Here is a 57,671-nt window from a genome sequence, read left to right as displayed (position 1 = left end):
ATTCCATTGGCAGTTTTCTTATGATGTATCATTAATAGTGTAACTGAAAGAATAACAGCTGGGGTTGATAATCCGCTCGTCAACACTGATGCTATTATAGGATTCGAAGTTAGTTCACACCAACCATATTTTGTGCAAAAATCTTCTGTAGCATCTATTTGTGCCTTATTGGATAAATAAGATATTAAAAGGAAATTACGCTCACAGCGTGAATGCGGTGTCATGCGATGCCTTTACCTTCTTCGATATACCTTAATTCCTTAATTTTCTTTCAAGAAATCAAGTACTACTGTATTGAATTCATCAGGTTTTTCTATAAAGGGTAAATGCCCACAATCTGAGAGAATAGACTTTTTCGAATTCTCTATGCTTTTATGTACGTGTTCACCGACTTTTATATTAAAAGCTTTGTCCAGATCCGAGAGAATAATCAAGGTAGGAACGTGTATTTTACTTAAAAGCTTATTTGCATACGGCTTACGTGGTACAGCCAGCTTAAAATCCCAACTATAAAAATTCTTTTGTGTTCTTATTGTTCGCAACACCTTTTCTCTGGCTTCTTGTCTATGTTGAGGCGGGAATAAATATTCCCAATACGGGTTACAAATAAATTTTTGAATTGCAATCTCAAAACCTTTTGATTTCAATAACGACATGCTTTTTATCGCCTCAAACGTTACTCGTAGTGGATAACGACATCCGTTAATAGAAGGAGTAACAAGAATCAGTGCCTTAACAAATTCCGGATATTGAAGAGCAAAATCTATCGCAACACTACCACCTAAGGAGGATCCGATGATAGTACCTTTTTGAATTTCCAACGATTCAAATAATGCTTTTAAATCCTCAAAATGCGAAAAAGAAGATACTGGGCTATCAGATTGGCCATACCCTCTTAGGTCATAGCAAATCACATTATAATAATTAGACAAACTTTCTATCTGATACTCCCAGATACGAGAATCATTAAAATTCCCATGAATAAGAACTAAGGGTTCACCTTCCCCTGTCATCGAGTAGAATAGACTAGCATTATTAATCTTTAGAAAATTGCTTTTAGAAATTCCCAACTTATACCGCCTCCATATAAAATGATGTTATTATTTTTAGTTCGCAAGGGTTTCGCATAACGTCTTTGTATTCACGAACTTAACATTCCTCTAAATTCATCCAATTATATCAGCCTTATTTACCTCAACATATTTAATAAGATATTCAAATAAGTTATCATCATCACGATACAGGTAGAGCTGTTCAGCCAAGATTTCAATTGAATTTATTATGTTAACACACTCTCTCCCATGTGTTCTGGAAAAGTTGGACACCTGGAATTCTTCAAGATTATTGACATTAGATATTAATTCCATTTGAACTCAATAAGTTTTTGATGTTCTTCATAATATTAAAATCTTTATCTGCTCGAATTCTTTCAAGTGCTTCTATAGTTTCATCAATATATTCGCCACTTGGGTTCTCTAAAAAACCTAATATTCCGTTCATAGATAACTCTGTATCTAGATCAATTAGTAATACAATGTCCCTGAATACGATTGGCACTTGATCGAGCGACTCTCTTAATTGAGTATACTCTTTACCATATATGTTACTTGCAATATGTCCTACTATATCTTCACCAGACATTGATAGAATATTATCCAGTGGAAGTAATCTATTAATTAGATCTTTAGTATGCGTATTCATCATTCTTCTTCGATCACACTCACTTATTAATAAATTCTTGGGTGGTTTCAGATAACGTTCCCGTATTCACGACGTCCCACCGACTTAAGTCTCCGCCGGGAGCCGGCCGCGATGCGGTTAGTCGGTGCGGATGTGTCCGGCTGAATTCACTTCCCTGCAGCTGAAATGCCTCGCCGATTCCACTTCTAACTTCTGCCGGGCCGAGGGCCGAATGGCCCGATGCGTGAATACTTTGTTATCCGATGCCTCCGACTTCTTTGATATACTTACACAATTCGTCCTTTATCGTCTTTATTCATTTTCAATTTTAATTCTCTAGTATCCTTTTCGTTCTTTTGAATTTGATTATTACTTTGTTCTTTGATTCGAAAGAAATTGATTAAGTTCATTTAAATTGTCTGTTCGATATAATTCTTTTTCTGTATCAAAAATAATGTACTTTGGTACATCATCAATGTTTAACATTTGTAGTTCCTTATCATCATGACTTCCGGTTTGATAATAACCACTAAGAATCCTTATGTTTTGGTCAAACACTTCTTGAAATTCAAGATTTTGTTCATCAGTGGTACCAATTGCCGTGATGTAATACTTCCCCTCAACGTCAGAAAAGAAAGACAATGGAATTGACGAATGGTAAGTTTTATTATTATCTGCATTGCAACCTGAAAGGATAATTATAACTACTATACTTAATGCTTGTATTAGCTTCATGTAAGCCTCCGTTAATTAAGGTTATTCCTTTGCTAATCGGAGGTTTCGGATAACGTTCACGTATTCACGACGCGAGCCGGCCTTAGATAGTTCCTATCTTAGGTCGGCTCGTGTGTCGTCCGAGTAATCTCCATGATTATACAACTAACGACCAAGGGGCGTAAGCCCCGCAGCGTGAATATAATGTTAGATGATGTAGACGACATCTCCGAAATCACTGATTCTCTTTTTAGAATTTTCTTATTTCTTTTAATAGTTCTTCTGCCATACCAAGTACTTGGACTTTATATTCATCTAATTTCTTTAATTTAACTTCTAATGCTACTTCATTCCATAATAAATATTGGCTTGGTAAAGGTATGTCATTTAACTTGTTATAATATTCATCAAAATCGTACCATACTATTTCATTCCCACTATGATACATGCCAGAAAGTCGATGACATCCAAGATGAATCGGAATTTTTTCATTTATCATGTCTTCTAATATTCTTTTAAGTTCTTCAATGTTATTATCAGTATTCGACATTTTTTCACCTAGTTATAATATGTTTTTATTCTTATATTCGACTATTTCATCTAACGTTTATGCATTCCTGACGTTCAAGCAGCTTAAGTGACCAAAGGGAACGGGGCGTTAGACTTAGCCGGTTGAATGTATCGCCTGAATGATCCCCTTGAAAGTCCTTCTTAGCGATCAAGGGCGAATGCCCGCAGTAGGAATGCTGTGTTAGCAGATGTCAGTTCCTTCTTCGAATAACGTTCGACAACTGTTTATATTTGTTTGGTCAAAATTACTTCAAGAGGCTCGTTCTCCTGTAACAAACATCCTACATCACGATATCCAAGCTTCCTGTAAAAGTGCTGTGCTCCTTCATTAGATTGAGTAGACGTCATTACGGTTGTGAATCCTCTTTCGCTCATTAATTCTTCCCAATAAAGTACTACTTCCTTACCAATTCGTTGTCCTCTATATCCTTCATCAATCCATATCATATTCATAAAGGGAGTATTATCCCAAAAGTATCCATACCTCATCCAACCAATTTCTTTGCCCTCATCTCTAAGTATAAATATCTCTTTTTCTTTAATTTTTGATCTGATCAATGTTTCAACTATGTGCTTATCTCTTTTTAAAATGTACATATAATCTGTATCCTTTGCAAAATCAATCTTCATAGCTGATCCTCCAATTTTTTTCTGAACTTTTTTCCTTCTTTATGTAATCTGTACTGATTTCTGCTAACGTTCCTGTATTCACGACTCAGCGTATGCTGAGTGTCCGACGAATGTCGGATCAAGGGCGTATGCCCGTAGCGTGAATATTATGTTATACGACGGAACCTACTACATTGAACTTGCCCAGGCTGGTTTTAAGTGATTGAAAATGTAGACCAATATTGTCATTATCAAAATAATTAAGGATATTATAAAAAATAGTTTTTTAAATAGTTTCTCATTTTTCGATTTTCGTAATGGTATAAAATTGATGGTTTTATCCAAGATAATAACCAGAAATAATGCAGTGTTAATAAAGCTTAGCATCAGTTCTAATGCAACGATTATCTTCATTGCAGGATTAACAGCAATAAGATCACTACTACCTAACCCCATGTATGTTACAAAGTGAAAATAAAAACGTTCCCAAAATCCAGGATCAATTTCGTTTTTTTTCTGATCAATAAATCGCAACAATTTATCACCAAGAATTCCATCCAGCATCATTCCGTAATATGTGAAAAGGAATATTAATAATAATGTAAATACAACAAAACAAATAAATATTTTTATAAGTCTATTTGAATTAATATGAGATTTATTTTGTTTTGGGTGCAGTTTATTCATTAACATAAAGAAATTATAATATACAAAAAGTAGACTAAATAAAAGCATCCCGAAGAACTCTATTAATAAAAAAATATAGCTAAGATCTTCAATCCAATTAATACGAAATTGAATCGAATTTATAGATATCAGTGAAAATGAAAAGTAAATAAAATTCAAATCAATAATTATATTAAAAAACCTAAAAGATACCGATGTGCTTGGATATATAACAAGATATTTAAAAACAAAAAAAGCAATGGCTAAAACGAAAACTATAAATGCACAAATTAATGACCCACGAATATATTCATTATCTAGATATTCTGATGGATTGAAGGTTGTAATCATAACCAGATGACTTAATACAATAGAAAAAATTAAACCAAACCACTTAAAATTTTTGTAGTAATACTCTTTCATTCCATTCTCCCTTTAGGTTCTGTCGTATAACGTTACCTTATTCACGACGTGACCCAGCCTTAGATAGCTCCTATCTTAGGCTGGGTCATGTGTTGTCTGAGCTTCTTCCATGATTATATATCTGACAACCAAGGGGCGAAAGCCCTGCAGCGTGAATACATTGTTATCTGATGCCGTTGCCTTCTTCGAACTCTCCCATAAAATGCTCATGAACATGATTATTTAAGGTGGTATTTCGAAAGTTCAGTCCATCCAACAAACCCTGTCTATAGATTATTTCGTTTGCAAACGCCACCTGATAATTTACTTTATCTTCGAAATCAAATAACAATTCTCGGCATGAATCCGGAATGCTCTTCAACATTTCCTCGAACGAACATCTTTTACCATTCACAAGCTTCCTGTAGTATAAATTTTTCATTAAAATCACTTGTCCAATTTCTTCAGTTCTTTTTCCAACAAAACAATCAAAATAACACTCTAATTCTTTAAGCATTAAATCCCCTCCAATTAGTGATGTCACTTCGAAATCACTCGACATTTCCATTCTATGGTGATTTCATAGTGATGTCAATATGGATGTATTCTTTGTGACTTCTAAATGATAATATAGTGCTATCACCAATAAGGAGAGACAATTGTGGCAACTAATAAAAGAGTCTTCACTTTAAGATTAGAGGATACCAATTTTCAAAAAATTAAATATATAGCAGATAAAAATAAACGTTCTATTGCTATGCAAATTGAATATCTAATTGAGCAGCATATCCATGACTATGAGAAGAAAAATGGTCCCATTCCTACAGATAATTAGTTAATATTATAGTATCATTCTGTGTGTTGCACCGGTTTTAGATAACGTTGTTGTATTCACGAACCCGAAAGGCTTAAGCGCGCAAGCGCGGGTCCGACGGACTTAGCCAGTGCAGGGTTGTCCGGCTGTAACCGCTTCCCGAAATTCCCCTGCCGGACCGAGGGGCGGATGCCCCGATGCGTGAATATGGTGTTATTTGATGTCAGCGCCTTCATTGAGGTACATTCAGATATCTGTTTTCATAACTTGGATTGTAATATCTAAAATAGTTATATTCCATTTGTTCACCCACGGATCCGAGTTGTTTCTTTCCGTAGTTTATGAAACCAGCTTTCTCAATCACTTTTAACGAGTGGGGATTATCGTCCACAATTGTCGCTATTACATAGTGAATATTAAATGTGTTGAGAGCCCATTGGGTTAAGGCTATTGCAACCTCAGTGGCATACCCAAAACCTCTAAAATGTTTGGAAATACCATAGCCAATTTCAGTTTCAGAGAGCTCCTCAATTACTCCGACATGACAATGCCCTACAAAAATAGACTCATCCCTTGTTACCACTGCAAAATAAACCGCATCAGATACAACATTAAAAGTTTTGTATTTACTTATCTGCCAATCCAAAAAGTCTGAAGCTTGTTGTTTATTCATTTTCCATCCTGAAGGCCAATCATTTGTATACGCTTGTAAACAAAGAGCGTAAATATGTTCGAAATCATCTCTCGTAAGTCTTCTTATCATTAGACGATCAGTCAGTATAGGTAATGAGGCTTCTGCTTTATTCATTCTTCCTCCATTTGAGATAGATAATTTTATTAGTTTGCGCTGATTTCACATAACGTTTGGCATTCCTGACATTCAAACAGCTTAAGTGACCGTAGGAAACTTGTCGTCAGGCTTAGCTGGTTGAATGTATCGCTTGAATAAACTCCTTTTTTGGAAATCCTTCTTAGCGATCAAGGGCGAATGCCCGCTGTAGGAATGCTGTGTTATCGGATGTCAGCGACTTCTTCGAAATACACCTAATCTTCTTTAAAGATTTGAGAAATCAAGATCAAACTTCACCTCTATTTTTTAACTGCTTCTAATAATTCCGATTTTTTTAATGTTAATTATTATCGATAAAATACAATTGATAGAAGTAAGACCCATCCAAATAAATATTGAATACGACATCCACACCCGTATCATTAAATAATTATTGTCTAATAAATAAGGCAAGATCATTACCAATACCAAAAGCATAATGCTTAAGATTAGTGCGATACTACTTCCTGTCATTTTTCTGAATCTTGTCTTTTCATCTTTAATATTTAGTTTTATTCCTCTAAAGAGTTTAATTACTTGGACACATAAGATAACGACGGCTATTATTACTAAGAATGAAAATACCAAATCAATTAATAGATACGCGTCATCATAATTAAATTTATTCATGTGATTTCCATTCATATTCTCATATATGTTATTAGCAATTAGCGATGGTGCAGTTGAATTCAAATTAGCCAGAACAAATATGGCCTGCTGCTTTTCTAAATCAATAAGAACCTTTGAGGAGTAATTAGGATTAGATCCATTATGACTAACAACTCTATTGTTCGTATGAATATTCCATCCAAATGAATAGTATTGATTTTCATCTTCGTATCCCGCCGTTTTGATGTCGACTTGATGAGATTGTTGTATCGCTTTCAATAAATTATCTGGTATGTCGCCTATCCCCATTTGGGCATTAATCCAGCGTTCTAAATCTTTTGAATTCGTTACCAAATATCCTGCAGCGATATTCCCATAATATCTAGGGGCATCATATTCTAAGCTTTTTCCAAAAAATACACGATATCCTTTGGTAAGTTTATCAGTTTCCTTTTCCTGACCTGTTGAAAAATAACTATCAGTCATTCCTAAAGGAACCAGTATGTTTTCAGTCATGTAATCCTGATAACGTTTGCCTGTAACTTTTTCAATAATCAACGCTAAAATATCATAATTAACTGTAGCATAATTATATGCTGTCCCAGGATACGTATCTAATGCAATGCCTGACATATTATGTATCGTTTTTTCAAGCATATCATCCGTGGTACCTTCAGGAATTAACCGAATACTCCACGGTGGAATTCCACTTGTATGAGCTAACAACTGATGAATCGTAATATTAACTTTCTTACCCTTAATGGTTGGCTCAAACGATGGAATATAGTCTGTAATACAATCTGAAAGAGATAAGTAGCCCTCTTTTTCTAATAAAATAACGGCCAAAGCCGTAAATGCCTTTGTAGTCGACCCCAATTCAAATAATGACTCTTCAGTCACCCTCTTCTTATTATTAACATCCGCATATCCGTAATTCTTATATTCTGTCTTGCCCTGCTCTGATACTACCATAGCCACCCCTGGAGTCGCTGATTTGGCCATTATGGTTTCCACCATATTATCCGTATAATCATAATTCCCTGTCTTTATTAAACTTCCAAGTTCATCCCAACACGCTATAGTAGTAATGATTGCGATAAGTAGGATGACACATACTGTTAATGTGCCTGTTTTACTTAGTATTTTCTTCAATGTGGTTCTCCCTATTGTAAGTCTTCTAAAAAATAATAATGAACCAAACTATATAATTAAGAACCATTCATAAAAACCTACTTTGTGCCGTTATGGCTTAGAAAAACATAGTTCTTTTTGGGCTGATTTCCGATAACGTACCTGTATCCACGACGTCCTTCCGACTTAAGCAACCAACGGGAGCGACCGCGATGCGGTTAGTCTGTGCGGATGTGTCCGGCTGCTCCTGCTCCCCCTACATCCCTCTACCCGACCGAGGGCGTATGCCCGATGCGTGAATATTATGTTATCAGATGCCCTGACACCTTTGTTACTTACAAACCTAGATCTACCTTTTAGCTAGATTTTCTTCTTTTAAATCCGTCCATCTAAAGATCTCGCCATTAATATTTATGGTTCTCGACTTTCTTTTGCTGATCGTCATTTAATCTCACTTCCATGATTTGCGAATGCATTAATATAATTTTTCCAGGATTTCCGATAACGTTCTTGTATTCACGAATCTGAGAGCCTTAAGTGAGCGCAGCGAACGGGTCGCTAGACTTAGGCTCGCAGCGGTTGTCCGGCTCTGTGAAGTTCCACGGTCCGGGCCAAGGGAGCCTCAGCTCCCGCAGCGTGAATATGGTGTTATCCTATGGAACTGACTTCTGCGAATTGCTTACAAACCTCACTTAATTCACCTCTGAAAAGTCAACCTCAATCGCTTTCAATTCACTTCTCCGAAGTGCCTACTTAGAGTCGGTTTTCCATCCGCTTCTCCGGAATGCCTCTTAAAAATATTCCACATATCCGCCTTTTCAGCATTCTGAATCTTCTTATATTTAGGCTGTTTTCGTAAATATTGTTGCTATACCATAAGGCTATAACAAAGAAAACTCGCATTAGAAAAATTACGAGTTTTTGTTAATTAAGGATTTGCTTCTTTAACTAAAGCACCCCTTACTTGAATAACTTATACCAATACAAAGTGGTTTCTATTTTTGGATTATATGACTGTTTCAATGTGTCAACTCCACCTAGTATAAATCCTTGTTTCACATAAAACCTGCACGCTCCAAGATTATCATCTTGAGCCTCTAGAGACATTCCGATAAGTTTTCTTTGTTTTGCCCACTCTTCCGCTTTAGTTAAGAGCAACTTCCCGATTCCATATCCTCTAAATTCTTTTTTTGTAGCGATATTTTCAATATAACAGAAGCGATTCCAATCCTTGATTATTCTAATTTGCCCAATGCAATTATTATTCTTATAAGCTAAAAATAGAGCTTTATCTTCACGGTTTATATATCGGCTCCAATCAAGTTTATCATCTGGGAAACGAATTTCTTTAGTTTCATCAAATAGATTCTCTTCAAAAGACCATTTTCCTGATTGAAAACTGGGTACAACCTTACCAAACACTTTAAAATAATCACTTGTTTTATTAATGTCCTCAATTAATTCATCCTTTAATGGAGAAATTATGATTTCCTCTGCAATATTCATTTTGACACCTTCCCATTCTGAAAAAGAATTTTACTAGCACAAGCCTAAATACCTACCCTATTCAATATTACTGCCCCGTTAGTTAAACAAGATTATTTCCATTATTCTAATTTTAACATAAGCTCTTAAATAGGTTGCCGGCTTAAATCAAATTTTTGCACACCAAAGAAACCATCAAAAACAGATTTTTTACGCTGGTCTTAACATCTCCACTGTAAAATGTTTTGAATCCCGGCAAGAACCTAAAAGTAGCTGTTTTACCCGTTCAGATTTGGCAATAGTTTTTGTTTGATTAATATATTTGAACCAGAAAATATAGTTATCCAATTACTTGGTTGCCACACTATGAAACCTTTGCATAAATTTATTGAGTTGAGCGTGATAGGCGTTGACGTGTTGGATATGGTAAATTGACTTCTTTACATAAATCCCCTTTCGAATATTTATAATTTCGTGCTTTATCCCTTTTTCTGCTGCAAACTTTTTATAATTAGTTGCGTTATCAGAACATAACAAAGCGTTATGATCTATAAATTGACCCATTACAAGGTCTATCTCAGTACTTTTAATTCTTCCTGTGCCGGCCACTTCTGAAATTACTTGTCCATTTCTGTCCTGGGCTACAAGCACACATATTTGTTCATTAGAAATGCCCCTTTTTGTAGCTGCACCACTTCGTTTACGGGCTTCCCGGTGGGAGATATCTTATTTGCCTTTGTGACCTTCTAAAAAGTAAATTTCGTCACTCTCGACAATTCCTTTTAATGTACTGTGGCCTAATGACCTAAGAGCATTAAGGATTTTATGCCGCCAGTAGAAAGCAGTTGAGATATGAATTTTTAATACTTAAGTGATTTTAGGCAACGTATAGCCCTCAACCATCATCTTAAAGCATTCCATCCATTTACTTAGGTAATAGGTGCCCGATAGGGGAGTGTTAGTCATATCATTGAACGTTTTTCCGCAATCTTTACAGAGGTATCGTTGCCTTCCTCGATATTTTCCGTTCTTTTTAACTGAGACACTTCCACAATGTAAACAAGCAAGGCCTTCGTGAAATCGACTTTCACGGATATCTTTAATTTATTTTAGCTACGTCTCCTTGATCTGCCCGAAACAATAGAAACTTAATCGCATTATATAACTTAAATTGTTCTGTTTAGATAATTCCGAGAAACCTTGAAATATACTTTCTCACATTTTTACCGCCTCCTAGATCGCAATTATAGCAAGGTCCTATTAGTATCGGTAAATAAACAATCTATGCGAAAACAGCCCGATTCGTGAATGCTATGTTATACGACGGTCTCTCTTTATTGAACTGCTTACATAGTTGTTCTTTTTGATTTTATGTAGTTCTAATGTGCTCAACTTTGCTAATTCTCTCTGAATAATTCGCAAGCAATAAGTCCAATAATCCATCCGGTACTAGTTTTTCCTGTTCATTATTCTCGAATTCATTAATTGATTTCCAAACTGCTTTATATGGAGTTATTCCTTCTATGCCTTCGATAACTTCTCTTTTGTATAAGTCATGATCAACAAGATCGGCTTCATAAATGAAATCTACTTCATGACCTCTCTGATCCAAGTATTTAAATAGGTTTTCGATGACAAACTTTAGCTTGGGTTCTTGTATTTCGGCATTTAATTCTTCTTTTACTTCTCGAATTATCGTCTCTTTACTATTCTCTCCATACTCAACCGTTCCACCAACCGGCCGATAAAACGACTTGTTTACGGCTTTATCATATGTTTCTTCAACTAATATTTGATCGCCTCTTCGAATTAGACACAATGAAACGGTCCTAATGATCATTCAATGATTCCTTTCTAGGTTTTTCTATGTATTTTAGAGACTGTCGTATAACGTTTTCGTATTCACGACGCCTGACGAATGTCAGGTGTGTCCGGCTGCTTCTGCTTCCCGCGATATTCCCCTGCCGGACCGAGGGCGGCGCCAAAATGCGTGAATATTATGTTATGCGAGGTACTGCTCAATACTCACTATTACGATTCCTCTGTAAATATTTTCGACATAATTATCAGTGATTCAAAATTTTCTTCTGCATCAATCTTTGTATGATAAGTTTGAAGATTTTTTGTGACAATATTTATTAGATCACTTGATTCTATTTTGCTTTCAGAAGACTTATAAACTATTTTTCTAATTGTATCTCTCCAAAAGTTTAATTCTTTACTATAATCCCTCAATTTAGATTGATAAATAACTTTCCATTTTATGTGAGAATCATGTATTTTTTGTACCTGCTGTTCTAGTCTATTAGTCTTCTCTACTAATAAAGCTTTTTCATTATGATATTCATCAAATCTATTTGACATCCATTCTTTTTCATCTTGTATTTCTTTCTTACTCTTCTCTATCGACTCAATCAATTCCCTATGTTGTTTCTGTCTTCTATTGTCAGCTATATAGCTTGTTAATCCAAATAAGACAGTAAATATTAACGCATTAATAATCCATAGCCCTATATTTTTCTTGAAGGGACTTGAGATTTTATCTAGATATTCTATCTCGAGATTATTTCCATTATTATTTATAACTATTTGACTACTCTCTATTCTAACAGGGCTCGATACTATCATTGTTAACTTTTCATGACTTGCTATTTTAGGAATTTGATAAACCCCTCCACTGTGGTTACCGTAATTTGTATTTAATTTGTTAATTATTATAGGTTGTGAAACAAAAATATCATCAGTCAAAACATTTAAAGGCAATTTTATTTCTAAGTTATCTATATTTTTGTTACTAGTGTTCACCAATGAGATTGAGATCTGAAATTGATTTTGCCCAATCTGCACTGGTTCACCAATTCGAACAGTACCTTTCTCAATAAAAAAATAAGAGATAAACAAGTTAAAAACTAATGTAAGAGCCCCCAAAACCAGTGCAGAAATTATTGTTTCTATTACTTTCTTTGTCATTTTATTTCTCCTTTGAATACTTAGTATTTCGCATAACGTTCTTGTATCTACGAATCCTTACTGCCTTAAGGGAGCGACAGCTACCGGCCGCGACGCGGTTAGGCAGTGCAGGGTTGTCTGCTGAATTCGCTTCCTCGAAAACCCTCAAGCAGACCAAGGGGAGCTTGACCCCCGCAGCGTAGATATGGTGTTAGGCGATGCCCTCTCTTCATTGATTATTCTCACATTATTCCTTAATTACTTGTGTATCTAAGATTTGTCTCATTAATATCATTGAGAATTTAATACCTTCTTCTTCTGTTAAAATATCCTTCATATATATCTTTGATTCCTCGGTATATTCCTCAGGAAAGCCAATACTTAGATAAGTCATTCTCTTTATATCAGCTTGCCAAAATCTATATTTCACCTTCTGTCGTCCTGCATACTTCCTTAAAAATCTACCTTCTTTATACCAATTGACTAGACCTTTACTAATCCAAATATCATCCCAAGAATTATAAAATGGAAAATGAGCAATTACATTACGAATAAACTTAAAGAGCTCACTTCCGATTTCTGCTTCCATTGGAGGACGACTTGTTTTCATATGTTCGATGACCCACTTTATGGGTTCATAGTTAAGTAATTCGGCATAAATAGAAAACGCATCCCTTGCTCTTGAAAAACGGAAATATTGATCTTCACTCCAAAAGTTATCATCAAGAATTTCCTCATAGATATCATAAAAAGCATTGTAAGCAAGGCTTAGAAATTGAAGTTCTGAATTATTGAGTTTTAGATTGTCGTTCATTTATTTGATTTCCTTTATATTTTTTAGAGGGTTTCGCCTAACGTTCCAGTATTCACGACGCCGAGAGGCTTAAGAACGCAGTTAGCCTCGCAGGTGTGTCCGTCTGAATCCACTTCCTCGAACTCCATCTGGCGGACCGAGGGGCCGAAGGTCCCGAAGCGTGAATACATTGTTAGATGATGTTACTGCCTTCTTGAGTTACTCACAATATTCATTCTTTATTTATAAAATCTCTATACTTATCATGTAGTTGTAATCCATTTATTATTGATTCACTTGTTTGTTTGTCCACAATGTCAATATCAAAACCTAAATTTTTATAGCCATCAAGCATTTCGAGTATTGAATAAATGACCTCTTCAATTAATTCTGATTGGATTTGTCTGAACGTTTCTGAATTAATAGTTCCACCTATCTTTTCGTACTCTTTTTTGTATTCAGTCCATTGCATTATTGAATCCTTATGTAAACATGAAGATGATAATTCGCTATATGTTTGTTTAATATCTTCAAGTTGTTGGAAGAAACTATTTAATTTATTGCTATTTAGACTTTCCATAGTCATTCATCTTCTTTCTGTATATTAGCTTTGCAGTAATTTCATCTAACGTTTTACGCATTCACGAACCCGAGAGGCTTAAGTGACCGTAGGGAACGGGTCGTCAGACTTAGGCTCGCAGGGTTGTCCGGCTGATTCCGCTTCCCCGAAAATCCGCGGCCGAACCGAGGGGCGAATGCCCCGATGCGTGAATACGTTGTTAGATGGAGTTACCTTGAGCTACTCACAAAATCCCTCATGCCCTCTCTTAGCATGCTAACCCCTTCTTCTACACTCTTCATATTCTCATCGTCATTCATATTATTCCTTGCATGTAATAATGCCGGTCTTAATGATTCTACTGAATTTCCAAATTGGTACATCCATGCATATCTAGGAACCATCCATAAATGAAAGTGATGTGTTGTATCTTCATTATAAAAATAATAGACCTTATCAATTCCCAATCGTTTTCTTTGTTCACTTCTGAGCTTATGGATTAACGAAATAAATTCTAATCGCTCTTCATCTGTTAATTCATCCATGCAGTAAAAATGCCTCTTTGAAGCCAATATAACTAACCCTTTAATTGGGTAAGCAATATCCTGATGGACATGAAAGTTGCTTGATTCAAAAATTACTCCACCTGTTGAAGAAATCAAACCACTTGTCAATGCGCAGCTTACACATTCAACTTCTACTGATCTTCCATCAGCCAATGTAATTAGTCTTGGCATTATGCACCTCATAGTTTTTGATTTTGATAAGAACTTGCATCGTAATTTCATCTAACGTTCCCGCATTCACGAACCTCCGAAGGAGGTTGTCCGCAGCACCCGCTTCCTTGAGATCCCGCCTGCGGACCAAGGGCCGTAAGGCCTCAGCGTGAATGCAATGTTATATGATGTCTAAGCCTTCTTTGATATACTTACATATCGGTCTTTCCTGGTTTCCATCCAGTAACTTGACTCCATTTACTGGCCCTGCTCATGATTTCCCAAATTATTGGTTCCTTGCCTTCCACATATCGATCCCGCTCATTTCGAAATTTTTTCATTAAATCATATTTCACTTCCGCATATTTTCTGCAATCATCTTCATTAGTCCGAAGGTAATCCCTAAATAAAAGTGAAAATTGTTCAGACCAACTTCCAAATTCTCTTATATGGATATGAATTCGTTTTCTTCCAAGCTTTTCACGGAAATATCGTTTTGTTAGGTCAGGATTATCATAACTATAGATAAATCCTATGTTCTCAAGTTTATTTTTATATATTTCTATCGGTTCAAATGATCGGACCGAAATCTGAATATCAATTATAGGTTTTGCATCTAATCCTTCTATAGAAGTTGAGCCGATATGATCTATTCGAATAACTAGCTCGCCAAGTGCTTGTCGAATGTCTAAACCAATACTTTTAAATTCTTGTTTCCAAGAAAAATCATAAGGTACTACAATAATCGGATCTGACATAATAACCTCCGATAAGATTTGTGTTTTAGTTCCGCGTAGGTTTCATATAACTTTCATGTATCTTAGAACCCGAGAGGCTTAAGGGAGCGCCAGCGACCGGGTCCAACGGACTTAGCCTCGCAGGGTTGTGAGCTGAGCCCTCTACTTTTCTTACCTCATCATGCGAACCAAGGGCGTAGCCCGCAGCGTAGATGACTTCTTGATACGCTAACGTATTTTCTTATGCCTTACAATATAATATATTTAAAGAAAATGTTACTTAGGAGTTGTTTATCATTTTCAAAAAGTTGACCCTAACTTCGTTATTATTCATTCTAACAGTTTTATTAGTTTTACTTGGTCTATCATTCTCATTTATTTGGTTTCCTAAAAAAGAAATCTACCTGGCAATAGCTGGTGTTGGAGGTTCACTTGCAGGTGGATGGATTACTCTAATCGGTGTTAAATTGACCATACAAAAATCTGATGAAGACAGGTTTATTCAGACATTCATGGACAAAATATTAGCAATAAAAAACTCAATTGATTTTTTACAAGAGTTTCGAGATGAAGATTGTGCTAACTATGAAGGCGAAGAACTGTGGTCAATAATCTTATTTAAGAGTGACAAATTTGAACTGATATTTAAAAATATTAACGAAATAATTGGTGGAGAAACCGCCTATTCTATCTACGAACGCACAGAAAGTTTAAGTCGTTCTTCTACTAGCGAGTTTGAAGAATATCTTAACTTTCATCCTCGAGTACGTATTTTTGGTAGGCATACAATTTTGAATCCCCACATAATTAAAATAATCGAATCTATTGATGTCATTATTGATAAATTAGAAGATGAAGAAGAACGTCTATTAAGTGAATATAATCGAATTAAAAAGAAAAGATTTATTATTTAGTTGGTTTTGAGGGATTTCATCTAACGTTCACGTGTTCACGACGTCCGACGGAGTCGGATGTGTCCGGCCGATTCCTGCTTCTCCGAACCCCCACTGCCGGACCGAGGGAGTAAGCCCGATGCATGAATATTATGTTAGATGATGTTGCTGGCTCCTTCGAATCACTCGGGATAATTTTTTGATGCTTCTATCAATCTATCCTCTTCGTCTAAAGCTTTTAATATTCTATCTATATCACTAAATTCATAGCTTCTAACTACAATAAGCTGTTGAATATGAAGACCAGGTGGATCTATATTGGGTCTGGATAAGTTATTAAGTAATCGTTCTGGTGTATACAAAATACTCCATCTTTTTGAACCATCTGTGAAATGCATCGTGATCTCTATCCAGTTCCATTCTTTTGGATTATCAGTTCCAATCTCATCATCGAAATGCCAGTTTAAAAGTCTTGGTCTTGAATTTGAATCTTTCACCATGGTTTTACCTCTCTTTGTAATCAAGCAATTTCAGCTAACATTATTGTATTCACGAACCCTCACTGGCTTAAGCTGCTGACCGATCCAGCGCAACGATCGGGTCAGCCGTGTCGAAGACTTAGCCAGTGCAGGAAGGGCCGTCAGGCCCGCTGCGTGAATACGGTGTTAGCTGGAGTTTCTGACTTCATTGAGATGCTCGAGTGATATTTGTTTGTTGTTAGTTACATGCTCTTTTGTTCTAAGATCTCTCGTATATAAGGTGTGACTGCAAAACAATCCTCTAGGTCGTTCTCTTCTAGTGCCCAATAGATAATGGTATTGATATGTATTTTATAGTCTTTAAGTATATTTTGTTTTATTCGATTCCAAATTTTGATGTCTTCCGTTCCTATTCCCTTGGAAAGATAATCATCAAAAGAAGATATTATAACTATCATCAGCGTAAATTTCTCTTTGTTGTTTAATTTATTTTTCTCATAATATGTAATAAATTCATTTACTCTTGAAGAATCAGCCGACGTATATTCCCAGTCCTGCGAAAACGGAGTAAGTGGCGATAAATGTAATTTCTTTATAAGACTTTCAATTGATTCTTTATCAATATACTTAGGACTAGTCTCCTCCATTTGTCCGCACCTCTTATTTATTTCTTATTACAGCAATTTTAGCTAACGGTTTTTGTATCTACGAACCCGAGAGGCTTAAAGCGCGAACGCGCCGGGTCCAACGGATTTAACCTCGCAGGGTTGTCTGTTGAATTTACTTCCCCGAATCACATCTTGCAGACCAATGGCCGAACGGACCGCAGCGTAGATACGATGTTATGAGATGTCAGCGACTTCTTTGAACTACCACCAATATTATTCCAGAATTAAGTCGTTTGTCTTATCGTGTTTTACTAATTCGCTTTTTGAATAGAACTTAACTATCTTCCTATTTTCAATTGCATATTCAATTTCTTTTCTTGTACTACTGCCAATGTAACCACTAACATCGATTATAAATATTTCATTTGACATATCAATTTTACAAAAATGGATTTTTCCAAATAATTCTGCCTGTTCCTTGGTAATCTCAATTCCTTCGCTTTGCTCAAAAAAAGCTAAACTAATAACAATATTACCTTTAAGGGTTAAGTATCTATTCGCTTGTTCAAATTCTTTCTTGAATTTTGTTGATCCACATAGTGTTATGACCTTCATTGTATTCACCTCTGTTATTTCTTGTCCGCTGATTTCTCATAACGTTCTTGTATCTACGAACCCTCACCACCTTAAAGGAGCGATAGCGACTGGCCGCAACGCGGTTAGGTGGTGCAGGGTTGTCTGCCTGACTCCACTTCTTCGAAAAAGCATCTGGCAGACCAAGGAGCGTTAGCGACGCGGTGTAGATACGGTGTTATGGGATGTCAGAGCCTTCTTGAAGTCCCCCGAATTATTTAGATTATATATCTACTTTCATTCCCGGTGACATTACCTTCAGAAATAAACTCCTGTGCAGGTTGATTCCCTAACTTAGATTGTTTATATTCACCACTCGTATACTCGTAAATGACCTTCTCCCAAAATCTACGCGATGGGATGTTATTCTCCATTTGTGCGACAATCCATGGACCTGAAAACCGGCTGAAAAGTTGATGAGCAGCCAATCTACCAATTCCTTTATTCTGATATTTCCTCAAGACAAAAAATTCAGACATTAACCATCTATAATCTTTATCATTCCCGCTGTAATCAAATTTTCTAACCAGTGCTAATCCTGCCAAATTATCTTCCGAAAAGATCAAAAATGCTTGTCTATCTTCATCTGTCCAATAATGATCCAAATATCGATATCCGTACAGACCAAACTTATTCAACTCAATTTGTTCTGAATAGCAACTTAATTCATAAAGATAAAGTTCAAGCAAATTCTTTAAGACTTCCTTCTCTTCATATGTTGGAGATTTCAGTTCAACTTTCATGAATTATTCTCCTTCTACTCAAATTTAAGTTATTGAATGATTTGAACGATTTGCGCTGATTTCCTATAACGTGTATTCAAACGACGTCCCACCGACTTAAGGATACGCCAGGGTAAAGTCGGTTCGGATGTGTCCGCAGAATCATCTTCCCTGCCGATCGCTCCTCGCGGACCGAGGGTCGGCACAGCCGATTCGAAGCGTGAATATAGTGTTATAGGATGTAATTACCTTCTATGCACAACCTACACAATGTTCTTAATATAAATCCCATTCACTAAACTTCTCAGAGTACCCAATTAATACTTCTATTTCATCGGGTAAATATTCACTATCAATAAAATAAGCTGTCAACAGAGCGTGACCTTCAAGTACAACTACTTTCGACTTTTCATTCATTGACACAAAGATTAGTCTTGGAAACGCTATTCCTTTCTTGATCGCTAAAGAGATATCAATAAACCCCTGGTTACTAACTCCAAAAACTTCAATTTGATTAATGATATTCTTCGATGCATACATAGGAAGTCTAGTACCACTTGACAATTCATTCCAATAACTATAGTTAATATACATTACTTCGCTTAGATCTTGCTTCTGAAAAACCGCTTTATACCATTTAACTTCTGTAGGAAAATTACAAATCTGTATTGCAGCCAAATCCTCTTGTCTGACCTAGAATATCTCTTCTTAATTGGTTCTCAGTTTTATCATTCAAATTAGGTTTAGTTATTAAACTTGAATCATGATCACCAAGAGCATCTATTATTCCGTTCTTAAATCTATCAGAGTTAAACTCTGCAAATAAAAACTCTGCTATTACTAATTCCTCTTGAACTTGACTACTTGACAGATTATCCCCCATACATTTGTATTGTGCTGATTTCCTATAACGTTTGTGTGTTCCCGACGCCTCACCGACTTAAGCCTGAAGGGCGGCCGCGACGCGGTTAGTTGGTGCAGGTGTGTCTGACAAAATCCTCTTCTTCGAAATTCCTCGGACAGACCAAGGTTCCGTAGGAACCGCAGTGGGAACATAGTGTTATTTGAAGTTCCTGACTTCCTGAATATACTTTCAAAATCATTCCTTATTCAATGTGCATTTAAATCGTTCTACTCCAGGATACTTCTCTCCTAAACTTGTAATGTTAAAACCGATCTTTCTGTAAAAGTTCACTGCATTCTTATCGGTTTCGGCTTCCATTCTTCTTATAAGATTCTCTTCCATAAATTCCATTATTAATTTCTTTCCTAATCCTTTTCTTCTATTGTTAAATTTTTTTGCTATATGTTTTAATTCAATTTCATAATCTGTTTGATAAATAATTCCGATAAGTCCGACTAATTCATGATTTTCCATTCTTCCCAGTAATATTCTTGATTTATCATTCTTATATCGTTCATATTCTTGAATTACTCGTTTATTATCTGGATACATACATTCAGCTAGCAAATTTATTATTTCCTTTCGATCTTTATAGTCCATTAGGTTAATCATGGATTTCACCTGATTTCTATGAGTTTAGTTCTTTCAGGAATTTCACATAACGTTCCCGTATTCACGACGCGAGCCGGCCTTAGATAGCTCCTATCTTAGGCCGGCTCGTGTGTCGTCCGAGTTATCTTCCATGATTATACATCGGACGACCAAGGGGTGTAAGCCCCGTAGCGTGAATATTATGTTATGTGATGCCTCAGTCATCTTCGATTTACTTTCATATTAGTCTTTTTTTAAATGCAATTTATAAATCTTTAATATATATTCTTTATCTTCTGAGTCATCATTATGTCCTTCTATTAGTAACCCATTATGAAATGGGGACCCTAAAAAATCATCAAGTATTTCTCTTGGATTATTCAATATTTGTATTTCACAGCTAAATGGTAATTTCTTGTTTATGTCAGATATTAGATTGAATCTTAATTGACTTGCCATAATATCAAACCATAAATAAAAATACATACCTAGATTTGAACTAGAGCGTTCTATTTGATCTTTCCGATTCTGTATAACTTTATTTATAAATTCATCGAAATCGTCAGTTGTAATTTGATTAATCAGATCAGGAGAAATCGAGATTCTCCACATATTTGTTTCAATTTCTTCTTGAAGATCAGCTTCAGAGGAACCGATATAAATTAAATCGTTTATTATATCTTGAAGATCTTCAAAATACTGTTCCTTATTCATTTGTTTTTCCTTCTTTCATACAATACCGAGGTTTCATATAACGTTCCTGTATTCATGAACCCCAAAGGGGTTGTCTGCTGAAATGCCTCTTCGAAAACCATCTAACAGACCAAGGCTCCACAGGAGCCGCAACGTGAATATTATGTTATACGACGGAATCACATCTTCGAGTTAACCAACATCCTCTTATATTCTCTTTCATTGGTCTGTTAGATGTTCCAAAAGATCTCCAGGCTGGCATTCCAATGCCGTACATAATTTATCAATTACTTCTAAAGATACATACTCATTCGTGTTGAGCTTTGCCATCGTTGCCGATGAAATCCCCGTCATTTTCAATAAATCTTGTTTCTTAATCTCCCTGTCAATCAATAATTTTTGAAATGGTTTATAACTTATCATCTGGTACTCCTTCGTATCCGAATTGAATTTTTCTTTAATTATATGAAATTATATTTCCGTAAATGCAGTTGCACCTTGCAGACCAGGGACGAAAGCCCCGTGCGTGTAATATTATGTTATATGGAGTGCGGACTTCATTGAATAGTCTTTCAAATTTCTTCATTTAGTTTTTCTCTTATACTTGCTAATGCTCTTTTGGCTGCTAATTTCCCATTATGCATTCCGTTTATGGAAAGATCTTTTAACTTTTCTCTAGCTGGAATGTATCTATGAAAACCAATAATCTCACATGCTCTCTCTTGAACATACATATCTTCATCATCTAAATATTTTATTAATGAATCAAGATATCTTTTCGGAGTTAACGCCATGATTGAAAAAATATACTGACAACGAATATCATCATTTATTAGTTGGTTAGAACTTATCAAATTGTTCAACTCTTCAATACAACTTAAGTCTTCATCAATCTCAGTACTACTATTTTCTTTTTCTGAGGGATAGTCTTTCTTCAATTCATCCCAATCAAAATTAGGATGTTGTTCGAGTTTAGTTATAAATGAACTTATACTTCTAAAACCTGGAGATAAATCCGTTTCCTCATGATTGATGTAACTTATCCTGTATTTGCATGCACCTTGAATATGTAATCCTATATAGTTCGAATTATCATCTGTCCATAAAGGAATAATATCTTGATAAACCTTAATTTCAGACATGAAATCAGCTAATTCAATTATTTCGTCAAATTCCAATAATCTTAAAAAGTAAATTTGATCCTTCTGTTTCTTATTGTGAGTTTCTAACTCCTCAACTAATACAGTAGGTAATGTGATGCTGAGTCTATTAAAAAGATCTATAAACATATTTCTGCTCCTTTGAAAAAAAAGATTTTTCCGCATTTCATATAACGTTCCCGTATTTACGACCTCCTACCGACTTAAGGCTCCGCCAGAAGCCGGCCGCGATGCGGTTAGTCGGTGCGGATGTGTCCGCCCGGATCGGCGCTTAGCTCGATCCGTTTCTTGGCGGACCGAGGGGCGAATGCCCCGATGCGTGAATATAATGTTATCAGACGTTGCCTCTTCTTAGAGAATTCCCGCCAAATCTCTTAAATGACTAATTATATAATTGGGTCGAATTGTTACATCTTCATTCCAAGGTTGATTCACTTGAATCCAAATGGTATTCAATCCGGCCTTTCCAGCTCCTTCAATATCTTTGACTGGATGATCTCCTACATAAACACATTGATCTGCAGGTAAATTTAATCTCTCTAATGCCATTTCAAATATTCTTGCATTAGGTTTCTTTACACCGACTTCTTCGGATACAAGAATGAAATCAAAATAACCTCGTATTCCAAGTTTATCCATTTTGCCGTATTGAATTAAAGTTTTACCATTTGTTATTAATCCAATTTTATAAGAATTACGAACACGCTCAATTACTTCAATTGCGCCCTCCATTAAACAAGCATTACTTACATAGTGCTTCGAGTAGTAATCTAATAATTCATTTAGCATTGGTTTTTCGTTCCAAGTAAGTTCTTCAAGCAACTCAATAAATAATTCATTCTTATCCTTATAACCATCCTGATCCAGCTCAATTATCCGATCGATGATCTCTTCGGTATTACTAAGGTGACCAAAATAATGTTCTACAAATGAAATTGTAAAGTTATGAAATGTCTTCATCCTATTTAAGAGTGTATTGTCTAAATCAAAGATTACAGCTTTTAGATCCTTCATGTTTTCCTCCGTTCTTCGTACTTAGGCAATGTCTGATAACGTTCCTGTATTCACGACTCAGCGCATGCTGAGTATCCGGCGAATGCTGGATCAAGGGCGCACGCCCGCAGCGTGAATATTATGTTATCTGAAGTACGAGACTACCTTGATTTCTCTCTAATGTTTCTGTTTCTTGCTATAAGCTCTAGTGTAAAACAAGCAAATACGGAACCAATTAAATAAGGAAGAGAAACCCATTTAACAACTACATCTATAAGTTCTTTGATTTCGTCTCTTGTAAAGGATTCAAATTGATTGATTTCATTTAGCTTTGATGTAACTACTTCAGCAAGGTAATCAGAAATAAAAAAACAATATGATATTGTTGAAAAAACTGCAAGTAACAAATAGACTGCAACTTTCACTTCATCAAATCTATCTGCAGGAGTCCAACATACAAAGATGCTTGTTAACAATACACAAAATAGAATAACCATCCATTTGAATACAGTATCTGATACAAAAAACTCTTTATTTGTAAATTCAAATATTAACGATCCCAAAAAACTATAAATAAAAAACGAGAGAATAGGCATTAAGGAAAATAACACAAAATAAAAAAACCAATGTTTTACCCATTTCAAAAATAAATATCTCATTCCATAATAAAAAAATAGAGAAAATGGAATTAAAAATATTTTCACCAGATATGGATTAACATGAACAAAGCTCATAGAGGCAAATATCCAAAAAAAACTTACTGTAAGCCACCAATTCAACGATTGAGAATAGAATTTCATGTGATCTTCTTTCATTTTTAAAATTCTTTTGTAAATACATATCAGAACTATTGCAGCTGAAATTATTACTACCAGATTTAAAAACTTTATGAGATTGCTGTTGTATTTAAGTGAAAAAAATAAGAATGTCATCAGAATGAATGTGTATGCTGCATATACTTTTTGGAATTCCTCTATAAATATATTTCTTTTTATCCAATCTTTAATCATAAAGCATATTTTTTGAAACAACTCATAAAAAGCAATTATGAAACTTATTAATAGATCTTTCAACTTACAAACTCCTTTGATTAGTATTTCAGATAACGTTTCCGTATTCACGACGTCCCACCAACTTAAAGCCCGTCAGGGCTGGCCGCGACGCGGTTAGGTGGTGCGGATGTGTCGCCTGATTCTACTTCTTCGCTTCCTACTTCTGGCGACCAAGGGGCTCGCCCTGCTGCGGGAATACTATGTTAGATGATGTCCTCACCTTCCCCGAAATGCTTCAAAAATTTATATATTTAGGTTTTCTTATCCATACTTCCGTACTGTAAACCACCCTTATCACTCCATTCCTTTCCAATCCCTTAAATCTCTTGACATGCGTTTCTTTAAATTCCTGAAACCACGCTTCACTCTCATTCGGTGATTCCATTCCTGATATTATTGCTCCCCAGTATTCCTCCCATGATTCTTCATGTTCTTGATGGAACAAATAGCTATTTGGTATTGTCGTTCCATAGAAATAAGATACTGGCTTATTGTGTCGTGTTTCACTTAGTCTCGTTTTATAGGGGTCTATACTACATACTTTCATCGTGTCTCTTAAAAATCCAGTATCATCTTGATATGAAAACATAGCCAGCATAGCGCCTGGCTTCATTATCCTCTTTAATTCTTCTATCGCCCTCTCTGGTTGAAATCTATGATATGCATTGGCCACAACGATTAAATCAACAGATTGATCAGGTAATTTCGTATTCTCAGCTACTCCATCTATGTATTCAATATCTCCTCTTGATCCGATAATCTCATATGCTACTCTTCGCATTTCCTGTTCAGGTTCTATTGCATAGATCTTCTGTACATTTCCGACAAAGTGCCGAGTAAGGAGCCCGGTACCTGCGCCAATATCAGCTACAACTCCACGACTCGCATTGGCTTCATTCATAACAAAAGTACATGCCTCTACGGAATACGGCAATCGATATTTATCATATAACAAAGCCTTTTCATAAGTCATGTTACCCATTTTCTTCTTTCACTCCTTTGTTTTAAATTTATGTTTTGTGAGGATTTCATCTAACGTTCCCGCATTCACGAACCCTCAACGGCTTAAGCCCGAAGGGCGGCTGCGATGCAGTTAGCCGGTGAGGGGTGTCGCCTGAATCCACTTTCTTGAAACTCCTCTGGCGACCAAGGGCCGCTTGCGGCCCGCCGCGTGAATGCAAAGTTAGATGATGTCCATGCCATCTCTGAAATACTCAATATCAAGATCTTAGATTCTCAATCTGTTTCCGATGCTTTTTATCATGGTGTACAAATATCTTTGCATATGAATCGATCGTATATTTCCTCTTTCCCTTCCCAATCGTAAACGATATATCCGAACCAACGCTGTTAAGCAAAGATACTAGCTTTTTTCTTGTTTCTCGAAAGTCGTTCTTCAGTGCCGCACTATCTCTATAATTGTTAGCTATCTCAATAGCCACCATATTATGTGTGTCATGGTCAATGAATTCAGGTAAAATAGCATTGTCTTTCATGTAAGGAACCATCTTCTCAATGCTATATGTATCCCAATTAGTTAAATGACTTATAACTTCCTTTACAGTCCATTTTCCTTCGGCAATAGGTACTGATAATAACTCCTCGTCAATTGAGTCTACATAAAGAGTAAACTCTTCAAATTCTTTCATTGTTTTTGACATCTTAACTCTCCTCCAATTTGTAATTGCATGGATTTCAACTAACGTTCTTGTATTCACGACGCGAGCCGGCCTTAGATAGCTCTTATCTTAGGCCGGCTCGTGTGTCGTCCGAGTTGTCTCCCATGATTATACATCGGACGACCAAGGTGCATTAGCCCCGATGCGTGAATATATTGTTATAAGATGTTCCCGTCTTCGAAGTCTGAGTCCTATTATTGCTTGTCATCATCCCTGTTATTCACGACTCCAAACGGAACATGTACCGAGGGAAATATTCTAGCCACACCCTCAATATGATCTACCTGATCATCAAAGAATATGTGTGGCATAAAAACGCTCAGCACTCTTATTTTCTCTACTCCTCCGAGAAAGAATGCTTCATCAACTCTAATATCAAGTTTTCTAAGTGTGTTAATCATTCTTTCATGTGCAGGTGCATTTCTAGCCGTAGCAATTGCTATTCGAATTCTAGGTTTATAGTTAGGATCGTTCTGATTTTTTAAAATCTCTTTTTGTTGTAATTTAGATATTTCTGTAAAAAACTTTAATAAAGGTCCAGCTGGTAAAGGCAGACCCGCTAACTCCTTTTCATGTGAATGAAATTTTTCTAAAGCTCCAACTTGAAAAATAGATTCAGCAGAATCATCTGCAATGATTCCATCAAAATCAAATGCTAATCGTATTTCATTATCTTTTTCATCATCAATATAATCAGATGGGTAGATACATCCTGCAGGATACCCATGTGCGACCGCTTCTTTGACGTCGTCTGGGTTTCCAGATAAAAAGAGGGTTGCATTAAATGCTGACATATATTTAAAGGGATTGCTTCCAGCGATAAAAACAGCTCGACTTATTGTTAAACCATAATGTTCAATAGACTTAAAGACTCTCAAGCCAGTATCAGGGTCATTTCGTGAGAGTAAGATAACTTCTACGATTTGATCATCAGGTGTATTTATACTTAACAATCTCTTTATAAGTGGGTAAGCAACACCATGACTTAATATTTCATTCTCATGTTCTCTTTGATATTTTCGATAAGATTCCTCTCCTTCTTCTCTGAATACGCGATCAGACTCTGTTAAATCGAATAATGCGCTTGAAGCTACTGCTATAACAAATTTACTCTCAATATCAAACGGCATTTGACTTCGTCCTTCCTATTACTTCTCTATGTAGTGTGTTTTATAGATTTTGCGGGAATTTCTGATAACGTTCGGCATTCCTGACGTTCAAGCGGCTTAAGTGACCAAAGGGAACGGGTCGTCAGACTTAGCCGGTTGGATGTGTCGCCTGATTCCACTTCTTCGAAAATCCCCTTGGCGACCAAGGAGCGACAGCGACGATGCTGAAATGCATTGTTATGTGATGTTATCGCCTTCTATAAATACTCTTTCAAAATCTATTAATACGTATCGTCAATTCTTATATATCCATTTATTTGTTCTATAGTTCTTTGAAATATTCCTGATTTATTATAATAATTCCCTTCTGCTGTTATTATTTTACCCTGTTCTATTTTTACTACCACTCCGATGTGATCGTTTAGTCCATTCCCTAAAATGTTATCAAATATTATAAGATCCCCTTGATCTGGAAGAAACGACTGATCACTTTTATGATGATAAAAACTATATATTTGTCCCCATTCTAACCAAGCTTCTACCCATGCAAAATTACGTGAAACCGGCTCTGGATATCGTACTGGTAACTTCACGCCTGCCTCAGTACAGCAATGATATACAAATGCAGCACACCAATCGAAACCAATATTCGGGTTATCTCTTGGAAAACATCTAAGAATTGGTTCTAAATCTGGACCGTATTTATCTTTATTTCCTATCAATGGTCTTGAAGCTAATTCTTCTGCTATTTTAGCTAGAATTTGTCTTCTACTCACCGATTATTCCTCCTTGGTTTTAACATTAGCGATAATTTCACATAACGTTTCCGTATTCACGACGTCCGACGCAGTCGGATGTGTCCGGCTACTCCTACTCCCACGAAATTCATCTGCCGGACCGAGGGCGTATGCCCGACGCGTGAATATAATGTTATATGAGGGTCAGATCGTCTTTGGAATGCTAATGAATATTTACTATTTTATTTATTTCTTCTTCAATAATTCTTAATTCTTCTTCTTCAGAATAATCCATTAATGGTGTTGTATCAGACGAAAAATATTTAAAAATACCAAGGACCGCAAAAACTCCCCCTATAATAGAAAGCATTAGACCTACTACAAAGATAAATTTAAAGAGTAATGGAATTATTCCATCATCAGGTTTACCTAATAAAAATCCAAATTTATTAATGTTATTTACAAACAAACCTACCGGTACACCTGTACCGATACCAACCCCAATACTTAGCAAATAGTTTTTTTGATTTTTCAATTCTTTTCTTCGAAGTAGTAACTCATTTATATGTAGTAAATTGTTATTTTGACAATATACAACAGCTTCACTTTGATAAAAATTTCGCATTTTTGTAATATAATCGTGGTACATAAATTGATTATTGTAAAAGCTTTGAATTCTTAAATTCCTCACTATATAACCATATTTAGACGAACTTTTCATAGATAAAAAGTCGAAGATATCATCAAACTTAGCATTAATTTTCTTCTTAATTTCCATATATTGAAACACTCATTCCTACATTATTTGCTTTCCTGACTTTCATATAACGTTTGGCATTCCTGACGTTCAAGCAGCTTAAGTGACCATAGGGAACGGGTCGTAAGACTTAATTGGTTGAATGTATCGCCTGATTAATCCCCTTGAAATCCCCTCTAAGCGATCAAGGGCGAATGCCCTCAGTAGGAATGCTTTGTTATGTGATTGATTATGCCCTCTTCGTTATACCTACAAATATTATTTTTTATATGTTTCTACAAAGTCATTATAGTACTTCCAAGATTCTTCATTATCTGATGTAACAATGTCAAACATTACTTTAAGCATTAGCACAGGGCCAGACTGAATCGATTCAGTATCCACAAGTTCCATATCAATATCATCGTCTATCGCTAATTCAAAATTAATTATCCACCATCTATCGATCTTCTCAAATAATTGAATTAATCTTAAAAATAAAGAGTAGTACTCCTTTTCATCTATCCCTTTAAAAATAGAGTCAGCCATTTCATGAGTTAATTTGTTTCTATAGTCCTTAATTCTATTAAATTGCTCTATATCTTCTTGGTCTATTGCCTTATTTTCTTTATACCAACCTAGAGAAGCGTACAACGGACTTTTAGCCCTTGCTAGAACCTTGAGTTGATAGTTTTCATTTAGAATCAATCCCTCTTTTATATTATGCCCATCCGAGTAAAGTGATTTTAAATGATTAATAATATTATCTTTTAATAGTTCAAATGAGGTTATAAACATTGAAGTTTTGACTAAATTAGCTTTAAGAATATTTGGATTTAATAGGTTACTCCACGAATCAGGTTTCATTGTCTCACCTTCTTAAAAATATTGCATAATCTTTCACATAACGTTTTTGTATCTACGAACCCGAGAGGCTTAAGGGAGCGCAAGCGACCGGGTCCGACGGACTTAGCCTCGCAGGGTTGTGAGCTGAATCCACTTCTCTGCCTACCTCATCATGCGAACCAGGGCGTTGCCCGCAGCGTAGATACTATGTTATGCGAAGGACATTCTGTGATACCCTCTTCGTCCTTAGTTCTTCCTACAAATTATTAATCCGTGCGTGCTAATCCCAAGAATACTTCTTTCTCTACAAGTCTTAAAATGATAGTTTTTATAAATCTCAAACTTCTGTTCAGATAGTTCATCTACCTCATTACTAAGAGTGTGACTTAATCCATCTGTCCCTAAATGATCTATTATTGAAACATCAAATTGGTTCATAAATTCTTCAATTTCTATGGGTGTTGTATAATGTGAATCTGTCCAGAATGATTCAGGGTCCCTTGCCTTTAAATTTCCGATGTCTATTACTTTACTAATTGTGCCTTCATTAATGAATTTAGGTATTTTCTTAACAAGCATTGGAACCACTGAATGCTTATTAATATAGGCTATTGCTAATATTCCACCAGAAGATAATACTCTTAATGACTCTTCAATTAATTTACGCCTCGCAACATCGTCAATTATATGATAATAAGGCCCGAAACATAAAACTGTATTAAAAGCCCCTGACTCAAATCGGCTTAGATCCGTGGCATCTCCGACAATTGCCTTCAAACTAACATTCTTATAATCAGATTTTTTCTCATTTATTTTGTCTATATTACTTGGTGTTACATCTAGTGCTGTAACTACGTGCCCTTTATTTGCATAGTAGAATGAATATGCTCCTGTTCCCGCACCTAATTCAAGTATCCTCGATGAATTTTGAATAACTTCTTCTAACGCTCTTATGCTAGTTAGAAATTCAATTCTTCTAGAATTTCTTTGAAAACGTAGTTCCTCATCAACAGCATCGTAAAAACGAATAATTTCTTCCATGGATAGACCCCCAGTTAATAAATAGCTTCTGTCTTTCGCATAACGTTCCCGCATTCCTGACGTTCAAGCAGCTTAAGGAAACAAAGTTGCCGGGTCGATAGACTTAGCTGGTTGAATGTGTCGCCTGAATAAGCTTCTCCGATATCCCTCTTGGCGACCAAGGAGCGTTCAGCGACGATGTAGGAATGTAATGTTATCCGATGTCTCTGCCTTCCTGATTTACTTGCGTTAATACTTCCTTACCATACAGAAAGGCCTGTTCTGAAATCATTCTCGTCGGTTATGTATTCTATATTTGTATAGTCCTGTTTTTTTGCGTTAGAATACAGCCCTTCTACTAACTCGACATTCTTGCAGTAGATTGTTGTATAAGAACTATCTACAACTAATAATACCAATTCACAGTTGCTTCTGAGAAAATCGTCGTAAGTTTTAATTTCAATTGGTTTACTGCCTTTAGGAAAAGCTTTAAGGTCTTGGAAAATTAAATAGTAATCATTGTTCTTTATAATGTTTCTTAGTGTTTCACCTTCCATACATTCAATTAACCCTGAAAAAAGTGCATCCAGTTTGCCATCTAGTATAATGTATGACTCTTCCCCACCAATCCACCAATTATGATCTTCTACTTTAAACGGTTTTAATATATCTTCGAGAAATCTTCCGTATTCATTTGGAATTTCAAAACTAATTCCTCTTATCATCTACTTTTCTCCTTATTCTTTTCGTGCAGAGATTTCGGATAACGTTCCTGTATTCACGACGTCCGACGAATTCGGATGTGTCTGCTGAGTCCACTTCCCTGAAATCCATCCAACAGACCAAGGCTCCGTAAGGAGCCGCTGCGTGAATATATTGTTATCGGATGTCGATGCCTTCCTCGTTTTAACTCACATTTGTCCGGTGGAAGTCAGTTCTAGAGGTTTAACTCTTCTCTATGCTTTTCAACAAATTCGTCTTTCGTTAATCCATACAAAATGAAATCCATAAATTTGCCATTGATATAGACGACCTGTCTCCGTACGCCTTCCTGAATACATCCGAGATTCTCCATCATCTTTGCAGATGCTTCATTTCCCTCAAGAACATAGTCATTGAATTTATTAAGCCTTCGTTCCAGGAATGCGTACCTTAACAGAATCTTCATCGCTCTTGTACCATAACTCATACCACGATATTCTTTATCGATTACTATTCCAATACTGAACGTACCATTTCTTTCATCAATACTATTAAGATTGATACCTCCTACGCTTTCGCCTTCTAAGGTCTCAAGAGTAAACATGATTCTTCCATTTGTTGAGGAAAAATCAGCATTTTCCTCTGCAAATTTCTTTGAACCCGCAATAGTAGGCGGCAATTCTGTCGAACATTCTAGAAGACGACGTGCAGGAGTATCAAAATTACTAATATAATCTCCTTTCCAATCTGCTGAATGTATTGCACGTAATCTGACTTTATCATCCTGCCAAAAGTATTGACTATAATCTATTTTCATTGAATTATCCTCCATCGTTTGACCCTCCTCAATTTTCGTTTTCCCTAATACAAATATTACTTACATTGATTTCCGATAACGTTTGTGTATCTACGAACCCGAGAGGCTTAAAGGAGCGCCAGCGACTGGGTCCGACGGACTTAGCCTCGCAGGGTTGTGAGCTGAATCCACTTCTTTGCCTACCACATCTTGCGAACCAAGGGCGTAGCTTGCAGCGTAGATACAGTGTTATGTGATGGTGATGCCTTCTTGATCAACTTTCAAATATCTGACTTCTGTATGGTTCTGTTTTCTGGCCTATAAAGTATTCCTTGAAAAAATCATTAGTTGTATTAGGAAATTTATATGGCTTTGATAACTCAGCCGACTGAGATACAGCTTGTTTAATACCTTCAATTGGTAACCACTCAATTCCGATTTGTCCAACATCAGCCTGTGAGCTATAAGAAGTAGTCGAATTGCTGTTGCATTCATAAATAAATTCTACTGCATGAACTTCTTTCATAATAAAAGAATACTCGTGATTCTTAGATATGTACTCTCTAACACAAACTAATTTACTATTCAAAATATCAATTCCAAGTTCTTCAAAGCATTCTCGTTGTAAAGTCTGCTCCAAGGTTTCACCTGTCTCCTGAGCTCCTCCAGGTAAGGTATAATAAACACCTACTTCAGGACGCTCTTTCTTAATTGTGAGCAACATTTCGTTTTGAATTATCAATGCTCGAACTGTATTTCTAATCATCTCGAATCGCCCCAGTAAGTATAATTTTTTATAATATTGCATCACTTTCTTATAACGTTCTTGTATTCACGAAGCGACCCAGCCTTAGATAGCTCTTATCTTAGGCTGGGTCGTTTGTTGTCTGTGCTTCTTCCTCGATTATACATCTGACAACCAAGGGGCGATAGCCCTGAAGCGTGAATACAGTGTTATGTGATGCCTATGCCCTCGTTGAAATACCTCCAAATGTTATTCCTTTACTATCTTTATTTCTTTGGCTTCTGCTTGTGAGGGGTATGATTCGTCGATTCCACCCTTAATCTTATAATGTATTTTTTGATCAGGTTTTAAATTTCTTGTATTGGTTCTTAACCAAATTGCTTCTCCGACATACTCATCCATAATATCCTTCCAAGTCTTGTTCATATATTTCTTCTCAACCACTAAAATACGATGTTCTGTTACTTCTAAAATATATCCTTCACCTTCATTTGGAGACCGGTTTATTGCAGACTCTTCCTTGGAATTGCAACCAACAAGTAATATTATCATCAGAGCTAATACCATAATTCTCTTCATTGGGTCACTCCCTTGAGAATTTACATTGCATAGGTTTCACATAACGTACCCGTATTCACGAACCCGAGAGGCTTAAGGCGACGAAGTCGCCGGGTGGCTCAGCCACTTAGCCTCGCTGGGTTGTCCGCCTGAATCAACTTCCCTGCCTATTGCCCTGGCGGACCAAGGGGCGGCGCCAGCCGAACCCCAGCGTGAATACATTGTTATAGGATGTCATTGCCTTCTTGGAAATGTCAACTAAATTCCAGCTCTTCTTGTATTCTAAGAAATGCTTTATACAATCTGGCTTTAGTCGCGTTGAACAACCCTTTGTTCTTATTAATTACTTCCTCCTCACCAAAGGTACGATCTTCAATGTAGGCAGTATATCTTATTTCTATTTGAACAGCTTCTACATCCGGGTATAACCCATAATGCGATACAATATATCCGCCTGTCAGGCCTTCCCGATCTACTTCAACAATAAATCCTTCTTCTTGAAAAGACTCAACTAGTATATTTAAGAATTTTGCTGAGCATGTGCATCCTCCGCAAGTTCCAAGAACAATATCCGCTGTAGACTGTATGTAGAAGCTATGTAAATCAAACAAATAAACCTTTCGATTTTTTAGTTGAAAGCTCCTAATCTCTTCCAGAAGGCAATAATGATAAGGTAGATATATAGTTTCGATTCGATTTCTAATTTCGGCTTCATCTAATTCTACATCATAAATATTCTTTCCAAATGTTGTCGTATAGTAAATTAATGAGCGTGTATATTTATCTCTATTTCCCCTTAATGATAAATCTCGATTCACGTCGATCACATACCGGCTATAGTTCGCAGATATTATTGTGAAGTGGATACTTTCCAAGAAATCATACAGTTCACGTATAAACCAGTCATTGTTAGTTAAAATTACTTCTCCGTATATTTTCGATTTCATTTCATCGGTTAGAAATGAAGATCCATGAGGAATACTCGCGATAAATGGAGAGCCTAATTTTCTTTTTCTGATGGTGAATGGGTGTATTTCCTTCACCTCCACTTTTAATATTGTTTGCGTTGATTTCCTATAACGTTCCCGTATTCACGACGCGAGCCGGCCTTAGATAGCTCCTATCTTAGGTCGGCTCGTGTGTCGTCCGAGTTATCTTCTTCGATTATTATACATCTGGCGACCAAGGGGCGTAAGCCCCGCAGCATGAATATAATGTTATGGGATGTACCGGCTTCCTGAATATACTTACAAGCTATCACTTCTGTATTTGTTAATATAATTATCTACTGTTTCTCTGGCATTTTCGTAAATTCTTATTACTTCATCCAATTCGTTCTTTATTTCTATGTTATTTTCCCAATATTCTTTATCGACTCTAAGTATTGAACACAATAAATCTCCAACATATAATTCACCTGATTGTAAAGGGTTCTCAGCTAATCGCTCCAGTGCTAAAGGCAAAAGAATATCTAAACTAGTTTGTTGTAGTAATAGTCTCAGATCTTCAAGATTGAACTCATTTAAAGGTTTCTTTCTTAATTCATGAGAACGGACTACCAATCCAGAGCTAAAAACTGGTTCACTCCAGCCTTCTCCTTCAAGTTCTTCGAGGGTTTTAGTTATATCTACTTGCTTCATGAATCTCCCCCCACTCCTTAAATAGTCAGTTCCCGGTATTTCACATAACGTCTTTTTCACGAACTTCGCAAAAATATCATCTCTTGAGGTGTTCACGAACTTCGTGAACACTCCTTCACTAAAAATGTTTACGACTCCTCTTCCAATTGATCCAAAGGACTTTTAATCCTTCTTATGTCCTTTACACTCACATGTGTGTACCTTTCGGTGGTGCGTACACTTTGATGACCGAGCAACTCTTGAATGAAGCGAATGTCAATCCCACCTTCCAATAGATGTGTAGCGAATGAATGGCGTAAGGCGTGAATACTAACCTTTTTCTGGATTCCGGAGGCAGTACGTGCTTGTTCGAACACTTTTTGAACAGTTCTTTCAGTCATATGGCGCTCTGGGTGTTGACCTGGGAACATCCATTTCTCGGGCTTTTCTTGTTGTAAATACGGTTGAACAATATCCATAGCTGTATCGGATAATAGCGTAAGACGATCCTTTCGACCTTTGCCTTGAGAAACTCGAAGCGTTTTTCGCTCGAAATCAATGTCTTGAGTTTTCAACCGGACCACTTCCCCTACCCGTAATCCTGAGGAATAGGTAAGGTATAGGATCGCACGATGTTTTAAATTATGGATTGCCTTTAAGATCAACATCACTTCGTTCATCGATAACACATTCGGCAACTTCTTTTCTTTCTTAGGGCGAACATAAGAGAATGTTTCCTCATGCAATAATACTTTTTGAGCATAGAATTTGATCGCGCTGAGTGCTTGATTAACATAGGAATGGGAACATTTCCTATGAAGCAAGTGTAAGGAATAACTCTGAATCATTTTCTCGTGATCCATCCAATTATTTTGTTGCTGTACAAAAATATGAAATCGATGGACTTGACTACAATAAGCTTTTATCGTTTTTTTACTATAACCTCGAAGCTGCAGTGCATGAACTAAGGACCTTTTTATCGACTCATTCCATGAATAGATTGGAATGTGGTCCTTCCTGGTATTTCTCGAATCATCATCACCATTTGTTCATCATACTTAAAATGGAAATACAAGGAACTTTCATCATTCCGAGACACCCATATACTCACATTCTCACCCTCCCATTATAGCAGCAACCTAATTATTGGAAAGAAAAAAGAGCTCACAATCGCCGTAATCGACGTTGTAAGCTCCCGATACTTTCGGTGCTGTCCATCCTTTATGATCGAACAACTCAAATTATCTTTTACTGACGAATGATTAGATCTACTTATCACTTTCCATCAGTATACGTGGATCTTACTCCATCTCCTACCCACATTCAATACATGATGAAATTTTGTATAATAGAGAGATACATATTGTGGAACTGCGAAGGAGTGGAGCTACTGTCATGAAACCGGAGTTAGATCCGAGAGAAATCAGAACCCTGCAAAAAATAAAAAACGCTCTCCTTCACATGATGGCTTCCCGAATCGATCCCATATCCATTACGGATCTATGTGCCGAGGCACGAGTGACACGGCCTACCTTTTACAAGCATTTTAGTAGTGTAGCCGAGTTAATGGAGGTCATGTCCAAGGAGACGATGGAAGATTTGGAACGCCGCATCGTGATCGAGAAAAAAATATCCCTTCAAGAGGTTGATTATGTGGAGCTGCCCTCCAATATGGTAGCTTTATTCAACCATGTGCTGGAGAATCGGCAGTTTTACGAAGCCTTCATTTTAATCCATCCGGACACGCCATTTACGCGTTATTTCAAAGCCACGCTATACCATTTTGTAAAGGTTGGGCTTGAAGCTTCCATTGAGACAGGCGCTGAGATCAGTGTGCCATCCGACGTGGTGATCAACTTTATGACGGGTGCTTTTCACGAGACCATCTTGTGGTGGATGTTGAAGGGGTATCCCTACACTCCACGGGAAATGACAGCCATGGTATTACGATTGTCCATTAACGGCCCCTATCAATTCTAGAAATCAGAAGGAATATTTGTCCATTTCATCGAAATACAATGTACTAATACGAAATCGATAGAAAGCGATGTGTATGAGATGAATGGAATTCTGGGCGTATCCGGACTATCGTTCTTGCTGGTGACACTGTTCACCCCCCTGCTTATCTGGGGATTGCGTACGTTAAAGCTCACGCAGCCGATCCGGACCGAACTGCCTCCCGATCATCAGGCCAAACGCGGGACGCCGTTAATGGCAGGTCTTATATTGCTGATTGGCGTTGCCATGTCACTGCAATTTCAACCCGCACCGCTTACCGTTTTTTTATGCTCGACCTTCCTCTTGTTCAGCTCGATCGGGTTTATGGATGACTTCAAAAAAGCTGCGTGGCAGGATCCATCCGGAATCTCCGGTCGCATGAAACTTGTATTTCAGTTCCTGTTTACCGGCGCATTACTGTATGTGCTGTTCCATTCCTTTTCGCTGACAAGTGATATCCGACTCTTCAACGGATTCCATCTCCAATTGCCGGTAAGCGTCTATGTCATCATCATGCTGCTATTCATTGTGGGTTCGGCGAATGCCATCAACTTTACCGACGGATTGGACGGACTATTAATCAATGTAGCCATACCCACCTATTTTTTCTTCTTTTTAATCTCCGACAAACCGGAGGTTCAGATGTTCTCGCTGGTCATGATCGGCTGCCTGCTCGGCTTGCTGCTCTACAACATTTATCCAGCACGAGCTTTCATGGGCGATACGGGATCTCTCGCCATCGGCGGCTCCCTTTCATTCCTTGCGGTGATCGAGAAGGTCGAAATTCTGATTCCCCTTCTGTTCATCATCTACTTAGCTGAGCAGCTCTCGGTTATCCTGCAGGTATGGTACTACAAACGCACCAAGCTGCGTCTGTTCCGAATGGCACCGATCCATTTCCACTTCAGTCTCAAGTACGGATGGAGCGAGAACAAAATCGTGATGATTTTCGGTTTTGTCTCCTGGTTCATGGCTTTGCTCTGTTGGTTACTTGCCAAATACGTGATGTAAAACATAGAAGCAGTTGAACTTGATAGGCAAGAAAAAGCCTCCCGGTAGGGGTAAGTGTACTTCCCTTTACTGGCAGGCTATTTTTCTATAACATATGATCTCGCTAAACTGAAGAAGCGATCTCTTCCAGCTCTTTTCTCAGACTCTGGAGCGTTAACGCACGCTCTTTGTCATGCTGGACATCATAGAGCAGCTGCTCCATGAACTCCCAGACATCCTCCAATTTGCGTCTGCCTTGATAAAACTGCAACGCCTCAGCGTTTATTTCATAATGACTGTGCGTCTCTTTATAAACCCTCATAAATCGTTCAAAATAGGGCTCATCCACAAAAGACATCATATCCGCCTCAACCGGTGCCAGCTTCAGTCCTTCCCAATCGATCAGCTTCAGGTGCTGCCCCGTAGACATCAGATTCCATCCATGTACGTCGGTATGGCATAATGCCATGCGGAGATCACGATTCTTCAGCGCTTCGGACAGCTCTTCAACTTTAAGCATTAATTCCTTCAAGCTATCGATATGATGAAGCATCACTTCCCCGAGGTCATACGGCAACTCCTCGTCCAGCGTGCTCCTTAGCTGCCCAAGAAACGGCACCGTAAAGCTTTCTTTCATCGCACTTGTCACCAGCGGAATCTCTTCTCCATAACGATGAAGCTCCGAGATCATCTCCGCTAGCTGCCGTACCTGATCCTCTGTCAATTCTTGATCGGCAATCGTGTCCCCAACGATATACTCATACAGCAGATAGATCCCTTCATCATCCTCGCATTGATAACGGCCGTCTTGCGTGAGAATCGGAACAGGAATCTTACCTTTTAAACGACTATGCTCCTCAAGCCACAACAGTACGGGCACGTAATCATCAATCAACGCAGTCCACTTCGGGGTGGATGCACGGCTTTTCTCATATACTTTCAGGAAATAGGTATGTTTGACATTCCGTACCCTGAATGCCAGAGCAGCCCATCCACCCTGTTGTGGTGAAATTTCGGTATGCTCCAAGCCATAATAATCCTTCAACATGTTTTGTAAACGGTCCATGGGTCCTCCTATCAACCTTCTTATAAATCTTGGTGCTCCCTTTCACTTTATCATAACGATAGTGAAGATATGATATAGAGTCCATCATTCACGACAAGATGCTGTTCTTCAGGGGCTAGTCCCTGAATTGACACCACTGTCGGAAACATGCCGGGCTTAATGTGTACAGGGAACCAAGGCCGATGTTTATCAATGACTATCAACAACCCGCTCTCATCACCCATCGCTGCAAATTGTTTGCCATCACCTCTCCATAGCGATAAACCGAAGACTTCATGCAGTCGTCGGGTTTCTTCACGGACATCAACCACCGGAAGACCGATTTCGCTAATCGCTATAATATGCTTCGCATGGAAAGAATCTGCTTGACCGTGAACCATCGCATGATGAGCAATGAATTCAATCAAATTGCCGTCAGGATCATAAAAATAACAAGCCGACGCCGGCCAATCTTTAAATTCAAATGGTTGATTGCCATCTTGAGTAATCAGCTCGATCCCGTTATTCTCCAACCACTTCATGGCTTCGGATAATTGGTCAACGGCGATGGAGAAGGCAATATGATAAAAGGCGCGGGAATCATGATCCTGAACAAATTCGATGGTTGATCGACCGGCTTGGAGCTCCAATCGTTCATCCGCGTCCTTCTTGACTTCAAATTCCAAAAGATCTACATAGAATTTCTTGATCATAGCCAGCTGTTTCGTCCGTACTTCAACTTTCAATATATTCATATGGAACACCCCTTCTTCATTACTGTCTTGCTTGTAGTAACTGCGGTTAACTTGACCTCATTGTAGTTTTTCAATAATAATAGATCAATGCTATATTTTCTATATAAACAATAGTTTATAACTATATAATACGGAGTGAATCGAATGGAGATTAGGCAACTGCACTATTTTTTGATGCTGTGCAAGGAACTTCATTTTTCCGAAGCGGCACATAAACTGGGTATTTCCCAGCCCACTTTAAGTCAACAAATACGGGTATTGGAGGATGAAGTCGGGGTTCCGTTATTTGACCGCATGGGTAAAAAAACCGTTAAGACGGAAGCTGGAGCCATCCTGGAACACTATGCCCGACAGATGATTCAGCAAATGGAAAATGCAAAGAGAGCAATTGCGGACTTGACCCATTTAAACACAGGCCATTTACGGGTAGCCGTGCTTCCCTCCGATTTGGATTATCGACTGACTTCATTGCTTGTTGAGTTTCACAAGGAGTTTCCGAATACCCAAGTGCAGATCATTCCTTCCATTGATATCGTGAACCAAGTGCTAAACAATGAGGTCGATATAGGGGTGGGTCTTGCCATTGAGCCTGACAGCCGGTTAAACCGCATACCTTTTTACACAGAAACCTATAGTCTCTATGTTCATGAACAGCATCCTTTAGCCAACCGTGAACTGATTAAGCCCCAGGAACTGCAACCTGTTCCGTTTGTGATGTATCCGAATGGGTTTTATGGACGCGAACTGATCAACGCATGGTGCAAAGAGCAAGCGATTGAACTCAAGATCCTGATCGAGACCGGTTCGGTAACCTCTCTATTTCAGCTTGTGAGAGAAGGAATCGGTGCGACCATTCAACCCAGTCAACTGATCGACAGTTTTCAGTCCCTCGGTTTAAAGGCAGTTACAATCGAACACCCTCCTTCCAGGGATTTGGAGATGTACTATCGCAATGACAAATATTTAAGTGCAGCAGCTCGTACGTTTATGAAACGGATGGAGAATTCCTTCTAGAATGATTCTAGGCTTATGACAGCATCCAAGAAGAATTGAGCCTGTTTTACCTCATATAAAAAAACAAGAATGCATCTACTGCACCCTTGTTTCCCGTTAACCAGATATTTTTATTCTAATGGCCTGCCTTCTTTATAATAAAGATTCCGCTTAAGAATCACGAAGAAAATATGTACCTTCCGGTACCCGTGTTCCGACAAGATGTCGTGAATGCGGGCTGCAACAGCATCATGAATCTCCTGAGATCTCTGGAACATAAGGATTTCCACGGATAGCGGCGTATTGGTTATAATCTGATAAGGAAGCAGTTCAATCTTCACAATTTCCTGCGGTATTTGAACGATACCCGCGAATTCGCTAACGACCTGTGGCGTTATTTCTTCGAGAAAAACTTCGGTAAATCCTTTAAAGCGTAAATATGGCACTCTGATCCCTTCATTTCATCGAATTATTGTCTTATAGATGTCCCCAAGTGACTTTTATCTCTCTTCTACTATACAATATTGTTATTGTGAAAGGAATCACTATGATTCAGATGTACACCTTCGCAAGTAAATTTCGATTATAGCAATCCTTTCAATTGCCCTGTACGAGCGCTTCCGTTAGACTGGATAACAACCGATTCATCATACGAGAAATTCATTATGGAGGTGAAGGTAATCATGGGACGAAATTTATGGGATGCCGAATGGGAAGTAACCGAGCCGTTAGTACGGTTATTGCTTACCCGTCAATTTCCCCAGTTGTCCACCCTCAAGGTCCAGGAGATTGGCAACGGGTGGGACAACACCGTTTATCGCGTTGGCGATGAGTATGTATTTCGCTTTCCTCGAAGAGATATTGCCATATCTTTACTAAATACCGAAGCAAAAATCCTGCCCAAGCTTGAACACTACATAACGGTACCTTATGCGAAACCCCTTTTCTTCGGAAAAGAAAGCGAAGACTATCCTGCACCTTTTCTGGGGTATACCTATCTTCCAGGAAAATTCCCGATTGGAATTTCGGATCAAACGCGGATGCAGTTGGCGTCAACGCTCGCCCGGTTTCTGAAGAACCTGCATTCATTTCCCGTAGAAATAGCACGACAAGCGGGTGTATTGTCTGACCAGCGTAATCTGACCGATCTGGCTGGCCGGAAAGACAAAATGCTGAATCTCCTCTCCAATCTTACCCACTATATTAAGAAGGCGGAGTTGAACGAGATTGCAGACTATTTGCAGGGCATTCACCTGGATCGGGCCAGGCATCGATATGTTCTAATCCACGGAGATCTCCATTTTAAAAACATGTTGGTCGATGATACCGGCAAGCTTTCGGGTATTATTGATTGGGGCGACGTCAACATTGGCCATCCTGCCTGTGACCTGAGTATCGTTTACAGCTTCCTGCCACCGGCCTCCAGAGCGGATTTCTATGATATCTATGGCGAAGTGGACGAAGAAACCAAGATTCTGGCCCAAATGATCGCCGTATATATCCCCATGTTAATATTCATCCAGGCCATCGACGAAAAGGATGAAGTCATTGCATTGGAAGCCAAATCGATTATTCAGCGTGCTATCGCTACGTAATGGTTCGATGGTTGTGGCGTAATCATATTTCATGCAAAAAGAAGCTTGAAACCTTCAAGCTTCTTTTTCTTAGTCTCGTGATTTGCCTGACGTGCTGTAACGTTATATTTTTAACATTCCCATTAATGGCATGATGGTTTTTATCACATTCATGCCCAGTTTAATGTGAGGCACGATTTGTCCCAAGAAGCCCAAACCGCCAACAGCCGCGACGCCTTCTCCTTGCTCAGCCCCTTCGACTGCCGGAGCGTTTGGTGGACCTCCAAACAAGTCGCTTAAAAATCCGGAAATCTGTGCTTTATCCCCGGCCTGTGCAATCGAAGCCGGCATTTTTTGGTTAGCACGAAGTCCGGAAAGCGTCACTTCCCGGCCTTGGATCTGATTCAGTTCTCCGATATAGTAGCTGCCGTCCTTCAGAACAACCACGACCGGTTGACCTACCCAATGCTGGGGAGGACTCGACTTCGAAGCGGCTCTGGACTTCCTCGCGCGTTTCGACTGCATATTAGGATCACCTCGCTTCCCTATTCAGCTTGTAGACATCATATGCAGAGCCGTCAATCATTCTTGTGCCTTTATAGGAGGATGGATATAAATACATCAATAACCTAGAAGGCCCGGTCACCATATGGAGCAAATATTTTCCGTCGAATGTGGCTTTTTCCCTCTCTCCGGTGTCTAATGAATTGTAAGGTCAAGAGGAGGTTCTTATCCGTGTCAAGAGCTCAAGACAATCTCCCTGTTTATCCGGATAACCAGGGAACCAAACGCACATTTGAAGAGGTGTATGATGAATACCGCCTGAGGATTCGCCATTATCTCGCGCTGAAAGTGAATCCGATGGCTGCAGATGACTTAACACAACAAGTGTTCTTAAGGGCGATGGAGAACCTCGATAAGTTTAACGGGAACTCCAGTCTGTTCACCTGGATCTTCAAGATCGCCCAGAACACAGTTAAGAATGAATATCGAAGTATATCACGTAAACATGAGATGCCTTATGACTTTACAAGTTATGAATCACAGTCCATCTCCCTTGATTTTGCCAGATATGTTGATATTCGAATCGATATTAGCGCGGCACTTAAGCAGCTGAGTGAGCTTGATCAGCAGATTATATCCTTGCGATTCTTCGTGGATTGTACGCTGTCGGAAATATCCAGGATCGTGGGCATGCACGAGAGTGCGGTGAAAAATCGATTGTACCGGTCCTTAGAGAAGCTAAAGAAAGAATTAAAAGAATGGGGTGACATCACCATTATGTCAATTCTAGATTTGATATCCTTTGAAAGCAAAAGTGATGCAAGTCATCATCAGAGCAACGTGCATCAGGACCTGTTTCAAGAACTTAAGAACGATGTAGAACGGATTGCAGCGAGATATAATCATCAGCCTTCACACAAAATCGTCATTGAAATCTATCCCGATCTGCCAACATTCCATCAAGCCGTTGGAGAATCGGATGCACCTGATTGGTTCATGGGCACGTTCGATAACAACACGTTAAAAATCGTCTCACCCTTGAACCCGGGTCCCGAGCATACGTATCAATCGATCCTCAGGTCCACGCTGCACTTGTATACCATGTGGTTGATCAGCGACATCAACCCTCTCGCCCCCAAATGGATCCGTCAGGGCATTGGCGGGTACGAAGCGCAGCAAATGTCCGAGGATTTCATTCGAAACACGACTTCGGAAGCCATCAGCAATCGGGCAATTCCATGTTTCGAGGATCTCAATGATGATTCCTGGGATTTCGGCAAAACGGGTTTTCAGTTCTCCTATCTGATTGTTGAGTTCATCATTAAAAAATATGGGTTAGATCCATTAAATCAATTGATTCGTAAGCCCCATGATTATCAAGACATTTTCCAGCTTTCCGAAGAAAAGCTTCATGAACAGTGGGCGAAAGCCCTTCAAGATCACCTTGTTTAAATCAAAAGAAGAGAGCGCCCCAAAAGATCGTAAGATCTGGCGGGATGCCCTCTTTTTCTGTTAAGACGCTCCAGAAGATCACCTCAATGGCCTTATCCGGACAGCGGATGTCTTAAAACCGGGCATTTTACAGAACGGGTCCAGCTACGACCGGGTCGCGTGCATGACATTCTGCACGCCGGTTAGATAGTGGGACAGAGCACGACCATGGTCAAAATGAGTGGATACTTCTCAGATACCCCTTTCCATGGATCCCCTTCCGTTACAGAGAACACGGCCCGCCGGTGCCGGTAACAGCGGCAAGGTCCTCGCAACCCTCTTCGCCAATCGCCTTGCCCAACATTTCGGAAGCTGGGAGATTGTGTTCGGACTCGCCATCATTCCCCTCGTGTTGGTCTTCATCTATTTCCCGCTGTTTGTCCGCAATAGTCCGAATCGTCCCGCTCCTAAAAGATGCTCCGAATATGGAACACTTCAATTCCTTGCTTGTTCGTTCCGAGTTAAAGGCTTATCCGTTCTTCCTCTACTCTCGTCAATAGGAAGAGTTGTTCCCGCTAAGGTTAGTTTAAGCACGAGAAACATGCCGTACCCAAGTACACCTCCAGCCGTATTCAGGATTAAATCATCCACATCAAAACTTCCCATTGAGAAAAGGAGCTGGGAGCATTCCAGCCCCAGACTCAACCCCAGGGATGTCGTGAAGGAGCCAATGAATCCGCGGAACTTGTTCCTAAGCATAAGACCGACGAATATGCCATTGGGCATGAATATGGCGATATTCCCGAAGAGATTGATCACGTCATGCGGACTCGAAAGGCGCTTCATATTCATTCGAATGGATTCAAAGGGCGTGAAATTGGCAAATTGCAATCGATTCTGTAGGTAATTCGGGATCTCGGTGGCTCGATGCAGCTGCTGCCACAGAACCGATATATCTACGGAACCGAACTTGAATAAAATCACCTTGAGTAAGACATAGAGATACAGCGCATATAGTAATAGAAGCATCCATTTATACGATAATTTCATTTTGCATCATCCTTGTTTAGCAGTAACGTCACAATGATTCCGTCGATATTGTTTCCAGATATCTCATACTCGCTTCCCGCCGGTATCTCAATCTCCATGTCTTTGGACGTAACGGGTACATACTTTATTTCGTATTCCTTCCCCTTTACGGTAGTTCCATAGCTGGATTGTTCCTTCAGGTAATCCAGATATTCCTCCAATGTAAGATTCAGTTCCTTCATGATCATGCTGTGCGGCTGCCCAACATAACGAAAATGCCACGGTTCATACTGAATGCCTGTAATCTCTGTCTTATCCTGAGGATAGCGCAGAATGAATCCGTGCGCCCATGCATGCTCCTTCAGCCAGTTCCCTTCGGGTGATTGATCAATCGACTGCTGCGTCGACCCGATATCCATCGAGAGCCCGAGATTATGTTCGCTGTAGCCTGGAGGCAAGGCGTAATCAGAACCTTTTTCACGATAAAGCTGTTCTTGCTCACCCTCATCCCGATACCCGCTGCTGATCATAAAACGATTGACTCCGTCTTCTCCGGCGGCTTCAACCATATCACCGAATTTCTCTGCCACACTGCGCGATAACCGGATCGTGTTGTCCAGGACCACATAACCATGCATTAAGTCTTTATTCTCAAACAATGTTACGATATCCTTCGGCACGGCTCCTGGATCAAGCGGATGTTCCTTGTTGACCAGGACCAAATTTCCACGTGTCACTTGTTCATCTGTTACACGGATCGTCTGCGCAGCTGATGGAGGATTCGATTGCGTGTCGGAACCCGCTTTTGCTTCCTGTCCATCTCTACTTTCTACTTTATCATTCACGTTAGGCGTCTCCGTCAGAATGGACTCGCATCCGACCAACAGAAATATAACGAGCAATATCAAACCCTTTTTCAACTTCAACAACTCCCTCTAGCTTGGTTTATCCAGATTAATAAATAGAGTTTAAGGAAAAGTAGGGAAAAGTTAAAGTTTTTCTTAAGAGATGCAACTTGCGCTTTTCCCTATTCCCTTTGACAAGGTTGAAGCCTATGGCTTAACTTGGTATTTAGACTAAAAAGAATAAAGAAGGTGCCATTATTCTTGCTCAAATTATTTCGTTATTTACGTCCCCACTGGGCTGCGGCCCTGCTTGCGCCGCTGCTTATGCTGCTGGAGGTCGCCATGGATTTGCTTCAGCCCATTCTTATGGCCAGCATTATTGATCAAGGTGTCATGCAGAACGATACTTCACACATTCTCCATACAGGTCTTATCATGCTGGGCGCGGCTGCCATCGGGCTGCTTGGAGGTCTCGGATGTACGATCTATTCTTCCATTGCCTCGCAGCGTTTCGGTGCCGACCTGCGCCGGGACTTGTTCCGCAAGGTTCAAACCCTCTCGTTTCGTAATCTGGACGGTATCTCAACCGGTTCACTTATCACCCGGCTGACGGGCGACATCGTTCAGCTACAGACCATGGTCCAGATGCTGCTGCGCATCTTCGTACGGTCTCCGTTTCTCGCGATTGGAAGCATGATTATGGCGGTGATCATTAGCCCCAAGCTCGCCATCATTCTGGCCATTGCTGTTCCATTGTTGTTCGTTGTGATGTTCTTCCTCATCCGGGCCACCCTGCCCTTATTCGCCACCGTTCAGAAGAAACTCGATAAGGTGAATACGGTCCTGAAGGAGAATTTCGCTGGCATCCGGGTATCCAAAGCATTCGTGCGAGCCGGGTATGAGAAGGATCGATTCCATCAAGCGAATACCGACTTCACGCAAGTTTCGGTTAAAACACAACGGATCGTTGCGCTCAATATGCCCATCCTCACTATGATACTGAACGTCAGTATCGTGGTTGTCCTATGGCTTGGCGGGAAGAACGCGATCGACGGCTCTTTCGAGGTGGGGAGCCTGGTAGCCTTTATCAACTATGTGACACAGGTGCTATTCTCCGTATCCTCCGTCGCGATGATGCTGGTCCGAATCTCTACAGCCAAGGTTTCCGCTGATCGTATCCAGGAAGTCATGCATACGGAATCCGAGATTGTAAACGTTGCTCATCCGACGATGAATGCATACAAGCAGGGAGAAATCGTATTTGACCAGGTGACTTTTTCCTATAAACCGGAAATACTGAAGCCCGTTTTACATCATATCAGTTTCAAGGTTCGACCAGGACAGACCGTCGCCATTATGGGAGCAACCGGTTCGGGAAAAACCTCCCTGGTATCCCTGCTCCCCCGCCTGTATGACGTAACATCCGGGCGGATATTCATCGATGGGACCGATGTGCGACAAATCGACTTATCGGCGTTACGCGAACGAATTGGCGTTGTCCTTCAAGAATCCATCCTCTTCACAGGCACCATCCGGGACAATATCCGCTACGGGAAAGCGGATGCTTCCGACGAAGAAGTGATGGCAGCAGCCAAGGCTGCGCAGGCGCATGAATTCATTTCATCCATGCCGGAAGGATATGATACCGTGCTTGGACAAAGAGGCGTGAACCTCTCCGGCGGCCAGAAGCAGCGGATCTCCATTGCACGGGCATTATTGCTTCGCCCCGCCATTCTTATTCTTGATGATAGCACAAGCGCCATCGATATGGGGACGGAGTCCAGGCTTCAGAAAGAGTTGGCCCGGCTGATGAACGGTCGCACTTGCCTCATGATTGCCCAGCGGATCTCTTCCGTGATCGATGCCGATCTTATACTGGTGCTGGATGATGGAAAATTGGTAGCGGAGGGTACGCACAGCGAGCTGCTTGCTTCCTGTGAGTTATACCAGGATATTTATCAATCGCAATTCGGCAAGGAGGTGTCTTCCCATGGCTAAAGCAGATCAGGGAACCAAGCAAAGCCATGCGGATGCTCCGGATCTGAGCATGCGCGGCGGCAGCCCCATGCGTGGAATGACGATGGCCAAGGCGAAGCCCAAAAATACAATGGGAACGATACGCCGGATCTGGGGTTACATCCGACCATTTAAAGGCGATATGATCGCTGTTTTCTTATTCACGCTCATCACGACGATTCTGTCCCTGGCGGCTCCTTACCTGCTGGGAAATGCAGTGGATCATTACATCATTCCAGGAGATTTCGAGGGACTCATGGCGTTGTGTGCGGTGCTTCTTGCCGTTTACGCGGGTACCGCACTCACGGCATGGCTGCAGCAGCATGTCATGGTTAAGGTCTCCCAGCTGTCTATTCAGGCTATGCGGAGGGATATTTTTGCAAGACTCCAAATCCTTCCGCTGCGATTCTTCGATAGCAAGACGCACGGCGAATTGATGAGCCGCACGACCAACGATATCGAGAACGTCTCCGGGACATTAAATCAGAGCGTAACCCAGCTAATCTCAAGCGTATTGTCTCTGGTTGGATCACTTGCCATCATGCTGTACCTGAACGTATGGCTGACGCTGCTCAGCATGGTGACCATTCCGCTTGTTATGCTGTTCACGAAGACGGTAGCAAGCCGGACAAGGAAGCATTTCTCCAAGCAGCAGAGCACGCTGGGGGAGCTTAATGGCTTTATCGAGGAAACCGTCTCGGGTCAGAAGGTCGTACAGGTATATCGCCGGGAGCGGCATACCGCTGCGCAGTTCGATGTCATGAACAAGAAGCTGACCGATGCCAGCATTCAAGCTCAGATCTATTCGGGTACCGTCGGTCCGGTTATGAACGTGCTGAACAACGTCAGCTTTGCTTTAATTGCGGCGGTTGGCGGGTACATGGCATTCAAGGATTTTACTACCGTGGGGATTGTCGTTGCATTTCTGAACTACTCGAAGCAGTTTCAACGGCCGCTGAACGATCTGGCGAATCAATTCAACCTGGTGCAATCTGCTGTGGCGGGTGCTGAACGGGTCTTTGAGGTGATCGATACGGAGTCCGAGTACCAAGACAATCAAGTCGATAATACAACGGATGACATGTATGGCGAGGTACAATTTGACCGTGTCTGCTTCAGTTATAAGGAGGGCGTCCCGATTCTGAAGGATGTATCACTCACCGCTCGGCCGGGCGAGACCATTGCGCTCGTCGGTCCGACAGGTGCCGGCAAAACCACCATCATCAATCTGCTCACCCGTTTCTATGAGATCGATTCTGGCGTGATCACCATTGATGGGGTCGACATCCGTCAGTTGAATAAGGACAATCTGCGGAGCAAGCTGGGAATCGTGCTGCAGGATGCCTATGTATTCTCGGCATCGATTCGAGAGAACATCCGCTACGGCCGGCTTAATGCCTCGGACGAAGAGATCGAAACTGCCGCCAAGCTTGCCAATGCGCATGACTTCATCATGAAGCTGCCCGAAGGCTATGATACTCAGCTTATCTCGGGCGGAGGCAACCTGAGCCAGGGCCAGCGGCAGCTCTTGACGATCGCACGCGCGGTGCTTGCCGATCCGGTGATACTGATTCTGGACGAAGCTACCAGCAGCATCGATACGCGGACGGAGATGCATATTCAAACCGCCATGCGTACCCTGATGCAGGGCCGGACCAGCTTTGTCATCGCTCATCGTCTAAGCACGATCCGTGAGGCTGACCAGATTCTCGTCATGAATCAAGGCGGTATCGCGGAGCGCGGCACACACGAAGAGCTGCTGGCCAAGCGCGGCTTTTATTACGAGTTATACAACAGCCAGTTTAAGTTAACCAGTTAAAGCGGCTTTGGAAGCTTTCTTACAAGCTGCTGACAACAACCAAGAGAGCCGGTTCCATGAAACCGGCTCTCTTGGTTTTCTGCGCTATCCGAATAAATGGTCTTGCGAACTAAGCGTGGCGAACCGAGCGCAGCGTACCGCACCAAGCCACCCCTTCTAACTGCAGTACAGTATCTGTATCAGTCCAAGACTAATGAGGATTATTCTTCCCATTTGGCGCTACCGGACCTGATTGCCTTCATTTCGATCAAACCAGCTCAGTTAGCGAATCGAGCGGACACTAGGTCCGTTATTTCGATCAAACCAGCTCAATTCGCGAATCGAGCAGACACCAGGTCCGTTATTTCGATCAAACCAGCTCAGTTAGCGAATCGAGCGGACACCAGGGCCTTCATTTCGATCAAACCAGCTCAGTTAGCGAATCGAGCAGACACCAGGTCCGTTATTTCGATCAAAATAGCTCAATTCGCGAATCGAACGGACACCAGGTCCGTTATTTTAGTTAGCATAAGGCGATAATCACACTTTTACGGCGAATAACGTATCTCATGTCCGATACACTTGTCAAATCCATCTTTTTTAACTAAATAACGGATCCTCAGTCCGTTATAAATACAAATGCAATAAAATGCAGTACGACGCATTACAAATACAATGCAATGAGAATGCAATACAATGCCCATACAGCGCAATATAAATGCCATTCAAATGCCGTACAACACAATACAAACGCCCTTCCAATGCACTTCCAATGCAATTCCAATGCAATACAAGGCAATCATCTCGCACGATTTCATCATTCCAACTCAACCCGACTGGCATTACTCACGATCCGTTTTACAGCCCCTATAATCCATTCCATCTCCACATATTGATTGCGCGGCGCATTGTATTCGACGCCCCAGTAACCCTTGTATCCGCCTGCGAGCAGGCTCCGCACCTTCTTCTCCGCATCGGGATGAACCGCTGTTTTCGCGTCAAAATGAGTATGTACCGTCCATGGGGCAACCATCTCATCACCTTCAGCCTCATCCGCCTTCCATCTGCCAAGATGAAGCAGAAAACCGAAAGCCGGATGATGGACTTCCTCTGCAAGCCGTTTCATTTCACGCGGAAGCAGTGATGCGCCCATATGATTTTCCGGACCAATGGTATAACCGCCATCCGCTGCACGATCCGCATATTCCCGATAACGTTTAACGGTATACTCGAACTGTTCGTAAGACATCGGCTCCGACTCCTTATAACTGCCGCCGGTGTCGATCCGCACGGTTTCGGCACCCAAAATTTCAGCGGCATCCAGATGAACCAGCGCATTCTCGTACAGCTTCTGCCGGATATCCGGGTCCGGATCCCATAGATGCGCTCCGTCCACAGCAAAGTTAACCACCCTCATCTCTTTCTCATCCAATGCCTCTCTGATTTTCCGGATGTAGCTCTTATCAGCCAGCTTATATACGCTATCGCTCCGATCGATGAAAAAACCGTTCCACAAATCAACCGCATCCATTCGGTACCGGTACTTCACCGTCTCCAAATAACCGAACACATCCATTTTTCCATCCAGAAACGTATTATAAAACGAATAGCCGCCAATCGAAATATTCAACTGAATACCCCCTTAGAGAATAGATGAAAGCACGATCTTCCGTTTATCACACTGCCAAACACCCTGCGCAGCAGATCTTACTCGATGGTGTATTTAAGATGTTGATATTCCCCGCCGGAGAGAAAGCCTTTCTTCTTATACAGTTGCTCCGCTTGATTCCCCGTCGTTACAAAGAGGCGCAGCACCGGATAATCAGGCTCCAAGACCGTTAATGCCCTATCCAGCATCGCGCTCGCCAACCCCCTTCCTCGATGTTGGGGTAATACTGCGATACTATACACGAGTGGCAAGCCCTCCCATAAAGAGATCAAGCACACACCGACGATTTCTTCCGTTGTTCGGTCATATACTACTGAAGATGCTTCCAACAGCTTGGGGTCCACTTGGTCAAAATATCGGGCCGCATCATCAGCATAAACCTGGTCTTCCTGCTCATCCGGGCCATTCGTATACGCTCCCCTAAACACCTCTACAATCTTAGACATATCTTCTATAGTAGGTTTCCTATCCATATAATAGAAATCTATCGATGCATCCAGCTGTTCGGTAGGCCGCATCATACATTGCCTGGATTCAACCTGAACGAAACCATTTTCACGAAAAGCGATCTCCTGCTCAGCCAGAACGTTATGAGCATGCAGAGACTCTGTCAAATTCCAGGATTTTAAGGCATAGCTCTTCACGTAATCAATCATCTTTGTGGTGATGGAATATGGGGGGATGCCAAATACAAGTCCGATGGAATGGTCAGACAAATAAACCCCAGCCGCTTTATCGTCACCTGAAACAACCCAGTAACCGTCGTCCGAATCCGCTAGAACCTTGGTTAAATCACCCCAGCTCGGTCTAAACCAATTATTCTTATAATTAAGTAGCAAAATATTTCGAGAACATCTTGGGATCCGCCTTTATTAATCTGTATTCCATAACTCCCCCTCCTTATGCCCTTTTGAATTAGGCTCATTATATAGGTTGGAAGCAGAGTGGGCCAAGGGAATTATCATCTATAATAAAAAATTAACACATACCATTTTCGGCTAAGATAAAATCAGGCTAACCCCCAGATACCCCGCGGTTCCCCACATAATCAACGCTGATATTCGGTTCAACGTGGACAACCATTTCCCTGATGGATCCATCCTTCCCGCTGTCCTGCCCGCTATTCCAAGACCCAAGAACCACAACCACGAAACTGCGATACATACAACGGCAAAGACCACTTTGTCGATCCCTGTATATTGGAGCGAGCTTGTGCCAATGACCCCGATCGTGTCCAGAACAGCATGCGGATTTAACAAGGATACAGACATGGCAAATACAATTTGCTTTTTCGGCGTAAACGAACGAGTCTCTTCTTGCGCTTGACCAGAAGGTTTACTCTTCCAGGTTACCATTCCCATATAGACCAGGAAACAGATCCCTAATGAAAACAGCACGGTTCGGATCCATTCATATTCCAGAACAACAACGGATACCCCCAGAACCGCTAATGAGATCAGCAGCGTATCGCATAGTGATGCGGTAATAATGACGGGCAGTGCCTTGATGAAGCGGGATTGTACCGCTCCCTGATTAAATACAAACACATTTTGCACGCCCAAAGGAAGAATAAGACCTAAAGCTAGAATGAATCCATGAACCATAACGCCTATCATATGAAACCAAGCCTCCAGCGAATATTTCCACCATTGTAAAGGAGGGGTTCGGCTGCGTCTCCAACCAATTGGTTGGCTTTAGACCCAACCAATGAGGTATACTGAGGCATATTCCTACATGAAAGCGGGTTTACCAATACCTATGGCCGAAGAATGGAAATTGAATAAGCACTCCGACGTGCCGCTTCATCAGCAAATTTATGACGATATCAAGAGCAGAATCATGAACGGGGAATGGCCGGTCGGAACCCGAATTCCCACGCAGCGAGATCTGGCTGCCAAATATCAAGTGAACCGCAGCACCATTGTGTATGCGCTCGGGGAGCTTGCTGCAGACGGTTTAATCGAATCCCGCGTGGGACAAGGGACGGTGATTATCAACAATACTTGGAGTTTACTTGCTGCCACGCCTCCGCCTGATTGGAATCAATACGTGATATCCGGCTCCTATCAGCCCAACATCCATATGATCCAGCAAATCAATCGTGCGGAAACCGATGCTGGCATGATCCGTCTCGGAACAGGCGAGCTCTCGCCTGACCTCCTCCCTACCAACCAGATGCGGGGAACGCTTAACGGCAGTATGTCCAGCCATTTCACCTTGGGCTACTCGGAACCGAAAGGGAACCTATACTTAAGAGAAATCATCAGTGATCATCTGAAAAAGAAAGGGATTATGGCCTCCCCCGCTTCCATACTCATCGTCTCCGGCGGGCTGCAAGGCTTACAGCTGATCTCGCTCGGACTGCTGCATCACGGTTCCTCCATATTAGTGGAGAATCCCTCTTACCTGAACTCGATTCATGTGTTTCAATCCGCCGGCATGCATTTGCACGGTATCCCCATGGATGAGAACGGGGTCCGAACGGAAGCCATCGGAAGACTCAAACGCCAGCACAGCGCTGCCCTGCTTTATACCATCCCTGCCTTTCATAACCCTACCGGAAAGCTGATGTCTTCCGACAGACGAGCAGAGCTGCTTCGGATTTGCAATCAGGAAAGGCTGCCCTTAATCGAGGATGACGTGTATGGAGATTTATGGTTAGATACCCCCTCACCACCCCCGCTGAAAGCTTCAGATAAACAAGGCCTTGTGCTCTATATGGGCAGCATGTCCAAAACGCTGGGTCCCGGGCTGCGCATCGGATGGATCGTCGGGCCTGAGCCGGTCATTGATCGGCTGTCCGACATCAAAATGCAAACCGATTACGGCTCCAGCTCCCTTTCCCAGCATGCCGTCGCCGAATGGCTCTCCAGTGGGTTATATGAGAATCATCTCGCTCAGATCCGGGCAGAGCTGATGAGCCGCCGAGACTTTACCCTGTCGTTGCTGGAGCGATATTTTCACGATATTGCACACTGGAATACACCCCAAGGTGGATTCTATATTTGGCTTCGCATCAAAAACCCCCTCTCCATTCGTCCTTTATTCGAGCAGGCGCTGAAGGAGAGCATTTTGCTTAATCCCGGAAATATATATGATCGTAACGACCAGCAGCATCTGCGCCTATCCTATGCTTACGCCTCGTACAATCAGCTGGAGAGCGGGCTTATTAGGCTTGCGGAGCTTATCCGCCTCCATACGTTATAATGAACATAAGGGCTCTCCTGAGGACTATGATCCACAGGGAAGACCCTTTCCTTATGTCAGATGCCAAGAGCATGGATAAAGCGACGATGGTCAGTGTATAGATCACAATAACTTGCAGCAGCAAACCGTATTGGTCGCCTAAATCGAAGCCGAAACCATACCGAAAGATGAGCAGCACCATGATGATCAGCAAAACGCCGATCAACTAGTTTTACAGCAGGTGCCCATATACATCTCCGTTTTTCGAACAGGAGACAGAATGAGCCGGTTCCAAAGACCGGATGTTTTATCCTTCGTAACCGTACGGAGATGCTGATCAGCTAGCTGGACATGTGGGTTATCCATTGCGGCTAGGATGCGATAATTTCGTACTGGTTGGCCATAAGGAGATCACAGAAAATAAAGAAGCAACGAGCAGTGTGATAAATTGCATTGCAGGCCTGACGCGGGATAACGGCGATAAAAAAAGGCCCGTGAAGAAAATGGCGCTGCTCCCCAATCTCCAAGGCAATTGGTCGGGATTTCCATGTTGGATCACAGGGAGAAAGGCGAAAGCCAAGCTCAAACCAAGAAATATAAACCATATCCAGAACGACCGCACATCGTCCCCGCTCTTTCCACTCAAGCAAACTCAAGGTTTCCAGTATAAAATAACGTTCCAAATTTTAGTGATATCATATCACAAGCCTATTCAGTACTTTTGGTGAAATAAGTAAATTGGAAATAAAAAATGGCTTCCATCTAATTGTGAAAAATTATACATACACCTCTAAACCCTTATCAATACTGGGATTTTTTCAGCAAGATCAGAGGACAATTGTGGCGAAAAACAGGCCCAGAATTGTGACGAAACTGGTAACTCTCGTGAAAGTTTGAACAAACTATGAACTACCTTAAAACCGCGCCACTACAATGATTTCACTCACACCCCGTTGCTTTTGTAACAAATTGAACACATAAAATTACATACATTGACACGAATATGGATTTATATGTTAATTATACAAGTTTATGTGTTTTGCAAAGCCGACCGGAACTTTCTACTATAGATGTGTCAGTAACATTGAATCGAACGAACGTTTCAAGGAAAGGGGTACATCATGAACAAAAGAGGGCCGTTATTTGCATTGTTATTAAGCTTCACCTTGCTCTTATCGGGATGCAGCTCACTCACGGTATTAGATCCGAAAGGACCGGCTGCCAAAACCCTATCCGATACAATCATATTCTCCATTCTGATGATGGTCGGAATTTTAGCCGTTGTTTACACGCTTTATATCTTCATGCTTACCAAATATCGAGCTAAGAAATCCAATGAAGGTTATGAACCACCCCATGAGGAGGGCAACAAGTGGCTGGAAATTCTCTGGACTGCCATTCCGATCCTGATCGTTGCCGTCCTCTCGGTCGTGACGGTCAAAACGACGGTGGCTGTCGAGAAGGTGCCTGAAGGTTATGAGAACCAAAAACCTCTGGTCATCTACGCTTCCTCTTCGAACTGGAAATGGCACTTCAGCTATCCGGAAGAAGGAATTGAGACCGTCAATTACGTCAACATTCCAACCAACCGTCCGATCGAATTCCGACTCTACTCTTTCGGTCCGATCACGAGCTTCTGGATCCCTCAGCTTCACGGGCAGAAATACGCGATGAGCGACATGCTCACCAAGTTGAACATGGTGGCCGACGTACCGGGTTCCATGATGGGCCGTAACGCGAACTTTAACGGTGAAGGCTTTGCCCATATGGAGTTCGAAGCCCTTGCCATGACCTCTGCCGAGTACGATGAGTGGGTTAAGGACGTGAAGGATACGGCACCTGAGCTGAAGGAAGATGAATTCAAAAAGCTTCTGGAAACCGCGCATGTCGGTCGAATGACCTTCTCCAACACCCATCTGGAATTCAGCCCTCCACCGTCCGAAGATCATCATCATGGCGGTGATGCCAACGGCAATGAGGAGCATCAGAACCATAAAGATGACCATCCGGATCCAGCTACAACAGAGGAAACGGAATTTGATAGTGAAACGAACGTCAATCCGAACGAACCGCTGCCGGACTTCCCGGCTGAAGAAAGTCCAAATCATCAACATGAAGGACATTAAATCGGTGAGGAAAACGTTCTTCACCCGATCTACTTCATACATCCAGAAAGGAGCTAGGCCTTTATGAAATGGGACGAATTTTTCGTTACCGGTGATCCGTTAATATACGGTGCCATGGTGAGTATTGTTCTCGTCTCGCTTGCAATCCTCTTCGGTTTAACCTTCTACAAGAAGTGGGGTTATCTCTGGCGGGAATGGCTCACAACCGTGGATCACAAAAGAATTGGGGTCATGTACATCATCTGTGCATTGATCATGCTGTTCCGTGGCGGTGTCGACGCGATCATGATGCGTGCACAAACCGCCGCACCAGAGATGAAGTTTCTGAACGGTCAGCATTATAATGAAGTATTTACGACTCACGGGGTCATCATGATTCTCTTTATGGCCATGCCGTTTATCTTCGGTCTGATGAACGTCATCATTCCGCTTCAGATCGGTGCCCGTGACGTAGCTTTCCCTAAACTGAACGCAATCAGCTTCTGGCTGTTCTTTGCTGGCGCGATGCTGTTCAACATTTCCTTTGTAATCGGAGGTTCGCCGGATGCCGGCTGGTCCGCCTATTTCCCGCTGGCCAGTATCGAATTCAGTCCGACGGTCGGCAACAACTACTACTCGCTGGCGCTTCAGATTTCAGGGATTGGTACGCTCCTGACAGGTCTTAACTTTATCGTAACGATTCTGAAGATGCGTGCTCCGGGCATGACCTTGATGCGCATGCCAATGTTTACGTGGTCTGTACTGATCACTTGCGTCATCATTATCTTTGCTTTCCCTGTACTTACGATTGCGCTCTTGCTTATGATGTTCGACCGCGTCTTTGGTTCGCAATTCTTCACGATGGCCAACGGCGGCATGGATATGCTTTGGGCCAACCTGTTCTGGGTATGGGGACACCCTGAGGTATACATTGTCATTCTGCCAGCTTTCGGTATTTTCAGTGAGATCATCTCGACTTTCTCCAGAAAAAACTTGTACGGTTACAGCTCCATGGTATTGAGTATGGTGATTATCTCCGGGTTGTCCTTCCTGGTATGGGCCCACCATTTCTATACGATGGGTCAAGGGGCCATGGTCAACGGCTTCTTCTCCATCACGACGATGGCGATTGCCGTACCGACCGGAATCAAAATATTCAACTGGCTCTTCACGCTTCGAAAGGGTCGAATCAGTT

62 protein-coding genes and 2 pseudogenes (1 of these 64 only partly in view) are annotated in these 57,671 nt (G+C 40.5%); 13 read left to right on the top strand and 51 right to left on the bottom strand.

Annotation, left to right across the window (positions count from 1 at the left end):
- Nucleotides 1-260: 260 nt before the first annotated feature.
- The 7 genes from ABEW73_RS31140 to ABEW73_RS31110 form a co-directional block, all read right to left on the bottom strand.
- A complete protein-coding gene (locus ABEW73_RS31140; protein ID WP_430171413.1) occupies nucleotides 261-1,070 on the bottom strand; it encodes an alpha/beta fold hydrolase in 810 nt (269 codons plus the stop codon).
- A 280-nt stretch (nucleotides 1,071-1,350) separates the two neighbouring features.
- A complete protein-coding gene (locus tag ABEW73_RS31135; protein ID WP_430206419.1) occupies nucleotides 1,351-1,701 on the bottom strand; it encodes a DMP19 family protein in 351 nt (116 codons plus the stop codon).
- Between the two features lie 348 nt (nucleotides 1,702-2,049).
- A complete protein-coding gene (locus tag ABEW73_RS31130; protein ID WP_430171417.1) occupies nucleotides 2,050-2,415 on the bottom strand; it encodes a hypothetical protein in 366 nt (121 codons plus the stop codon).
- A gap of 229 nt (nucleotides 2,416-2,644) precedes the next feature.
- Complete coding sequence (locus ABEW73_RS31125) at nucleotides 2,645-2,944, bottom strand: hypothetical protein (RefSeq protein ID WP_430171419.1); 300 nt, start codon at nucleotides 2,942-2,944, stop codon at nucleotides 2,645-2,647.
- Between the two features lie 245 nt (nucleotides 2,945-3,189).
- Nucleotides 3,190-3,594, bottom strand: coding sequence for a GNAT family N-acetyltransferase (locus tag ABEW73_RS31120; RefSeq protein WP_430171421.1), 405 nt, complete (start codon nucleotides 3,592-3,594; stop codon nucleotides 3,190-3,192).
- A 168-nt stretch (nucleotides 3,595-3,762) separates the two neighbouring features.
- Nucleotides 3,763-4,662 (bottom strand): hypothetical protein, encoded by a 900-nt coding sequence (locus ABEW73_RS31115; RefSeq protein ID WP_430171423.1) that lies wholly within the window; start codon nucleotides 4,660-4,662, stop codon nucleotides 3,763-3,765.
- A gap of 163 nt (nucleotides 4,663-4,825) precedes the next feature.
- Nucleotides 4,826-5,158 (bottom strand): hypothetical protein, encoded by a 333-nt coding sequence (locus ABEW73_RS31110; RefSeq protein ID WP_430171425.1) that lies wholly within the window; start codon nucleotides 5,156-5,158, stop codon nucleotides 4,826-4,828.
- Nucleotides 5,159-5,302: 144 nt separating this feature from the next.
- On the opposite strand from ABEW73_RS31110, the gene ABEW73_RS31105 reads away from it, so the two are divergent.
- Entirely contained in the window at nucleotides 5,303-5,476 is a 174-nt protein-coding gene (locus ABEW73_RS31105; RefSeq protein WP_036642512.1) for a hypothetical protein, read from the top strand.
- Between the two features lie 211 nt (nucleotides 5,477-5,687).
- Here the strand turns inward: ABEW73_RS31105 and ABEW73_RS31100 are convergent, their stop codons facing one another.
- From ABEW73_RS31100 to ABEW73_RS31055, 10 genes and pseudogenes are all read right to left on the bottom strand, one after another.
- On the bottom strand, nucleotides 5,688-6,263 hold the full coding sequence (locus tag ABEW73_RS31100; protein WP_430171427.1) for a GNAT family N-acetyltransferase: 576 nt from the start codon (nucleotides 6,261-6,263) through the stop codon (nucleotides 5,688-5,690).
- A 288-nt stretch (nucleotides 6,264-6,551) separates the two neighbouring features.
- Entirely contained in the window at nucleotides 6,552-8,045 is a 1,494-nt protein-coding gene (locus ABEW73_RS31095; protein ID WP_430171429.1) for a serine hydrolase domain-containing protein, read from the bottom strand.
- Nucleotides 8,046-8,984: 939 nt separating this feature from the next.
- On the bottom strand, nucleotides 8,985-9,530 hold the full coding sequence (locus ABEW73_RS31090; RefSeq protein WP_430171431.1) for a GNAT family N-acetyltransferase: 546 nt from the start codon (nucleotides 9,528-9,530) through the stop codon (nucleotides 8,985-8,987).
- A 189-nt stretch (nucleotides 9,531-9,719) separates the two neighbouring features.
- A pseudogene (locus ABEW73_RS31085) lies at nucleotides 9,720-10,718 on the bottom strand (IS1595 family transposase).
- 160 nt (nucleotides 10,719-10,878) lie between these two features.
- The gene (locus ABEW73_RS31080; protein WP_430171433.1) at nucleotides 10,879-11,349 is read right to left on the bottom strand and encodes an NUDIX hydrolase; all 471 of its coding nucleotides are present in this window, start codon (nucleotides 11,347-11,349) and stop codon (nucleotides 10,879-10,881) included.
- A 191-nt stretch (nucleotides 11,350-11,540) separates the two neighbouring features.
- Nucleotides 11,541-12,479 (bottom strand): hypothetical protein, encoded by a 939-nt coding sequence (locus ABEW73_RS31075; protein WP_430171435.1) that lies wholly within the window; start codon nucleotides 12,477-12,479, stop codon nucleotides 11,541-11,543.
- A 226-nt stretch (nucleotides 12,480-12,705) separates the two neighbouring features.
- A complete protein-coding gene (locus tag ABEW73_RS31070; protein WP_430171437.1) occupies nucleotides 12,706-13,272 on the bottom strand; it encodes a hypothetical protein in 567 nt (188 codons plus the stop codon).
- Between the two features lie 211 nt (nucleotides 13,273-13,483).
- Nucleotides 13,484-13,837 carry a hypothetical protein gene (locus ABEW73_RS31065; RefSeq protein ID WP_430171439.1) on the bottom strand — a complete coding sequence of 118 codons (354 nt, stop codon included), beginning with the start codon at nucleotides 13,835-13,837 and terminating at the stop codon, nucleotides 13,484-13,486.
- 203 nt (nucleotides 13,838-14,040) lie between these two features.
- Nucleotides 14,041-14,547 carry an HIT family protein gene (locus ABEW73_RS31060; RefSeq protein ID WP_430171441.1) on the bottom strand — a complete coding sequence of 169 codons (507 nt, stop codon included), beginning with the start codon at nucleotides 14,545-14,547 and terminating at the stop codon, nucleotides 14,041-14,043.
- Nucleotides 14,548-14,738: 191 nt separating this feature from the next.
- Nucleotides 14,739-15,284 carry a GrpB family protein gene (locus ABEW73_RS31055; protein ID WP_430206418.1) on the bottom strand — a complete coding sequence of 182 codons (546 nt, stop codon included), beginning with the start codon at nucleotides 15,282-15,284 and terminating at the stop codon, nucleotides 14,739-14,741.
- Between the two features lie 266 nt (nucleotides 15,285-15,550).
- On the opposite strand from ABEW73_RS31055, the gene ABEW73_RS31050 reads away from it, so the two are divergent.
- A complete protein-coding gene (locus tag ABEW73_RS31050) occupies nucleotides 15,551-16,177 on the top strand; it encodes a hypothetical protein (RefSeq protein WP_430165019.1) in 627 nt (208 codons plus the stop codon).
- A 161-nt stretch (nucleotides 16,178-16,338) separates the two neighbouring features.
- Here ABEW73_RS31050 and ABEW73_RS31045 read toward each other — a convergent pair whose 3' ends face one another.
- The 25 genes from ABEW73_RS31045 to xerA form a co-directional block, all read right to left on the bottom strand.
- Nucleotides 16,339-16,656, bottom strand: a complete 318-nt coding sequence (locus tag ABEW73_RS31045) for a hypothetical protein (RefSeq protein WP_430165022.1) — start codon at nucleotides 16,654-16,656, stop codon at nucleotides 16,339-16,341.
- Nucleotides 16,657-16,877: 221 nt separating this feature from the next.
- Entirely contained in the window at nucleotides 16,878-17,282 is a 405-nt protein-coding gene (locus ABEW73_RS31040) for a hypothetical protein (protein ID WP_430165024.1), read from the bottom strand.
- Nucleotides 17,283-17,516: 234 nt separating this feature from the next.
- Nucleotides 17,517-17,858, bottom strand: a complete 342-nt coding sequence (locus ABEW73_RS31035) for a hypothetical protein (RefSeq protein WP_430165027.1) — start codon at nucleotides 17,856-17,858, stop codon at nucleotides 17,517-17,519.
- Nucleotides 17,859-18,094: 236 nt separating this feature from the next.
- Entirely contained in the window at nucleotides 18,095-18,619 is a 525-nt protein-coding gene (locus tag ABEW73_RS31030) for a GNAT family N-acetyltransferase (protein WP_076326629.1), read from the bottom strand.
- 255 nt (nucleotides 18,620-18,874) lie between these two features.
- Nucleotides 18,875-19,276, bottom strand: a complete 402-nt coding sequence (locus ABEW73_RS31025) for a hypothetical protein (RefSeq protein WP_430165030.1) — start codon at nucleotides 19,274-19,276, stop codon at nucleotides 18,875-18,877.
- A gap of 421 nt (nucleotides 19,277-19,697) precedes the next feature.
- The gene (locus ABEW73_RS31020; RefSeq protein WP_430165032.1) at nucleotides 19,698-20,114 is read right to left on the bottom strand and encodes a GNAT family N-acetyltransferase; all 417 of its coding nucleotides are present in this window, start codon (nucleotides 20,112-20,114) and stop codon (nucleotides 19,698-19,700) included.
- A 222-nt stretch (nucleotides 20,115-20,336) separates the two neighbouring features.
- The gene (locus tag ABEW73_RS31015) at nucleotides 20,337-20,807 is read right to left on the bottom strand and encodes a hypothetical protein (RefSeq protein WP_430165035.1); all 471 of its coding nucleotides are present in this window, start codon (nucleotides 20,805-20,807) and stop codon (nucleotides 20,337-20,339) included.
- 198 nt (nucleotides 20,808-21,005) lie between these two features.
- A complete protein-coding gene (locus tag ABEW73_RS31010; protein ID WP_024629424.1) occupies nucleotides 21,006-21,209 on the bottom strand; it encodes a helix-turn-helix domain-containing protein in 204 nt (67 codons plus the stop codon).
- 149 nt (nucleotides 21,210-21,358) lie between these two features.
- Nucleotides 21,359-22,075, bottom strand: coding sequence for a HEAT repeat domain-containing protein (locus tag ABEW73_RS31005; RefSeq protein WP_430165038.1), 717 nt, complete (start codon nucleotides 22,073-22,075; stop codon nucleotides 21,359-21,361).
- A 222-nt stretch (nucleotides 22,076-22,297) separates the two neighbouring features.
- Entirely contained in the window at nucleotides 22,298-22,960 is a 663-nt protein-coding gene (locus ABEW73_RS31000; RefSeq protein WP_430165041.1) for an HAD family hydrolase, read from the bottom strand.
- Between the two features lie 140 nt (nucleotides 22,961-23,100).
- Nucleotides 23,101-24,060, bottom strand: coding sequence for a hypothetical protein (locus ABEW73_RS30995; RefSeq protein ID WP_430165044.1), 960 nt, complete (start codon nucleotides 24,058-24,060; stop codon nucleotides 23,101-23,103).
- A 166-nt stretch (nucleotides 24,061-24,226) separates the two neighbouring features.
- Nucleotides 24,227-24,973, bottom strand: coding sequence for a class I SAM-dependent methyltransferase (locus ABEW73_RS30990; protein ID WP_430165047.1), 747 nt, complete (start codon nucleotides 24,971-24,973; stop codon nucleotides 24,227-24,229).
- Nucleotides 24,974-25,211: 238 nt separating this feature from the next.
- Nucleotides 25,212-25,652: a DinB family protein gene (locus ABEW73_RS30985; protein ID WP_430165050.1), complete on the bottom strand. Its 441-nt coding sequence runs from the start codon at nucleotides 25,650-25,652 to the stop codon at nucleotides 25,212-25,214.
- Nucleotides 25,653-25,864: 212 nt separating this feature from the next.
- On the bottom strand, nucleotides 25,865-26,800 hold the full coding sequence (locus tag ABEW73_RS30980) for a 5'-nucleotidase (protein WP_430165053.1): 936 nt from the start codon (nucleotides 26,798-26,800) through the stop codon (nucleotides 25,865-25,867).
- 260 nt (nucleotides 26,801-27,060) lie between these two features.
- On the bottom strand, nucleotides 27,061-27,555 hold the full coding sequence (locus ABEW73_RS30975) for a CHAP domain-containing protein (RefSeq protein WP_339293190.1): 495 nt from the start codon (nucleotides 27,553-27,555) through the stop codon (nucleotides 27,061-27,063).
- A 184-nt stretch (nucleotides 27,556-27,739) separates the two neighbouring features.
- A complete protein-coding gene (locus tag ABEW73_RS30970; protein ID WP_430165056.1) occupies nucleotides 27,740-28,294 on the bottom strand; it encodes a hypothetical protein in 555 nt (184 codons plus the stop codon).
- Nucleotides 28,295-28,531: 237 nt separating this feature from the next.
- Nucleotides 28,532-29,119: a hypothetical protein gene (locus ABEW73_RS30965; RefSeq protein WP_430165059.1), complete on the bottom strand. Its 588-nt coding sequence runs from the start codon at nucleotides 29,117-29,119 to the stop codon at nucleotides 28,532-28,534.
- A 225-nt stretch (nucleotides 29,120-29,344) separates the two neighbouring features.
- Entirely contained in the window at nucleotides 29,345-30,139 is a 795-nt protein-coding gene (locus ABEW73_RS30960; RefSeq protein WP_430165062.1) for a class I SAM-dependent methyltransferase, read from the bottom strand.
- Between the two features lie 239 nt (nucleotides 30,140-30,378).
- A complete protein-coding gene (locus tag ABEW73_RS30955) occupies nucleotides 30,379-30,843 on the bottom strand; it encodes a DUF2691 family protein (protein ID WP_430165065.1) in 465 nt (154 codons plus the stop codon).
- Nucleotides 30,844-31,055: 212 nt separating this feature from the next.
- Complete coding sequence (locus ABEW73_RS30950) at nucleotides 31,056-31,652, bottom strand: GNAT family N-acetyltransferase (RefSeq protein ID WP_430165068.1); 597 nt, start codon at nucleotides 31,650-31,652, stop codon at nucleotides 31,056-31,058.
- 238 nt (nucleotides 31,653-31,890) lie between these two features.
- A complete protein-coding gene (locus tag ABEW73_RS30945) occupies nucleotides 31,891-32,382 on the bottom strand; it encodes an NUDIX domain-containing protein (protein WP_430165071.1) in 492 nt (163 codons plus the stop codon).
- A 228-nt stretch (nucleotides 32,383-32,610) separates the two neighbouring features.
- Nucleotides 32,611-32,940: a DUF3221 domain-containing protein gene (locus ABEW73_RS30940; protein ID WP_430165074.1), complete on the bottom strand. Its 330-nt coding sequence runs from the start codon at nucleotides 32,938-32,940 to the stop codon at nucleotides 32,611-32,613.
- A gap of 233 nt (nucleotides 32,941-33,173) precedes the next feature.
- The gene (locus ABEW73_RS30935; protein WP_430165077.1) at nucleotides 33,174-33,962 is read right to left on the bottom strand and encodes an N-formylglutamate amidohydrolase; all 789 of its coding nucleotides are present in this window, start codon (nucleotides 33,960-33,962) and stop codon (nucleotides 33,174-33,176) included.
- 204 nt (nucleotides 33,963-34,166) lie between these two features.
- Nucleotides 34,167-34,559, bottom strand: coding sequence for a contact-dependent growth inhibition system immunity protein (locus ABEW73_RS30930; protein ID WP_430165079.1), 393 nt, complete (start codon nucleotides 34,557-34,559; stop codon nucleotides 34,167-34,169).
- 128 nt (nucleotides 34,560-34,687) lie between these two features.
- The gene (gene xerA / locus ABEW73_RS30925) at nucleotides 34,688-35,518 is read right to left on the bottom strand and encodes a site-specific tyrosine recombinase/integron integrase (protein ID WP_430206420.1); all 831 of its coding nucleotides are present in this window, start codon (nucleotides 35,516-35,518) and stop codon (nucleotides 34,688-34,690) included.
- A 415-nt stretch (nucleotides 35,519-35,933) separates the two neighbouring features.
- Here xerA and ABEW73_RS30920 point away from each other — a divergent pair, with 415 nt between their 5' ends.
- Both ABEW73_RS30920 and mraY read left to right on the top strand, forming a co-directional pair.
- On the top strand, nucleotides 35,934-36,518 hold the full coding sequence (locus ABEW73_RS30920) for a TetR/AcrR family transcriptional regulator C-terminal domain-containing protein (protein ID WP_430165082.1): 585 nt from the start codon (nucleotides 35,934-35,936) through the stop codon (nucleotides 36,516-36,518).
- A 78-nt stretch (nucleotides 36,519-36,596) separates the two neighbouring features.
- Nucleotides 36,597-37,547 carry a phospho-N-acetylmuramoyl-pentapeptide-transferase gene (gene mraY, locus ABEW73_RS30915; protein ID WP_430165085.1) on the top strand — a complete coding sequence of 317 codons (951 nt, stop codon included), beginning with the start codon at nucleotides 36,597-36,599 and terminating at the stop codon, nucleotides 37,545-37,547.
- 103 nt (nucleotides 37,548-37,650) lie between these two features.
- On the opposite strand, the gene ABEW73_RS30910 is transcribed toward mraY, so the two are convergent.
- Both ABEW73_RS30910 and ABEW73_RS30905 read right to left on the bottom strand, forming a co-directional pair.
- Nucleotides 37,651-38,592, bottom strand: a complete 942-nt coding sequence (locus tag ABEW73_RS30910; protein ID WP_430165088.1) for an aminoglycoside phosphotransferase family protein — start codon at nucleotides 38,590-38,592, stop codon at nucleotides 37,651-37,653.
- 50 nt (nucleotides 38,593-38,642) lie between these two features.
- Nucleotides 38,643-39,326 carry a VOC family protein gene (locus ABEW73_RS30905; RefSeq protein ID WP_430165090.1) on the bottom strand — a complete coding sequence of 228 codons (684 nt, stop codon included), beginning with the start codon at nucleotides 39,324-39,326 and terminating at the stop codon, nucleotides 38,643-38,645.
- 144 nt (nucleotides 39,327-39,470) lie between these two features.
- Here ABEW73_RS30905 and ABEW73_RS30900 point away from each other — a divergent pair, with 144 nt between their 5' ends.
- Entirely contained in the window at nucleotides 39,471-40,340 is an 870-nt protein-coding gene (locus tag ABEW73_RS30900) for a LysR substrate-binding domain-containing protein (RefSeq protein ID WP_430165092.1), read from the top strand.
- A 110-nt stretch (nucleotides 40,341-40,450) separates the two neighbouring features.
- Here the strand turns inward: ABEW73_RS30900 and ABEW73_RS30895 are convergent, their stop codons facing one another.
- The gene (locus ABEW73_RS30895; protein WP_430165095.1) at nucleotides 40,451-40,765 is read right to left on the bottom strand and encodes a DUF1904 family protein; all 315 of its coding nucleotides are present in this window, start codon (nucleotides 40,763-40,765) and stop codon (nucleotides 40,451-40,453) included.
- Between the two features lie 237 nt (nucleotides 40,766-41,002).
- Here ABEW73_RS30895 and ABEW73_RS30890 point away from each other — a divergent pair, with 237 nt between their 5' ends.
- On the top strand, nucleotides 41,003-41,914 hold the full coding sequence (locus ABEW73_RS30890; RefSeq protein WP_430165098.1) for an aminoglycoside phosphotransferase family protein: 912 nt from the start codon (nucleotides 41,003-41,005) through the stop codon (nucleotides 41,912-41,914).
- Between the two features lie 102 nt (nucleotides 41,915-42,016).
- On the opposite strand, the gene ABEW73_RS30885 is transcribed toward ABEW73_RS30890, so the two are convergent.
- Entirely contained in the window at nucleotides 42,017-42,418 is a 402-nt protein-coding gene (locus ABEW73_RS30885; RefSeq protein WP_430165101.1) for a hypothetical protein, read from the bottom strand.
- Nucleotides 42,419-42,628: 210 nt separating this feature from the next.
- Between ABEW73_RS30885 and ABEW73_RS30880 the strand changes: the two genes are divergently transcribed.
- Together ABEW73_RS30880 and ABEW73_RS30875 are read left to right on the top strand one after the other, a co-directional pair.
- Nucleotides 42,629-43,849: an RNA polymerase sigma factor gene (locus ABEW73_RS30880; protein ID WP_430165103.1), complete on the top strand. Its 1,221-nt coding sequence runs from the start codon at nucleotides 42,629-42,631 to the stop codon at nucleotides 43,847-43,849.
- Nucleotides 43,850-44,129: 280 nt separating this feature from the next.
- Nucleotides 44,130-44,324, top strand: a pseudogene (locus ABEW73_RS30875) (MFS transporter); the annotation flags it as partial.
- Here ABEW73_RS30875 and ABEW73_RS30870 read toward each other — a convergent pair.
- Nucleotides 44,324-44,878 carry a VanZ family protein gene (locus ABEW73_RS30870; RefSeq protein WP_430165105.1) on the bottom strand — a complete coding sequence of 185 codons (555 nt, stop codon included), beginning with the start codon at nucleotides 44,876-44,878 and terminating at the stop codon, nucleotides 44,324-44,326. The pseudogene ABEW73_RS30875 and the gene ABEW73_RS30870 overlap by 1 nt on opposite strands.
- A complete protein-coding gene (locus ABEW73_RS30865) occupies nucleotides 44,875-45,777 on the bottom strand; it encodes a M15 family metallopeptidase (RefSeq protein WP_430165107.1) in 903 nt (300 codons plus the stop codon). Before ABEW73_RS30865 ends, ABEW73_RS30870 begins: the two co-directional genes overlap by 4 nt.
- Before the next feature lie 186 nt (nucleotides 45,778-45,963).
- On the opposite strand from ABEW73_RS30865, the gene ABEW73_RS30860 reads away from it, so the two are divergent.
- Nucleotides 45,964-47,700 carry an ABC transporter ATP-binding protein gene (locus ABEW73_RS30860; RefSeq protein WP_430165110.1) on the top strand — a complete coding sequence of 579 codons (1,737 nt, stop codon included), beginning with the start codon at nucleotides 45,964-45,966 and terminating at the stop codon, nucleotides 47,698-47,700.
- Nucleotides 47,693-49,537, top strand: a complete 1,845-nt coding sequence (locus tag ABEW73_RS30855) for an ABC transporter ATP-binding protein (RefSeq protein WP_430165113.1) — start codon at nucleotides 47,693-47,695, stop codon at nucleotides 49,535-49,537. The genes ABEW73_RS30860 and ABEW73_RS30855 overlap by 8 nt, the downstream gene beginning before the upstream one ends.
- Before the next feature lie 796 nt (nucleotides 49,538-50,333).
- Here ABEW73_RS30855 and ABEW73_RS30850 read toward each other — a convergent pair.
- The 3 genes from ABEW73_RS30850 to ABEW73_RS30840 all read right to left on the bottom strand — a co-directional run bounded on the left by ABEW73_RS30850 (nucleotide 50,334) and on the right by ABEW73_RS30840 (nucleotide 52,801).
- Nucleotides 50,334-51,146 (bottom strand): sugar phosphate isomerase/epimerase family protein, encoded by an 813-nt coding sequence (locus tag ABEW73_RS30850; RefSeq protein ID WP_430165115.1) that lies wholly within the window; start codon nucleotides 51,144-51,146, stop codon nucleotides 50,334-50,336.
- A 77-nt stretch (nucleotides 51,147-51,223) separates the two neighbouring features.
- Nucleotides 51,224-52,024: a GNAT family N-acetyltransferase gene (locus ABEW73_RS30845; RefSeq protein ID WP_430165117.1), complete on the bottom strand. Its 801-nt coding sequence runs from the start codon at nucleotides 52,022-52,024 to the stop codon at nucleotides 51,224-51,226.
- A gap of 159 nt (nucleotides 52,025-52,183) precedes the next feature.
- On the bottom strand, nucleotides 52,184-52,801 hold the full coding sequence (locus ABEW73_RS30840; RefSeq protein ID WP_430165120.1) for a LysE/ArgO family amino acid transporter: 618 nt from the start codon (nucleotides 52,799-52,801) through the stop codon (nucleotides 52,184-52,186).
- A gap of 142 nt (nucleotides 52,802-52,943) precedes the next feature.
- On the opposite strand from ABEW73_RS30840, the gene ABEW73_RS30835 reads away from it, so the two are divergent.
- The 3 genes from ABEW73_RS30835 to qoxB form a co-directional block, all read left to right on the top strand.
- Complete coding sequence (locus tag ABEW73_RS30835) at nucleotides 52,944-54,392, top strand: PLP-dependent aminotransferase family protein (protein ID WP_430165123.1); 1,449 nt, start codon at nucleotides 52,944-52,946, stop codon at nucleotides 54,390-54,392.
- A gap of 1,100 nt (nucleotides 54,393-55,492) precedes the next feature.
- Nucleotides 55,493-56,497, top strand: a complete 1,005-nt coding sequence (gene qoxA, locus ABEW73_RS30830) for a cytochrome aa3 quinol oxidase subunit II (protein ID WP_430165126.1) — start codon at nucleotides 55,493-55,495, stop codon at nucleotides 56,495-56,497.
- Between the two features lie 63 nt (nucleotides 56,498-56,560).
- Nucleotides 56,561-57,671, top strand: the 5' portion of a protein-coding gene (gene qoxB, locus ABEW73_RS30825) for a cytochrome aa3 quinol oxidase subunit I (RefSeq protein WP_430165130.1). It continues 833 nt past the right edge of the window; 1,111 of the gene's 1,944 nt are visible here — the first part of the coding sequence; the start codon lies at nucleotides 56,561-56,563; its stop codon lies beyond the right edge, outside the window.

Source organism: Paenibacillus lautus, assembly GCF_050482385.1.
In the GTDB taxonomy this organism is placed as follows: Bacteria; Bacillota; Bacilli; order Paenibacillales; family Paenibacillaceae; genus Paenibacillus_AQ; species Paenibacillus_AQ lautus_B.
This window is presented reverse-complemented; position numbering and strand designations above follow the sequence as displayed.

What these genes read in the sequence shown, in the direction of transcription:
- ABEW73_RS30855 (WP_430165113.1), top strand. Translation starts at nt 47,693, where the DNA reads ATGGCTAAAGCAGATCAGGGAACCAAGCAAAGCCATGCGGATGCTCCG.
- ABEW73_RS30835 (WP_430165123.1), top strand. Translation starts at nt 52,944, where the DNA reads ATGGCCGAAGAATGGAAATTGAATAAGCACTCCGACGTGCCGCTTCAT.
- ABEW73_RS31110 (WP_430171425.1), bottom strand. Translation starts at nt 5,158, where the DNA reads ATGCTTAAAGAATTAGAGTGTTATTTTGATTGTTTTGTTGGAAAAAGA.
- ABEW73_RS31055 (WP_430206418.1), bottom strand. Translation starts at nt 15,284, where the DNA reads ATGTCAGATCCGATTATTGTAGTACCTTATGATTTTTCTTGGAAACAA.
- ABEW73_RS31080 (WP_430171433.1), bottom strand. Translation starts at nt 11,349, where the DNA reads ATGATCATTAGGACCGTTTCATTGTGTCTAATTCGAAGAGGCGATCAA.
- ABEW73_RS31135 (WP_430206419.1), bottom strand. Translation starts at nt 1,701, where the DNA reads ATGAATACGCATACTAAAGATCTAATTAATAGATTACTTCCACTGGAT.
- ABEW73_RS30965 (WP_430165059.1), bottom strand. Translation starts at nt 29,119, where the DNA reads ATGAAACCTGATTCGTGGAGTAACCTATTAAATCCAAATATTCTTAAA.
- ABEW73_RS30900 (WP_430165092.1), top strand. Translation starts at nt 39,471, where the DNA reads ATGGAGATTAGGCAACTGCACTATTTTTTGATGCTGTGCAAGGAACTT.
- ABEW73_RS30960 (WP_430165062.1), bottom strand. Translation starts at nt 30,139, where the DNA reads ATGGAAGAAATTATTCGTTTTTACGATGCTGTTGATGAGGAACTACGT.
- ABEW73_RS30980 (WP_430165053.1), bottom strand. Translation starts at nt 26,800, where the DNA reads ATGCCGTTTGATATTGAGAGTAAATTTGTTATAGCAGTAGCTTCAAGC.
- ABEW73_RS31045 (WP_430165022.1), bottom strand. Translation starts at nt 16,656, where the DNA reads ATGGTGAAAGATTCAAATTCAAGACCAAGACTTTTAAACTGGCATTTC.
- ABEW73_RS30970 (WP_430165056.1), bottom strand. Translation starts at nt 28,294, where the DNA reads ATGGAAATTAAGAAGAAAATTAATGCTAAGTTTGATGATATCTTCGAC.
- ABEW73_RS31125 (WP_430171419.1), bottom strand. Translation starts at nt 2,944, where the DNA reads ATGTCGAATACTGATAATAACATTGAAGAACTTAAAAGAATATTAGAA.
- ABEW73_RS30870 (WP_430165105.1), bottom strand. Translation starts at nt 44,878, where the DNA reads ATGAAATTATCGTATAAATGGATGCTTCTATTACTATATGCGCTGTAT.
- ABEW73_RS30840 (WP_430165120.1), bottom strand. Translation starts at nt 52,801, where the DNA reads ATGATAGGCGTTATGGTTCATGGATTCATTCTAGCTTTAGGTCTTATT.
- ABEW73_RS31130 (WP_430171417.1), bottom strand. Translation starts at nt 2,415, where the DNA reads ATGAAGCTAATACAAGCATTAAGTATAGTAGTTATAATTATCCTTTCA.
- ABEW73_RS30955 (WP_430165065.1), bottom strand. Translation starts at nt 30,843, where the DNA reads ATGATAAGAGGAATTAGTTTTGAAATTCCAAATGAATACGGAAGATTT.
- ABEW73_RS30905 (WP_430165090.1), bottom strand. Translation starts at nt 39,326, where the DNA reads ATGAATATATTGAAAGTTGAAGTACGGACGAAACAGCTGGCTATGATC.
- ABEW73_RS30890 (WP_430165098.1), top strand. Translation starts at nt 41,003, where the DNA reads ATGGGACGAAATTTATGGGATGCCGAATGGGAAGTAACCGAGCCGTTA.
- ABEW73_RS31120 (WP_430171421.1), bottom strand. Translation starts at nt 3,594, where the DNA reads ATGAAGATTGATTTTGCAAAGGATACAGATTATATGTACATTTTAAAA.
- ABEW73_RS31030 (WP_076326629.1), bottom strand. Translation starts at nt 18,619, where the DNA reads ATGAAAGTTGAACTGAAATCTCCAACATATGAAGAGAAGGAAGTCTTA.
- ABEW73_RS31035 (WP_430165027.1), bottom strand. Translation starts at nt 17,858, where the DNA reads ATGAAGGTCATAACACTATGTGGATCAACAAAATTCAAGAAAGAATTT.
- ABEW73_RS31020 (WP_430165032.1), bottom strand. Translation starts at nt 20,114, where the DNA reads ATGATTAACCTAATGGACTATAAAGATCGAAAGGAAATAATAAATTTG.
- ABEW73_RS31100 (WP_430171427.1), bottom strand. Translation starts at nt 6,263, where the DNA reads ATGAATAAAGCAGAAGCCTCATTACCTATACTGACTGATCGTCTAATG.
- qoxA (WP_430165126.1), top strand. Translation starts at nt 55,493, where the DNA reads ATGAACAAAAGAGGGCCGTTATTTGCATTGTTATTAAGCTTCACCTTG.
- ABEW73_RS31005 (WP_430165038.1), bottom strand. Translation starts at nt 22,075, where the DNA reads ATGTTTATAGATCTTTTTAATAGACTCAGCATCACATTACCTACTGTA.
- ABEW73_RS30945 (WP_430165071.1), bottom strand. Translation starts at nt 32,382, where the DNA reads ATGATTAGAAATACAGTTCGAGCATTGATAATTCAAAACGAAATGTTG.
- ABEW73_RS31075 (WP_430171435.1), bottom strand. Translation starts at nt 12,479, where the DNA reads ATGACAAAGAAAGTAATAGAAACAATAATTTCTGCACTGGTTTTGGGG.
- ABEW73_RS31040 (WP_430165024.1), bottom strand. Translation starts at nt 17,282, where the DNA reads ATGGAGGAGACTAGTCCTAAGTATATTGATAAAGAATCAATTGAAAGT.
- ABEW73_RS30885 (WP_430165101.1), bottom strand. Translation starts at nt 42,418, where the DNA reads ATGCAGTCGAAACGCGCGAGGAAGTCCAGAGCCGCTTCGAAGTCGAGT.
- ABEW73_RS30990 (WP_430165047.1), bottom strand. Translation starts at nt 24,973, where the DNA reads ATGGGTAACATGACTTATGAAAAGGCTTTGTTATATGATAAATATCGA.
- ABEW73_RS30985 (WP_430165050.1), bottom strand. Translation starts at nt 25,652, where the DNA reads ATGTCAAAAACAATGAAAGAATTTGAAGAGTTTACTCTTTATGTAGAC.
- ABEW73_RS31115 (WP_430171423.1), bottom strand. Translation starts at nt 4,662, where the DNA reads ATGAAAGAGTATTACTACAAAAATTTTAAGTGGTTTGGTTTAATTTTT.
- ABEW73_RS30940 (WP_430165074.1), bottom strand. Translation starts at nt 32,940, where the DNA reads ATGAAGAGAATTATGGTATTAGCTCTGATGATAATATTACTTGTTGGT.
- ABEW73_RS30910 (WP_430165088.1), bottom strand. Translation starts at nt 38,592, where the DNA reads ATGGACCGTTTACAAAACATGTTGAAGGATTATTATGGCTTGGAGCAT.
- ABEW73_RS31070 (WP_430171437.1), bottom strand. Translation starts at nt 13,272, where the DNA reads ATGAACGACAATCTAAAACTCAATAATTCAGAACTTCAATTTCTAAGC.
- ABEW73_RS31065 (WP_430171439.1), bottom strand. Translation starts at nt 13,837, where the DNA reads ATGACTATGGAAAGTCTAAATAGCAATAAATTAAATAGTTTCTTCCAA.
- ABEW73_RS31015 (WP_430165035.1), bottom strand. Translation starts at nt 20,807, where the DNA reads ATGAATAAGGAACAGTATTTTGAAGATCTTCAAGATATAATAAACGAT.
- ABEW73_RS30930 (WP_430165079.1), bottom strand. Translation starts at nt 34,559, where the DNA reads ATGAAGCAAGTAGATATAACTAAAACCCTCGAAGAACTTGAAGGAGAA.
- ABEW73_RS31000 (WP_430165041.1), bottom strand. Translation starts at nt 22,960, where the DNA reads ATGAAGGATCTAAAAGCTGTAATCTTTGATTTAGACAATACACTCTTA.
- mraY (WP_430165085.1), top strand. Translation starts at nt 36,597, where the DNA reads ATGAATGGAATTCTGGGCGTATCCGGACTATCGTTCTTGCTGGTGACA.
- ABEW73_RS31010 (WP_024629424.1), bottom strand. Translation starts at nt 21,209, where the DNA reads ATGATAAGTTATAAACCATTTCAAAAATTATTGATTGACAGGGAGATT.
- ABEW73_RS30950 (WP_430165068.1), bottom strand. Translation starts at nt 31,652, where the DNA reads ATGGAGGATAATTCAATGAAAATAGATTATAGTCAATACTTTTGGCAG.
- ABEW73_RS31090 (WP_430171431.1), bottom strand. Translation starts at nt 9,530, where the DNA reads ATGAATATTGCAGAGGAAATCATAATTTCTCCATTAAAGGATGAATTA.
- ABEW73_RS30920 (WP_430165082.1), top strand. Translation starts at nt 35,934, where the DNA reads ATGAAACCGGAGTTAGATCCGAGAGAAATCAGAACCCTGCAAAAAATA.
- ABEW73_RS31060 (WP_430171441.1), bottom strand. Translation starts at nt 14,547, where the DNA reads ATGCCAAGACTAATTACATTGGCTGATGGAAGATCAGTAGAAGTTGAA.